General features: G+C 68.9%; 49 protein-coding genes and 5 pseudogenes (1 of these 54 running past the window's edge). 36 read left to right on the top strand and 18 right to left on the bottom strand.

Going from position 1 to position 57,671, the window contains the following annotated elements; translation table 11 throughout:
- The first annotated feature begins 7 nt into the window (after positions 1 to 7).
- On the top strand, positions 8 to 466 hold the full coding sequence (gene mscL / locus BN971_RS06475) for a large-conductance mechanosensitive channel protein MscL (RefSeq protein ID WP_085181437.1): 459 nt from the start codon (positions 8 to 10) through the stop codon (positions 464 to 466).
- Positions 467 to 478: 12 nt separating this feature from the next.
- Here mscL and BN971_RS06470 read toward each other — a convergent pair whose 3' ends face one another.
- Positions 479 to 1,039, bottom strand: a complete 561-nt coding sequence (locus tag BN971_RS06470; protein ID WP_085181438.1) for a MogA/MoaB family molybdenum cofactor biosynthesis protein — start codon at positions 1,037 to 1,039, stop codon at positions 479 to 481.
- Positions 1,039 to 1,827: pseudogene (locus tag BN971_RS06465) on the bottom strand (S1C family serine protease); the annotation flags it as partial. The pseudogene BN971_RS06465 and the gene BN971_RS06470, both read right to left, overlap by 1 nt.
- Here BN971_RS06465 and BN971_RS06460 point away from each other — a divergent pair.
- The 5 genes and pseudogenes from BN971_RS06460 to BN971_RS06440 form a co-directional block, all read left to right on the top strand.
- Positions 1,813 to 2,247: pseudogene (locus BN971_RS06460) on the top strand (NlpC/P60 family protein); the annotation flags it as partial. The pseudogenes BN971_RS06465 and BN971_RS06460 sit on opposite strands and share 15 nt — an antisense overlap.
- Before the next feature lie 25 nt (positions 2,248 to 2,272).
- On the top strand, positions 2,273 to 3,019 hold the full coding sequence (gene ripB, locus BN971_RS06455) for an NlpC/P60 family peptidoglycan endopeptidase RipB (protein WP_085179984.1): 747 nt from the start codon (positions 2,273 to 2,275) through the stop codon (positions 3,017 to 3,019).
- Positions 3,020 to 3,186: 167 nt separating this feature from the next.
- A complete protein-coding gene (gene moxR1 / locus BN971_RS06450; RefSeq protein ID WP_085179985.1) occupies positions 3,187 to 4,320 on the top strand; it encodes a chaperone MoxR1 in 1,134 nt (377 codons plus the stop codon).
- On the top strand, positions 4,317 to 5,270 hold the full coding sequence (locus BN971_RS06445) for a DUF58 domain-containing protein (protein WP_085179986.1): 954 nt from the start codon (positions 4,317 to 4,319) through the stop codon (positions 5,268 to 5,270). The genes moxR1 and BN971_RS06445 overlap by 4 nt, the downstream gene beginning before the upstream one ends.
- On the top strand, positions 5,267 to 6,274 hold the full coding sequence (locus BN971_RS06440; RefSeq protein ID WP_085179987.1) for a VWA domain-containing protein: 1,008 nt from the start codon (positions 5,267 to 5,269) through the stop codon (positions 6,272 to 6,274). Before BN971_RS06445 ends, BN971_RS06440 begins: the two co-directional genes overlap by 4 nt.
- On the opposite strand, the gene qcrB is transcribed toward BN971_RS06440, so the two are convergent.
- The 3 genes from qcrB to BN971_RS06425 form a co-directional block, all read right to left on the bottom strand.
- Positions 6,271 to 7,938: a cytochrome bc1 complex cytochrome b subunit gene (gene qcrB, locus BN971_RS06435; RefSeq protein ID WP_085179988.1), complete on the bottom strand. Its 1,668-nt coding sequence runs from the start codon at positions 7,936 to 7,938 to the stop codon at positions 6,271 to 6,273. The two genes, BN971_RS06440 and qcrB, sit on opposite strands and share 4 nt — an antisense overlap.
- 91 nt (positions 7,939 to 8,029) lie before the next feature.
- The gene (locus BN971_RS06430; RefSeq protein WP_170322113.1) at positions 8,030 to 8,842 is read right to left on the bottom strand and encodes a beta-carotene 15,15'-dioxygenase, Brp/Blh family; all 813 of its coding nucleotides are present in this window, start codon (positions 8,840 to 8,842) and stop codon (positions 8,030 to 8,032) included.
- Between the two features lie 140 nt (positions 8,843 to 8,982).
- Positions 8,983 to 9,885, bottom strand: coding sequence for a bacteriorhodopsin-like (locus tag BN971_RS06425; protein ID WP_085179990.1), 903 nt, complete (start codon positions 9,883 to 9,885; stop codon positions 8,983 to 8,985).
- Between the two features lie 168 nt (positions 9,886 to 10,053).
- Here BN971_RS06425 and BN971_RS06420 point away from each other — a divergent pair, with 168 nt between their 5' ends.
- The 4 genes and pseudogenes from BN971_RS06420 to BN971_RS06405 all read left to right on the top strand — a co-directional run bounded on the left by BN971_RS06420 (position 10,054) and on the right by BN971_RS06405 (position 13,392).
- Positions 10,054 to 10,656: a TetR/AcrR family transcriptional regulator gene (locus BN971_RS06420; protein ID WP_085179991.1), complete on the top strand. Its 603-nt coding sequence runs from the start codon at positions 10,054 to 10,056 to the stop codon at positions 10,654 to 10,656.
- A 59-nt stretch (positions 10,657 to 10,715) separates the two neighbouring features.
- Positions 10,716 to 11,483, top strand: coding sequence for a 3-oxoacyl-ACP reductase FabG1 (fabG1, locus tag BN971_RS06415; RefSeq protein ID WP_085179992.1), 768 nt, complete (start codon positions 10,716 to 10,718; stop codon positions 11,481 to 11,483).
- Positions 11,484 to 11,528: 45 nt separating this feature from the next.
- Entirely contained in the window at positions 11,529 to 12,338 is an 810-nt protein-coding gene (gene inhA / locus BN971_RS06410) for an NADH-dependent enoyl-ACP reductase InhA (RefSeq protein ID WP_085179993.1), read from the top strand.
- Positions 12,339 to 12,344: 6 nt separating this feature from the next.
- A pseudogene (locus tag BN971_RS06405) lies at positions 12,345 to 13,392 on the top strand (ferrochelatase).
- Here BN971_RS06405 and BN971_RS06400 read toward each other — a convergent pair.
- A complete protein-coding gene (locus tag BN971_RS06400; RefSeq protein WP_085179995.1) occupies positions 13,358 to 14,266 on the bottom strand; it encodes a hypothetical protein in 909 nt (302 codons plus the stop codon). The pseudogene BN971_RS06405 and the gene BN971_RS06400 sit on opposite strands and share 35 nt — an antisense overlap.
- 59 nt (positions 14,267 to 14,325) lie before the next feature.
- On the opposite strand from BN971_RS06400, the gene BN971_RS06395 reads away from it, so the two are divergent.
- The 3 genes and pseudogenes from BN971_RS06395 to BN971_RS06385 form a co-directional block, all read left to right on the top strand.
- Entirely contained in the window at positions 14,326 to 14,763 is a 438-nt protein-coding gene (locus BN971_RS06395; protein WP_085179996.1) for an NfeD family protein, read from the top strand.
- A gap of 36 nt (positions 14,764 to 14,799) precedes the next feature.
- Complete coding sequence (locus tag BN971_RS06390) at positions 14,800 to 15,933, top strand: SPFH domain-containing protein (protein WP_085179997.1); 1,134 nt, start codon at positions 14,800 to 14,802, stop codon at positions 15,931 to 15,933.
- Positions 15,934 to 15,942: 9 nt separating this feature from the next.
- Positions 15,943 to 16,203 (top strand): annotated as a pseudogene (locus BN971_RS06385) (DoxX family protein); the annotation flags it as partial.
- 100 nt (positions 16,204 to 16,303) lie between these two features.
- On the opposite strand, the pseudogene BN971_RS25630 reads toward BN971_RS06385, so the two are convergent.
- Positions 16,304 to 16,480: pseudogene (locus BN971_RS25630) on the bottom strand (nitroreductase family deazaflavin-dependent oxidoreductase); the annotation flags it as partial.
- Positions 16,481 to 16,590: 110 nt separating this feature from the next.
- Here BN971_RS25630 and BN971_RS06375 point away from each other — a divergent pair.
- The 3 genes from BN971_RS06375 (at position 16,591) to BN971_RS26585 (ending at position 19,148) form a co-directional block, all read left to right on the top strand.
- The gene (locus BN971_RS06375; RefSeq protein ID WP_085180000.1) at positions 16,591 to 17,910 is read left to right on the top strand and encodes an MFS transporter; all 1,320 of its coding nucleotides are present in this window, start codon (positions 16,591 to 16,593) and stop codon (positions 17,908 to 17,910) included.
- Between the two features lie 66 nt (positions 17,911 to 17,976).
- A complete protein-coding gene (locus BN971_RS06370) occupies positions 17,977 to 18,699 on the top strand; it encodes a response regulator transcription factor (protein WP_085180001.1) in 723 nt (240 codons plus the stop codon).
- Positions 18,696 to 19,148: a hypothetical protein gene (locus BN971_RS26585; RefSeq protein ID WP_428978046.1), complete on the top strand. Its 453-nt coding sequence runs from the start codon at positions 18,696 to 18,698 to the stop codon at positions 19,146 to 19,148. The genes BN971_RS06370 and BN971_RS26585 overlap by 4 nt, the downstream gene beginning before the upstream one ends.
- 170 nt (positions 19,149 to 19,318) lie before the next feature.
- Here the strand turns inward: BN971_RS26585 and BN971_RS06360 are convergent, their stop codons facing one another.
- Positions 19,319 to 20,083, bottom strand: coding sequence for a TVP38/TMEM64 family protein (locus BN971_RS06360; RefSeq protein ID WP_085180297.1), 765 nt, complete (start codon positions 20,081 to 20,083; stop codon positions 19,319 to 19,321).
- A 179-nt stretch (positions 20,084 to 20,262) separates the two neighbouring features.
- Here BN971_RS06360 and mutA point away from each other — a divergent pair, with 179 nt between their 5' ends.
- The 7 genes from mutA to BN971_RS06325 all read left to right on the top strand — a co-directional run bounded on the left by mutA (position 20,263) and on the right by BN971_RS06325 (position 29,956).
- Positions 20,263 to 22,098 (top strand): methylmalonyl-CoA mutase small subunit, encoded by a 1,836-nt coding sequence (gene mutA, locus BN971_RS06355; protein WP_085180554.1) that lies wholly within the window; start codon positions 20,263 to 20,265, stop codon positions 22,096 to 22,098.
- Between the two features lie 4 nt (positions 22,099 to 22,102).
- On the top strand, positions 22,103 to 24,397 hold the full coding sequence (gene scpA / locus BN971_RS06350) for a methylmalonyl-CoA mutase (RefSeq protein ID WP_085180296.1): 2,295 nt from the start codon (positions 22,103 to 22,105) through the stop codon (positions 24,395 to 24,397).
- Positions 24,398 to 24,476: 79 nt separating this feature from the next.
- Complete coding sequence (gene meaB, locus BN971_RS06345; RefSeq protein ID WP_085180295.1) at positions 24,477 to 25,457, top strand: methylmalonyl Co-A mutase-associated GTPase MeaB; 981 nt, start codon at positions 24,477 to 24,479, stop codon at positions 25,455 to 25,457.
- A gap of 63 nt (positions 25,458 to 25,520) precedes the next feature.
- Positions 25,521 to 26,807 carry an esterase/beta-lactamase LipL gene (lipL, locus tag BN971_RS06340; protein WP_085180294.1) on the top strand — a complete coding sequence of 429 codons (1,287 nt, stop codon included), beginning with the start codon at positions 25,521 to 25,523 and terminating at the stop codon, positions 26,805 to 26,807.
- A gap of 182 nt (positions 26,808 to 26,989) precedes the next feature.
- A complete protein-coding gene (locus BN971_RS06335) occupies positions 26,990 to 28,240 on the top strand; it encodes a glycosyltransferase family 87 protein (protein WP_139027057.1) in 1,251 nt (416 codons plus the stop codon).
- Complete coding sequence (locus BN971_RS06330) at positions 28,225 to 28,500, top strand: hypothetical protein (RefSeq protein ID WP_139027056.1); 276 nt, start codon at positions 28,225 to 28,227, stop codon at positions 28,498 to 28,500. Before BN971_RS06335 ends, BN971_RS06330 begins: the two co-directional genes overlap by 16 nt.
- Before the next feature lie 10 nt (positions 28,501 to 28,510).
- Positions 28,511 to 29,956 carry a hypothetical protein gene (locus tag BN971_RS06325; protein ID WP_085180292.1) on the top strand — a complete coding sequence of 482 codons (1,446 nt, stop codon included), beginning with the start codon at positions 28,511 to 28,513 and terminating at the stop codon, positions 29,954 to 29,956.
- A 13-nt stretch (positions 29,957 to 29,969) separates the two neighbouring features.
- Here the strand turns inward: BN971_RS06325 and BN971_RS06320 are convergent, their stop codons facing one another.
- Genes BN971_RS06320 through rfbH form a run of 3 tightly spaced genes read right to left on the bottom strand, consistent with a single transcriptional unit; the run spans position 29,970 to position 32,838 of the window.
- On the bottom strand, positions 29,970 to 30,458 hold the full coding sequence (locus tag BN971_RS06320; RefSeq protein WP_085180291.1) for a GtrA family protein: 489 nt from the start codon (positions 30,456 to 30,458) through the stop codon (positions 29,970 to 29,972).
- On the bottom strand, positions 30,455 to 31,471 hold the full coding sequence (gene rfbG / locus BN971_RS06315; protein ID WP_085180290.1) for a CDP-glucose 4,6-dehydratase: 1,017 nt from the start codon (positions 31,469 to 31,471) through the stop codon (positions 30,455 to 30,457). Before rfbG ends, BN971_RS06320 begins: the two co-directional genes overlap by 4 nt.
- Before the next feature lie 2 nt (positions 31,472 to 31,473).
- Positions 31,474 to 32,838: a lipopolysaccharide biosynthesis protein RfbH gene (gene rfbH, locus BN971_RS06310; RefSeq protein WP_085180289.1), complete on the bottom strand. Its 1,365-nt coding sequence runs from the start codon at positions 32,836 to 32,838 to the stop codon at positions 31,474 to 31,476.
- Between the two features lie 148 nt (positions 32,839 to 32,986).
- Between rfbH and rfbF the strand changes: the two genes are divergently transcribed.
- The 7 genes from rfbF to BN971_RS06275 all read left to right on the top strand — a co-directional run bounded on the left by rfbF (position 32,987) and on the right by BN971_RS06275 (position 40,633).
- Positions 32,987 to 33,763: a glucose-1-phosphate cytidylyltransferase gene (rfbF, locus tag BN971_RS06305; RefSeq protein ID WP_085180288.1), complete on the top strand. Its 777-nt coding sequence runs from the start codon at positions 32,987 to 32,989 to the stop codon at positions 33,761 to 33,763.
- Between the two features lie 5 nt (positions 33,764 to 33,768).
- The gene (locus BN971_RS06300) at positions 33,769 to 34,701 is read left to right on the top strand and encodes a glycosyltransferase family 2 protein (RefSeq protein ID WP_245836635.1); all 933 of its coding nucleotides are present in this window, start codon (positions 33,769 to 33,771) and stop codon (positions 34,699 to 34,701) included.
- The gene (locus BN971_RS06295) at positions 34,698 to 36,506 is read left to right on the top strand and encodes a thiamine pyrophosphate-binding protein (RefSeq protein WP_085180286.1); all 1,809 of its coding nucleotides are present in this window, start codon (positions 34,698 to 34,700) and stop codon (positions 36,504 to 36,506) included. Before BN971_RS06300 ends, BN971_RS06295 begins: the two co-directional genes overlap by 4 nt.
- A gap of 170 nt (positions 36,507 to 36,676) precedes the next feature.
- Entirely contained in the window at positions 36,677 to 37,477 is an 801-nt protein-coding gene (locus BN971_RS06290; protein WP_085180285.1) for an aldolase/citrate lyase family protein, read from the top strand.
- A 132-nt stretch (positions 37,478 to 37,609) separates the two neighbouring features.
- Positions 37,610 to 38,305 carry an SDR family NAD(P)-dependent oxidoreductase gene (locus tag BN971_RS06285; RefSeq protein WP_342744110.1) on the top strand — a complete coding sequence of 232 codons (696 nt, stop codon included), beginning with the start codon at positions 37,610 to 37,612 and terminating at the stop codon, positions 38,303 to 38,305.
- Positions 38,302 to 39,384 carry a 3-dehydroquinate synthase gene (locus BN971_RS06280; RefSeq protein ID WP_085180283.1) on the top strand — a complete coding sequence of 361 codons (1,083 nt, stop codon included), beginning with the start codon at positions 38,302 to 38,304 and terminating at the stop codon, positions 39,382 to 39,384. Before BN971_RS06285 ends, BN971_RS06280 begins: the two co-directional genes overlap by 4 nt.
- Complete coding sequence (locus BN971_RS06275; protein WP_085180282.1) at positions 39,356 to 40,633, top strand: sugar kinase; 1,278 nt, start codon at positions 39,356 to 39,358, stop codon at positions 40,631 to 40,633. Before BN971_RS06280 ends, BN971_RS06275 begins: the two co-directional genes overlap by 29 nt.
- Before the next feature lie 46 nt (positions 40,634 to 40,679).
- On the opposite strand, the gene BN971_RS06270 is transcribed toward BN971_RS06275, so the two are convergent.
- From BN971_RS06270 to BN971_RS06260, 3 genes are all read right to left on the bottom strand, one after another.
- Positions 40,680 to 42,095 carry a glycosyltransferase 87 family protein gene (locus BN971_RS06270; protein ID WP_090349872.1) on the bottom strand — a complete coding sequence of 472 codons (1,416 nt, stop codon included), beginning with the start codon at positions 42,093 to 42,095 and terminating at the stop codon, positions 40,680 to 40,682.
- Positions 42,096 to 42,308: 213 nt separating this feature from the next.
- On the bottom strand, positions 42,309 to 43,241 hold the full coding sequence (locus BN971_RS06265) for an NAD-dependent epimerase/dehydratase family protein (RefSeq protein WP_085180280.1): 933 nt from the start codon (positions 43,239 to 43,241) through the stop codon (positions 42,309 to 42,311).
- A gap of 29 nt (positions 43,242 to 43,270) precedes the next feature.
- The gene (locus BN971_RS06260) at positions 43,271 to 44,047 is read right to left on the bottom strand and encodes a class I SAM-dependent methyltransferase (RefSeq protein ID WP_085180279.1); all 777 of its coding nucleotides are present in this window, start codon (positions 44,045 to 44,047) and stop codon (positions 43,271 to 43,273) included.
- A 237-nt stretch (positions 44,048 to 44,284) separates the two neighbouring features.
- Here BN971_RS06260 and BN971_RS06255 point away from each other — a divergent pair, with 237 nt between their 5' ends.
- Positions 44,285 to 45,061: a glycosyltransferase family protein gene (locus BN971_RS06255; protein ID WP_308203745.1), complete on the top strand. Its 777-nt coding sequence runs from the start codon at positions 44,285 to 44,287 to the stop codon at positions 45,059 to 45,061.
- Positions 45,062 to 45,092: 31 nt separating this feature from the next.
- On the opposite strand, the gene BN971_RS06250 is transcribed toward BN971_RS06255, so the two are convergent.
- Positions 45,093 to 45,878: a GAP family protein gene (locus BN971_RS06250; protein WP_085180278.1), complete on the bottom strand. Its 786-nt coding sequence runs from the start codon at positions 45,876 to 45,878 to the stop codon at positions 45,093 to 45,095.
- Positions 45,879 to 46,081: 203 nt separating this feature from the next.
- Here BN971_RS06250 and BN971_RS06245 point away from each other — a divergent pair, with 203 nt between their 5' ends.
- The 4 genes from BN971_RS06245 to BN971_RS06230 all read left to right on the top strand — a co-directional run bounded on the left by BN971_RS06245 (position 46,082) and on the right by BN971_RS06230 (position 49,750).
- On the top strand, positions 46,082 to 46,741 hold the full coding sequence (locus BN971_RS06245; RefSeq protein WP_085180277.1) for a class I SAM-dependent methyltransferase: 660 nt from the start codon (positions 46,082 to 46,084) through the stop codon (positions 46,739 to 46,741).
- A gap of 59 nt (positions 46,742 to 46,800) precedes the next feature.
- The gene (locus BN971_RS06240; RefSeq protein ID WP_085180276.1) at positions 46,801 to 48,036 is read left to right on the top strand and encodes a glycosyltransferase; all 1,236 of its coding nucleotides are present in this window, start codon (positions 46,801 to 46,803) and stop codon (positions 48,034 to 48,036) included.
- Between the two features lie 161 nt (positions 48,037 to 48,197).
- A complete protein-coding gene (locus BN971_RS06235; RefSeq protein WP_085180275.1) occupies positions 48,198 to 48,956 on the top strand; it encodes a phthiotriol/phenolphthiotriol dimycocerosates methyltransferase in 759 nt (252 codons plus the stop codon).
- Between the two features lie 23 nt (positions 48,957 to 48,979).
- The gene (locus tag BN971_RS06230; RefSeq protein WP_085180274.1) at positions 48,980 to 49,750 is read left to right on the top strand and encodes a glycosyltransferase family protein; all 771 of its coding nucleotides are present in this window, start codon (positions 48,980 to 48,982) and stop codon (positions 49,748 to 49,750) included.
- A gap of 6 nt (positions 49,751 to 49,756) precedes the next feature.
- Here BN971_RS06230 and BN971_RS06225 read toward each other — a convergent pair whose 3' ends face one another.
- Complete coding sequence (locus BN971_RS06225) at positions 49,757 to 51,094, bottom strand: condensation domain-containing protein (RefSeq protein ID WP_245836634.1); 1,338 nt, start codon at positions 51,092 to 51,094, stop codon at positions 49,757 to 49,759.
- Between the two features lie 89 nt (positions 51,095 to 51,183).
- On the opposite strand from BN971_RS06225, the gene BN971_RS06220 reads away from it, so the two are divergent.
- Complete coding sequence (locus BN971_RS06220; protein WP_085180553.1) at positions 51,184 to 52,938, top strand: AMP-binding protein; 1,755 nt, start codon at positions 51,184 to 51,186, stop codon at positions 52,936 to 52,938.
- Between the two features lie 50 nt (positions 52,939 to 52,988).
- Here the strand turns inward: BN971_RS06220 and BN971_RS06215 are convergent, their stop codons facing one another.
- Complete coding sequence (locus BN971_RS06215; protein ID WP_085180272.1) at positions 52,989 to 56,567, bottom strand: MMPL/RND family transporter; 3,579 nt, start codon at positions 56,565 to 56,567, stop codon at positions 52,989 to 52,991.
- Between the two features lie 121 nt (positions 56,568 to 56,688).
- Positions 56,689 to 57,671: the 3' portion of a glycosyltransferase gene (locus BN971_RS06210; protein ID WP_085180271.1), read on the bottom strand. 286 nt of this gene lie beyond the right edge of the window; 983 of the gene's 1,269 nt are visible here — the last part of the coding sequence; its start codon lies off the right edge, out of view; its stop codon occupies positions 56,689 to 56,691.

Raw genomic sequence — 57,671 nt, 5'->3', positions numbered from 1 at the left:
CGCTGCAATGTTCAAAGGATTCAAGGAGTTTCTGTCCCGGGGCAATATCGTCGACCTCGCCGTCGCGGTGGTCATCGGTACGGCCTTCACCGCGTTGGTCACCAAGTTCACCGACAGCATCATCACGCCGCTGATCAACCGCGTCGGCGTCAAACAGAACTCCGACGTCGGCGTCCTGAAAATCAGCATCGGCGGCGGCCAGACCATCGACCTGAACATCCTGCTGTCGGCCGCGATCAACTTCCTGCTGGTCGCGTTCGTCGTGTACTTCTTCGTCGTGCTGCCCTACAACACCCTGCGCAAGCGCGGCGAGGTCGAGCAGGCCGACGACGCCCAGATCGTCCTGCTCACCGAAATCCGTGACCTGCTCGCGCAGAGCAACGGAGGCTCTTCGGGCAGGCACGGCGGCGCGGAGACGACACCGCCGCCGGACCACGGGCCCCGCGCGGACGCCGAGTCGCGATAACGTCGGACCCGGTCAGATCTCGAGGCTCGACAACTGCCCGATGATCTGCGCGGCCAGCGGATTGAGCGTCGCCATTCCGTCACGCACGGCGTAACGGGAACCGGCGAGGTTGACCACCAAGGTGCTGCCGGACACGCCGGCCAGGCCGCGGGACAGCCCGGCGTCGATGATTCCGGCCGACAGGCCCGACGCCCGGATCGCCTCCGCGATGCCCAGGATCTCGCGGTCCAAAATCTCGCGGGTGGCCTCGGGGGCGACGTCGCGCGGCGTGACTCCCGTCCCGCCGACGGAGACCACCAGATCCACCCCGCCGATCACCGCGGTGTTGAGCGCGTTGCGGATCTCGACCTCGTCGGCGGCGACGGCCACCACGCCGTCGACGACGAATCCCGCCTCGGTGAGCAGCTCGGTGACCAGCGGTCCGCTGTGGTCCTCCTCGTCGCCGTGCGCGGTGCGGTCGTCGACGACCACGACGAGCGCCCGGCCGACCACCAACTCCGCGCCCGCTTCCAGGGGCGCCACCGCGTAGCCCAGCTCGGACAGTCCCGCGGCAGAGGGCTCATCGACTCGCATTACTGATCCGCCTTCCCGAGGACGACCGCAACGGTGCGGCTGCCGCCAGCGGGATCCTGGAACGTCAGCGTCACCTTGTCGCCGGGCGATTTGGAACGCACGGCCGCCACCAGGGCGTCGGCGCTGTTGATCGGGCGGTCGTCGACCTTGGTGACGACGACCCCCTTGGGCACCCCCGCCGCCGCGGCGGCGCCGCCCTGCACCACGTCCATGACCTTGGCGCCCGGCGTGCCCTTGTCGGTGGACACCTGGACGCCCAGCGACGCGTGCGTGGCCTTGCCACTGGTGATCAGCTCGTCGGCGATGCGCTTGGCCTGGTCCACCGGAATCGCGAAGCCCAGGCCGATGGAACCGCTCTGCGCGTCCGGGGAGTCAGCGCCCAGGGTCGCGATCGCCGAGTTGACTCCCACCAGCTGCCCGCTCATGTTGACCAGCGCACCACCGGAGTTGCCGGGGTTGATCGCGGCGTCGGTTTGAATCGCGTCGAGCACGGTGTTCTGGTTGCCCGACTCACCGGTGGTCGACACCGGCCGGTTCAGCGCGCTGACGATCCCGGTGGTCACCGTGCCCGCCAGACCCAGCGGCGAGCCGATCGCCACGACCGGCTGGCCGACCCGCAGATCCGACGACGACCCCAGGGAGATGGGGGTCAGGCCGGACACGCCCTGCACGCGGATCACCGCGATGTCGCTGGTCGGGTCCGCACCGACCACCGTGAAGGGCGCCGTGCGGCCGTCGGAGAAGGTGACCGTGGTCTTGGGCGCCGGCGCGGCGGGACCGCCGGGCGCATTCCCCGCGTGTACGGGCGCCAGGCCAGCGAATACGTGATCCGCCGCGGCATGTCGCAGATCGGCGTGCCGTACTCCTGGGGCGGCGGCAACGCGGCGGGCCCCAGCAAGGGCATCGACTCCGGGGCCGGCATCACCGGGTTCGACTGTTCGGGCCTGATCCTGTACTCGTTCGCCGGCGTGGGCATCAAGCTGCCGCACTACTCCGGGTCGCAGTACAACCTGGGCCGCAAGATCCCGTCGGCGCAGATGCGGCGCGGCGACGTCATCTTCTACGGGCCCGGCGGCAGCCAGCACGTGACCCTCTATCTCGGCGACGGGCAGATGCTCGAGGCGCCCGACATCGGGCTGAAGGTCCGCGTGGCGCCGGTGCGCACCAGCGGCATGACTCCCTATGTGGTCCGGTACATCGAGTGGTGATCGAGTGAGTAGCAAACGAGGAGCCATGCGCCGCAAGCGGTTTGCCCTGTTCAACCTGGGCTGGGTCACCACGCTGGTGACCGGGCTGATGCTGTCTGTGGCGGTGTCGGCGGCCGCCCCGGCTCCCGTCGCCCAGGCCGACCCCGGCGCGTGGGATCCCACCCTGCCGGCGATGATCAGCGCCGGCGCCCCGGGCGACCCGCTGGCGGTCGCCAACGCCTCGCTGCAGGCCACCGCGCAAGCCACCCAGACCACCTTCAACCTGGGCAAGCAGTTCCTCGGCGGGCTCGGCATCAACATCGGCGGCGACCCCGCCCCCGCTCCGGCCGCCGCCACCAACCCCGGCGGCAAGATCCCGCGGGTCTACGGGCAGCAGGCGATCGAGTACGTCATCAAGCGCGGCGGCTCCCAGATGGGCGTCCCGTACTCCTGGGGCGGCGGTTCGCTGGACGGCCCCAGCAAGGGCGTCGGCGACGGCGCCAACATCAACGGCTTCGACTGCTCGGGCCTGATGCGCTACATGTTCGCCGGCGTCGGGGTGCTGATCCCGCGGTTCTCCGGCGACCAGTACAACGCCGGCCGCCACATCCCGCCGGACCAGGCCAGACGCGGCGATCTGATCTTTTACGGCCCCAACGGCAGCCAGCACGTCACCATGTACCTGGGCAACGGCCAGATGCTGGAAGCGTCCAGCCTCGCCGGGCACGTCACCGTCAGCCCGGTCCGCAAGCCCGGCATGACGCCGTTCCTGACTAGGATCATCGAGTACTGATCCGGCGTCGCGGCCTGGATGGGTCTTCTCCGGCGCGTGCCGGGCGGAACCACCAGCGTCGACGGAATCCGGCGGGCCTGGAATAGTTGGACCCGGGCACGTCGCTGCCCCACGACACCGGTCGTGCCAGCAGTGGTGTCCCATTGAGCCGTGGAGGGTAGTAGTACATGACAACAGCAGGCGGGCCGCCCCCGGGCGCCAGCGGTTACTCGGGCCCGGGCGCTCACGCCGGCCCCCCGACCCACGAAGGGCCGTCCGGCGGTGGTGACGGGCTGGCCGCAGACGTCCACACCCTGGAGCGCGCCGTCTTCGAGGTCAAGCGGATCATCGTCGGCCAGGACCAGCTGGTGGAGCGGATGCTCGTCGGCCTGCTGTCCAAGGGCCACGTCCTGCTCGAAGGTGTCCCCGGGGTGGCCAAGACGCTGGCCGTCGAGACCTTCGCGAAGGTGGTCGGCGGGACGTTCGCGCGCATCCAGTTCACCCCCGACCTGGTGCCCACCGACATCGTCGGCACCCGCATCTACCGGCAGGGCCGCGAGGAGTTCGACACCGAACTCGGGCCCGTCGTCGTCAACTTCCTGCTGGCCGACGAGATCAACCGCGCCCCGGCCAAGGTGCAGTCGGCGCTGCTGGAGGTCATGCAGGAGCGTCACGTGTCGATCGGCGGCAAGACCTTCCCGCTGCCCAACCCCTTCCTGGTGATGGCGACGCAGAACCCGATCGAGCACGAGGGCGTGTACCCGCTGCCCGAGGCGCAGCGTGACCGCTTCCTGTTCAAGATCAACGTCGGCTACCCGACGCCCGAAGAGGAGCGCGAGATCATCTACCGGATGGGCGTGCGCCCGCCGGAGCCCAAGCAGATCATGCAGACCGGCGACCTGCTGCGCCTGCAGGACATCGCCGCCAACAACTTCGTGCACCACGCCCTCGTCGACTACGTCGTGCGCGTGGTGACCGCCACCCGCCATCCCGAGCAGCTGGGCATGAACGACGTCAGGACGTGGATCTCGTTCGGCGCGTCCCCGCGTGCCTCGCTGGGCATCATCGCGGCGTCCCGGTCGCTGGCCCTGGTGCGCGGCCGCGACTACGTCATCCCGCAGGACGTCGTCGACGTGATCCCCGACGTGCTGCGGCACCGGCTGGTGCTCACCTACGACGCGCTCGCCGACGAGATCTCGCCGGAGATCGTCATCAACCGGGTGCTGCAGACGGTGGCCCTGCCTCAGGTCAATGCCGTTCCGCAGCAAGGCCAGTCGGTGGCCCCGGTGATGCAGGCCGCGGGAGCGGCCGGCGGTCGGTGACCGAACCCAAGGACCCGGCTCCCCGGCACCCGCCGTCGATGCAGCGCGGGCAGATCGTTGACCCGAAGCTGTCGGCGGCGCTGCGCAAGCTCGAGCTCACGGTCACCCGCAAGCTGGACGGCGTCCTGCACGGCGATCACCTGGGGCTGATCCCGGGGCCCGGTTCCGAGCCGGGCGAGTCCCGCGAGTACCAGCCCGGCGACGACGTCCGGCGGATGGACTGGGCCGTCACCGCGCGCACCACCCACCCGCACGTGCGGCAGATGATTGCCGACCGCGAGCTGGAGACGTGGCTGGTGGTGGACATGTCGGCCAGCCTGGACTTCGGCACCGTCGGGTGCGAGAAGCGCGACCTGGCCGTGGCGGCCGCGGCGGCGATCACCTGCCTGAACAGCGGTGGCGGCAACCGGTTCGGCGCGCTGATCTCCAACGGCGCGACCACGATCCGGGTGCCGGCGCGCTCCGGGCGCCAGCACGAACACACGCTGCTGCGGACCATCGCCACCACGCCGCGGGCGCCGGTCGGGGTCCGCGGGGACTTGGCGATGGCCATCGACGCCTTGCGCCGCCCCGAGCGACGTCGCGGCATGGCGGTGATCATCAGCGACTTCCTGGGCCCGATCAACTGGATGCGGCCCCTGCGTGCGATCTCCGCCCGGCACGAGGTGCTGGCCGTCGAGGTGCTCGATCCCCGCGACGTCGAGCTGCCCGACGTCGGCGACGTGGTGCTGCAGGACGCCGAATCCGGGGTCACCCGCGAGTTCACCATCGACGCCCAGTTGCGCGACGACTTCGCCAAAGCCGCCGCGGCGCACCGCGCCGAGGTCGCGCGCACGTTTCGCAGCTGCGGCGCCCCGGTGCTGACGCTGCGCACCGACCGCGACTGGATCGCCGACATCGTCCGCTTCGTCGAGTCCCGCCGGCGCGGGGCCATGGCGGGACGTCAGTGAGTTTGCCGTTCTTCGGCGCGATGTCGCTGTCCGGCTTCGCGCACGCGTGGTTCTTCCTTTTCCTCGTGCTCGTCGTCGGGCTGGCCGTGTTGTACGTGGTCATGCAAGTCGCCCGCCAGCGGCGGATGTTGCGGTTCGCCAACATGGAGCTGCTGGAAAGCGTTGCGCCCAAGCGGCCCTCGCGGTGGCGGCACGTGCCGGCGATCCTGCTGGTGGGATCCCTGGTGTTGTTCACGATCGCGATGGCCGGGCCGACCAACGACGTCCGCATCCCCCGCAACCGCGCGGTGGTGATGCTGGTGATCGACGTGTCGCAGTCGATGCGGGCCACCGACGTGGCACCCAACCGGATGGCCGCCGCGCAGGAGGCCGCCAAGCAATTCGCCGACGAGCTGACGCCGGGCATCAATCTGGGGTTGATCGAATACGCCGGCACCGCAACGGTGCTGGTGTCGCCGACGACGAATCGGGACGCGACCAAGAACGCGCTGGACAAGCTGCAGTTCGCCGACCGCACCGCCACCGGCGAGGGCATCTTCACCGCGCTACAGGCGATCGCCACCGTGGGCGCGGTGATCGGCGGCGGCGACACGCCCCCGCCGGCGCGCATCGTGTTGTTCTCCGACGGCAAGGAGACGATGCCGACCAACCCCGACAACCCCAAGGGCGCGTTCACCGCGGCGCGCACCGCCAAGGATCAGGGCGTGCCGATCTCGACCATCTCGTTCGGCACACCGTACGGGTTCGTCGAGATCAACGACCAGCGCCAGCCGGTGCCCGTCGACGACTCCACCATGAGGAAGGTCGCCGAGCTCTCCGGCGGATCCTGGTACAACGCCGCGAGCCTGGCCGAGCTGAAATCGGTGTACGCGAGCCTGCAGCAGCAGATCGGCTACGAGACCATCAAGGGCGACGCCAGCGTCGGCTGGCTGCGGCTCGGCGCCATCGTGTTGGCGTTGGCGGCGCTGGCGGCGCTGCTGATCAACCGCCGGCTGCCCACCTAGACCTCGCCGTTCTCCGGTGACCCCGGATGGTTCCCGTTGGCGGCGTTGCCGTTGCCGTTCTGGCGTTCGCGCAGTGCCGTCAGCGCGAGCTGTTCGACGGCGTGGGCGGACCGCAGCAGCGCGGCGGCTTCGGCGGGTGGATCGGCGAACAGGAAGCTGCCCGGGCCCGGCCGCCCGCCCATGCCAAGCTTGTTCAGCCGCTTGGGAATCGGGGCGCCCTGGTACTGCAGCGGGGTGGGGTGGCCGTGTTCGTCGACCGGGCCCAGCGGCTGGTGCACTTCGATGTACGCGCCGTGCGGCAAGCGCCTGATGATCCCGGTTTCGATGCCGTGCTCGAGCACGGCGCGGTCGCTGCGCTGCAGGCTGACGCACCAGCGATAGCTGACGAAGTAGACGATCGGCGGCAGCACCACCATCCCGATGCGCCCGACCCACGTCGTCGCGTTCAGGGACACGTCGAACTGGTAGGCGATGATGTCGTTGAACGACGAGAACGTGAGCACGATGTAGAACGCGATCGCCATCGCCCCGATCGACGTGCGCACCGGGGCGTCGCGGGGGCGCTGCAACAGGTTGTGGTGGGCGCGGTCGCCGGTGAACCGTCGTTCGAGGAACGGATACACGATGAGCGCGGCGAAGATGACGCCCATCAAGACCGCGACGGCCACCGCGGCCGGGATCGTGTGGTGCCAGAAGTAGAACTCCCACGCCGGCCACAGCCGGACCAGCCCGTCGGTCCACATCAGGTAGAAGTCGGGCTGCGAGCCCGCCGAGACCTGAGAAGGCGTGTAGGGACCCAGGTTCCAGATCGGGTTGATCTGCAAGAGCCCGCCCATGAGGCCCAGCAATCCCGCGACCGCGGCGAAGAAGCCGCCGGATTTCACGGCGAACACCGGCATCACCCGCACGCCGACGACGTTGTGTTCGGTGCGTCCGGGCCCGGGGAACTGGGTGTGCTTCTGAAACCACACCAGCGCCAGGTGCAGTCCGATCAGTGCGAGCATGATGCCCGGGAAGAGCAGGATGTGGATGGCGTACAGGCGGGGGATGATGACGTCGCCGGGGAAGTCCCCGCCGAACAACGCCCAGTGCAGCCAGGTGCCGATCACCGGGATTCCCAACGTGATCGAGGAGAACGCCGCCCGCAAACCGGTTCCGGAGAGCAGGTCGTCGGGCAGCGAGTAGCCGAAGAAGCCCTCGAACATGGCCAGGATCAGCAGCATCGATCCGATCACCCAGTTGGCCTCACGCGGCCGCCGGAACGCGCCGGTGAAGAAGATGCGCGCCAGGTGGACCATGATCGACGCGGCGAACAGCAGGGCGGCCCAGTGGTGGACCTGCCGCACGAACAACCCGCCCCGCACCTCGAACGAGATGTCGAGCGCGGACGCGTACGCCTTGGACATCTCGACGCCCCGCAGCGGTTGATAGACGCCGTTGTAGGTGACCTCCGTCATCGACGGGTCGAAGAACAACGTCAGGTACACGCCGGTGAGCAGCAGCACGACGAAGCTGTACAGCGCGATCTCGCCGAGCAGGAACGACCAATGCGTCGGGAAGACCTTGTTCAGCTGGCGGCGTATGGCCGCCGCCGGGTGATAGCGGCTGTCGACCGCCTCGGCCTGGTGCGCGAGGACCGTGCTCATATCGATTCTGGAACTCATATTTTTTCCCCCTCCAGGTGTGCCCCCTCCAGGTGTGGGACGAGCCGGGTATGCCGGTCGGACCAGAGGACGACCAGCGTGTGTGGGACCGTCAGGGCGAGCAGCAGGCGCAGCACCTCGGCCGTCGCCACGGTCGGGTTCGGTGCGGCCGCCGTGAACCAGCCGAGCGCGACGAACGCCGTCCACGCCGCAACCGACGGGACCGCCGGCCCGCGCTAAGCAGCGCGGCGCAGCCCGGTTCGGCGGTCAGCATCCGCGCGCAGTGCCGCGGCGAGTGCCAGCCGCCGAACCAGACGGCGAACGCGAGCAGCGGCGGCGCCAGCATCCCGACTGCGCCGACGAGCGTGACGTCGCAGGCGACCCCGGGACGGGCGGACCGCAGCGCGGCAAGCCCCGCGACCAGCGCGGCGCAGAGCCACGTCACCACGAGGCCGGTCTGCAGCGGCGCCCAGCCCAGCGCCCGCGCCAGACCCGGTGACACGGACGTCGCCACCGCGCTGAACTGGTCGCCACAACGGGCCAGCGGCAACAGCAGCGCCCCCGACCCGGCGACGACGATCGCCACGGCCTCCACGGCGGACGGGCGCCAGCCGGTGAGCCGGCGAGCGACCTCGAACTCGCCGAGGCCGAAGTGCAGCGCGCTCAGCGCCACAGCCGCGACCAGCGCAATCGGACCGGCCCACCGCAGCAGCGCCCATACACCGGCCGCGACACCGGCGTACACGGCGACGACGACCACCATGGGCCGGTCTCCGGCCAGCCGCGTGGCGATCACGTGGTCGGCCGCTCCGTGCGGGACCCCGGCCACCAGCCCCAGTCCGGTGACCGCCAGCACGACCGGCCCCGGAACGGCGGGCAGCCCGACGGCGTGGCCGCCCGCCACCACCGCCGTGCCGGCCAGCATCCACCGTGACCACCGGGTGGCGGTCGCCAGCGGAGGCCGCCCGGCAGGGGGCGGTGCGGGGTGCGGGACCGGAAGACCCGTGCGGCCTTCCGGTTCCGCGTGCACCTGCCTTGCGGGGTGGACCATGACGGGGGAGCGCGCTACGCCGTCGCCGCGGGTGTGCCGTCGTGGCCGGGACCGGCGAGCACCTTGGCCGGTTTGCCGCTGCCATTGCCCACGCCGTTGTGGGATCCGGCGGGCACGTCCGCGTGGGCACCCTCCTCGGCGGCGAAGCCGGGGTCGTCGGCCGCGGACTTCAGGCGGGCGATCTTGTAGATCAGCAGGCCGTAGAGGCACTTGGCCAAGATGTCGGCAACCGAGTAGCCGCCCTGCTTGGCCACCCACGCGGCCGCTCCGGCGTGAGACGCGTAGAGCGGAATGATGTAGGCCAGCGGGTAGACGCCCCAGGTGGCCAGCAGCAGGAACCGGATGCCGCTGACGGTGCTGCGCACGGCCGCCGGCTGACGATCCAGCGAGCGGGTCAGCTCGACGAACAGCACGTAGAGGATGTAGAGGAAGGGAATCGTGGACAGCAACCCGAAGATGTTGCGCACCGCGTTGTCGCCGCTGATCTCTCCGGGATAGCCCAGCCCGATCATCACGGCCGAAGCGGGAATGAGCCGGCGAAGCAGGGAACTCTGCAGCTTGCGGGCCAGCGCCAGCACGACGACGAGCTCCGTCAGCAGCAACGGCACGGTCAGCAGCCAGTCGACGTAGCGGTAGCCCTCGTTGAACGACTCACCGGCCGCCTGGACATAGGTGCCGCGCCCGCCCCGGGCCGTGGTCACGAACGCCTGCCTGAACGAGTCGAAGATGCGGAAGTAGTGGTAGGCGGCGATGCCGCACACGATCGCGGAGATCACCACGGCCTGCCGGTAACGGGCCAGCACCCGTCCCTGGGCCGCCAGCAGGAAGATCGCGGTGAACAGCTGCGCCGCGATCGAGAAGGAAAAGAGGTTGTAGACGGTGTCGTATTGGGAGGGGGTCAGTTCGTTGGGGATCATCGTCGAACCTTTGAACGTGCCGGATAGGACAGAACAGACAGTACACTAATGAACAAAGAGTACAGTAGTGGTAATCACGAACATTTCTGATCGAGCCGTTCATCGGGTAATTTTGAGCATCACCTGTCACACATCCAGACCGCGTGCAGCGCGAGAAGGGCGCGATCGATGACACCTGCCCACGGCGGCCACACGGACGCGCAGGGCGAGGACGCCCGCATCGTGCGCACCCGGGCGGATGTCGCGCGCACGGCATTCGACGTGCTCGTCGAGGAGGGCTCCGAAGCGCTCACGCACGCCCGGGTCGCCGAGCGCGCCGGGTACTCCAAGACCACGCTCTACAAGCACTGGCCGTCGAGGTCCGACCTGGCGGCCATGGCGCTGGTGGCGGTACGGGATTTCAAGCATCCCGAGCCCACCGGCGACCTCCGCGCCGACCTGATCGGGGAGCTGACGGCGTTTCGGCAGGGAGTCCTCGACCTGCGGCTCGACCGGGTGCTGTCGGCGATGGCGCAGTGGGCGACGGTCGACACGATGAGCCGGATCCGCAACGAGATCAACTCCGAGGGCCAGCGACCGATCCGGGCCATTCTCGCCGGGGCGTTCGAGGGCCCGGAGCTGGACGCGGCGGTCTGGATGCTCTCCGGGGTGGTCGCCTGCCCGTCGCTGATGTTCGGGACGGTGCCCGACGACGACGTCATCGAGGCGGCCGTCGACATCGTGCTGCGGGGCGCGGGCCGAGGCGGCGGACGCCCTTCGGACCCGAGTTGAGCCCCGACCCATTTCGGCCCCATTTCGGCCCCGCCGCGGCGAGGCGCTAGGTTGTCGGGGTGACTGAGACAGCCACCGAGACCGCCACCGACGCCGCATCCGCCTGGGGCAGACCCGCATTCGTGTCCCGTTCGGTCCTGGTGACGGGCGGAAACCGGGGGATCGGCCTGGCGATCGCGCAGCGGCTGGCCGCCGACGGCCACAAGGTCGCCGTCACGCACCGCGGATCCGGGGTGCCCGACGGGCTGTTCGGCGTCGAGTGCGACGTGACCGACACCGCCGCCGTCGACCGCGCCTTCAAAGAGGTCGAGGAGCACCAGGGTCCGGTCGAGGTGTTGGTGTCCAACGCCGGCCTGTCCGCGGACGCGTTTCTCATTCGGATGACCGAGGAGAGGTTCGAGAAGGTCATCAACGCCAACCTCACCGGGGCGTTCCGGGTGGCTCAGCGGGCGTCGCGCAGCATGCAGCGCAACAAGTTCGGCCGGATGATCTTCATCGGTTCGGTCTCCGGCACCTGGGGCATCGGCAACCAGGCCAACTACGCGGCCTCCAAGGCCGGCGTGATGGGCATGGCCCGTTCGATCGCCCGGGAGCTGTCGAAGGTCAACGTCACGGCCAACGTGGTGGCCCCCGGTTACATCGACACCGACATGACCCGCGCGCTCGACGAGCGGATTCAGCAGGGCGCACTGGAATTCATCCCCGCCAAGCGGGTCGGCACCGCGGCCGAAGTCGCGGGTGTGGTCAGCTTCCTGGCGTCCGAGGACGCCAGTTACATCTCCGGTGCGGTGATTCCGGTCGACGGCGGCATGGGCATGGGCCACTGATTTCAACCACGACGCGGCGGCGTCAACCACACAACGAGGACGGACATGGCAGGACTGCTCGAAGGCAAACGGATTCTGGTCACCGGGATCATCACCGACTCGTCGATCGCGTTTCACATCGCGCGGGTGGCCCAGGAGCAGGGGGCCGAGCTGGTGCTGACCGGGTTCGACCGGCTGCGGCTGATCCAGCGCATCGCCGACCGGCTGCCGAACAAGGCGCCGCTGATCGAGCTCGACGTGCAGAACGAGAAGCACCTGGACACGCTGGCCGAACGGGTCACCGAAGTCATCGGTGCGGGCAACAAGCTTGACGGCGTGGTGCATTCGATCGGCTTCATGCCGCAGTCCGGGATGGGCATCAACCCGTTCTTCGACGCCCCCTTCGAGGACGTCGCCAAGGGCATCCACATCTCCGCCTACTCCTATGCCTCGCTGGCCAAGGCGCTGCTGCCGATCATGAACCCCGGCGGCGGGATCGTCGGCATGGACTTCGACCCCACCCGGGCCATGCCCGCCTACAACTGGATGACCGTCGCCAAGAGCGCGCTGGAGTCGGTGAACCGATTCGTTGCGCGCGAGGCCGGCAAGTACGGCGTGCGCTCGAATCTCGTTGCGGCCGGCCCGATCCGGACGCTGGCGATGAGCGCGATCGTCGGCGGCGCGCTCGGCGAGGAGGCCGGAGCCCAGATCCACCTGCTCGAGGAGGGCTGGGACCAGCGCGCGCCGCTGGGCTGGAACATGAAGGACGCGACGCCCGTAGCCAAGACGGTGTGCGCGCTGCTCTCCGAGTGGCTCCCGGCGACGACGGGCACCGTCATCTTCGCCGACGGCGGCGCCAGTACCCAGTTGCTCTAGCCGCCAATGGACTTCGACGCCGTCCTGCTGCTGTCATTCGGCGGCCCCGAAGGGCCCGAGCAGGTCAGGCCGTTCCTGGAGAACGTCACCCGCGGCCGCAACGTGCCGCCGGACCGGCTCGACGAGGTCGCCGAGCACTACCTGCATTTCGGCGGCGTCTCGCCGATCAACGGGATCAACCGTGCGCTGATCGCCGAGTTGCGCAAGGAAATAGACCTGCCGGTGTACTTCGGCAACCGCAACTGGGAGCCGTATGTCGAAGACGCGGTTGCGGCCATGTGCGACAACGGGATCCGCCGGGCCGCGGTGTTCACCACCTCGGCGTGGAGCGGCTACTCCGGCTGCACGCAGTACGCCGAGGACCTGGCCCGCGCCCGCGCGGCGGCCGGGCCCGGCGCGCCCGAGCTGATCAAGCTGCGGCGGTACTTCGACCATCCGCTGTTCGTCGAGATGTTCGCCGACAACATCGCCGCCGCGGCCAGGGCGGTGCCCGCCGGCGCCCGGCTGGTCTTCACGGCGCATTCCGTCCCGGTGGCCGCCGACCAGCGCCTCGGCCCGAACCTGTACAGCCGCCAAGTCGCTTACGCCGCAAGGCTGGTCGCCGCGGCGGCCGGTTATGGCGACTACGACCTGGTCTGGCAGTCGCGCTCGGGGCCGCCGCAGGTGCCCTGGCTGGAGCCCGACATCGCCGATCACCTCGCGGCGCTGAGCGCCGCGGGCACCGACGCCGTGATCGTGTGTCCCATCGGGTTCGTCTCCGACCACATCGAGGTGGTGTGGGACCTCGACACCGAATTGCGCGCGCAGGCCGAGGCGGCCGGTGTCGCGTTAGCGCGGGCATCGACGTTCAACGCCGACCGTCGGTACGCGCGGCTGGCCGCGGGGCTGATCGACGAATTGCGCAAAGGTCTACCGCCCGAACGGATTTCCGGCCCCGATCCGGTGCCGGGATGCCTCGCCGGCGTCAACGGTGAGCCGTGCCGACCGCCGCACTGCGCCGCGCGCGACCCCCGGGAGAGCTAGTCGCTCCAGGCCGAGTGCAGGATGGCGGTGACCGCGGCCATCCGCGCCGAGCGCACCACCGCGGTCAGCGGCCGCAGCGCGTCGCTGGCGATCCGGGCCTCCGACGACGACTGCGCCCCCGCCGGTTCGAGGCCGGCGATCAGCGGGGCCGAGAACCGTTCCGCGGAGTCGGCGGGCCGGCTCAGCCCGGCACCGACCGCGATGATCGCGTCGACGTGCGCCGCGTTCTCCAGCACCCGCAACGCGCGCGTCGGCGCGTGTTCGGGAATGCGGTGCTGCCGCGCGGATTCCAGGAGTTGCTCGATGAGCGCGCGGGGATCGTCGACGTCGGCGGCGGACGCGAGGCCGATCTCGCCCAAAGCGTCGGCGGCCGAGCGCACGGCCGAGCGCAGCGCGTACTCGGCGTCGCCCAGCTCGTAGTGGTCGAACACCGGGGCGCCGGGCAGGGAGTAGACCGTCCAGGACAGGGCGCACGGTTCGGCCGCCTCGTCGAAGTCGTCATACGCGCACTCGGGGACCAGGCCGACGGCCGTGCCGGGATTGTCCGGGTTGGTGACGATGATCGCCTCGCCCGCGGCCAGGGCATCGCGCGCGAATTGAGTTCCTGCGGCCAGGCCGCGCACATCCCCGGGGACGGGCATGACCACGTTGATGGTTCCGCGCAACCGGCCCGGACCGTCCGGACGGCCCACCGCCGCGCGCAGGGTCTGCAGCAGACAGACCGTGCCCGCGTCATGCACGTCGGGCCACGGGAGTCCGGTGTGCCCGGCGGCGACGGCATCATACGCGGTTACCGATTGCTTTGCCGCCCATAACGATAACGCGTCCAAGACGTCGTCGGGCGCGGCTTTGCCCGCGAGCCAGGCGTTGGCCCACAGGGACAGCGAGACACTCGGGCACCACATGGTTTCGCAGTGTAGTTGTTCCGTCCGGCAAAGGCCGGACGCGCGCGTATTCTGGCCGCATGCCCGCCGCGGTGCTCTGGCTGATATCGGCACTGGTGCTGGCCGGTGCGGAGGCGCTCACCGGCCATTTGTTCTTGGTGATGCTCGGCGGGGGCGCGCTGGCCGCGTCGCTGACGAGTTGGCTGACGGGTTGGCCGCAGTGGGCCGACGGGGCGGTGTTCCTGGTCGTGTCGGTGCTGCTGCTGGTGCTGGTCCGGCCCGCGCTGCGACGACGGCTGACACCGGCCACCGCGCTGGAGACCGGAATCAAGGCGCTCGAGGGTAAGAAGGCCGTGGTCCTCGATCGCGTCGGCCACGACGCGGGGCAGGTCAAGCTCGACGGCGAGGTGTGGACCGCGCGCCCCTTCAACGAGGGCGACGTCTACGAACCCGGCGAGTCGGTGACCGTGATGCACATCGAGGGCGCCACGGCGGTGGTCCTCAAAACTGGCCTGTAGCGGCCGCGAGAGTCGCTGCGAGAGAAAGGAAATCCGGTGATTGCTGGATTGATAGTGCTGGCCTTCCTGGTCATCTTCGCCGTCGTGGTGGTGGCCAAGTCGGTCGCGCTCGTACCTCAGGCGGAGGCCGCGGTGATCGAGCGGTTGGGTCGGTACAGCCGCACGGTCAGCGGCCAGCTGACCCTGTTGGTGCCGTTCATCGACCGCATCCGCGCGCGGGTGGACCTGCGCGAGCGGGTGGTGTCGTTCCCGCCGCAGCCGGTGATCACCGAGGACAACCTGACCCTCAACATCGACACCGTGGTCTATTTCCAGGTCACCGTTCCGCAGGCGGCGGTGTACGAGATCAGCAACTACATCGTCGGCGTCGAGCAGCTGACCACCACCACGCTGCGCAACGTGGTCGGCGGCATGACGCTGGAGCAGACCCTGACCTCGCGCGAGGTGATCAACGCGCAACTGCGCGGCGTGCTCGACGAGGCCACCAACCGCTGGGGGCTGCGGGTGGCCCGGGTCGAGCTGCGCAGCATCGACCCGCCGCCGTCGATCCAGGCGTCGATGGAAAAGCAGATGAAGGCCGACCGGGAGAAGCGGGCGATGATCCTGACCGCCGAGGGCACCCGGCAGGCGGCGATCACCCAGGCCGAGGGCCAGAAGCAGGCGCAGATCCTGGCCGCGGAGGGCGCCAAGCAGGCCGCGATCCTGGCCGCCGAGGCCGACCGGCAGTCGCGGATGCTGCGGGCCCAGGGTGAGCGCGCCGCCGCCTACCTGCGCGCGCAGGGGCAGGCGAAGGCCATCGAGAAGACGTTCGCGGCGATCAAGGCCGGCCGGCCGACCCCGGAGATGCTCGCCTACCAGTACCTGCAGACGCTGCCGGAGATGGCCCGCGGCGACGCCAACAAGGTGTGGGTGGTGCCCAGTGACTTCAGTGCGGCGCTCCAGGGCTTCACCCGGCTGCTGGGCAAGCCGGGCGAGGACGGGGTGTTCCGGTTCGAGCCGTCGCCCGCCGATGACGCGCCCCAGCACGCGGCCGGCGACGACGCGGACATCGCCGACTGGTTCTCCACCGAGACCGACCCCGCGATCGCGCAGGCGGTGGCCAACGCCGAGGCGATCGCCCGCCAGCCGGTGGACAGCGCCCACGCCGCGCCGCCCGAGCTCACTCAATAGGATTGCCGCATGAGCGCTTTGACGTCACCCAAGACCTACACCGGCCTGGCCGCGTTCCATGCCGCCGACGCGGTGGCCTGCGCGGTCCAGGTCGCTCCGATCAAGAAGATCCTGGACGACCTGGGCGTCCCCGAGGGGGTGCGCCCGGTGCTCCCGGTGGTCAAGGGCGCGGCCGCCGTCGGGCTGCTCTCGGTCACCTGGTTCCCCGCCCTTGCGCGCCTGACGACGGCGATGCTGACGCTGTATTTCACGCTGGCCGTGGGCGCGCACACGTATTTCTGCGTTTTCGCGGCGACGACGCCAAATCCGAACCATTCCAATTTTGCTACTTCCCGTCATTCCGGCCCGATTTCGGACCGGAGGCGCTGACGGCGAAGCGTCGCGCGCCCGACTTGCGCCCGGTGTGTTCGAGCATCAGGACGCGGGAGCCGAACACGGCGCCCGCGCGGGCCCGAAAGATCCACACCGGTGCGCGCGTGAAACGCCGCCACCGCAGCAGTCGCGCGGCGATCCTCGCGGTCACCGATGGCGAGCCATCATCGGTCACGCGTCCCTCCTTCGCCGGGCCGAATAGTCGCTGGCCGTTCGGGGTATGCCGCCATCTCAATGAGTCAAATACCGGGCGAGGGCCGGCGCCAAACACCCGACAGCCACTCGATGCATCGATCGATCCAGGGCACAGCGATCGGCAACTTCATGGAGGCCTACGACTTCACGCTGTTCAGCCTGGTCGCCACCCTGCTGGCCCAGACCTTCTTCCCCGGGAACAACTCCGGCGCGAGCAACCTCATCGCCACTTTCGCCACGATGACGGCGGGATTCGTCGTGCGGCCGCTCGGCGGGTTCATCTTCGGCCCCCTCGGCGACCGCATCGGCCGCAAGCCCGTGCTGGTGATGACGATCTCCATGATGGCCGTGTGCGCGGCCGCGACGGGTGTGCTGCCGGGCTACAACACGCTGGGATTCGCCGCGCCGATCCTGCTCACCGTGATCCGCGTCTGCCAGGGCCTGTCGTCGGGCGGGGAGTACGCGGGCGCGATGACCTACATCGACGAACACGCCCCGGACCACAAGCGCGGGATGCTCGCCGGGTTCCTGCCGCTGGGGACGCTCGGCGGCTTCGTCGCGGGCGCGGCCCTGGTGACCGTCCTGAATACCGCGCTCCCGAAGGACGACATGCTGGCCTGGGGCTGGCGCATACCGTTCCTGCTGGCCGCCCCGCTCGGGCTGATCGCGCTGTACCTGCGCTCGCGGATCGACGAGTCGCCCGTCTACGAGCGGGCGCACCGCGAGGCCGCGACCGATTCCGCTCACGGGCAGTTCTGGCGCACGGTCGTCGAGCAATGGCGTCCGCTGCTGCTGTGCATCGGCCTGGAGTTGGCCATCAGCGACACCAGCTACATGATCAGCGGCTACGTGCCGACCTACCTCAAGAAGACCGTCGACCTGCCGGACACGATGGCGCTGGCGATGGTGCTGGTGCTGCTGGCCCTGCTGATGACCGCCGTCGTATCGGTGGGAAAGCTGTCGGACAGCATCGGCGTGAAGCCCCTGATGTGGACGGGATGCGGGCTGCTCCTGGCGGTGTCGTTACCGGCGTTCTCGCTGATGCGTTACGGCGGCGGCTATCCCAGCAAGTTCGCCGGTGTGCTCCTCGTCGGCTCGGCGATGCTCTTCCTGAGCAGCCTCGAGCCCGCCATCCTGCCCGCGCTGTTTCCGACCAGCGTGCGCTACGGCGCGCTGTCGATCGGTTTCAACGTCGCGGTGTCGGCATTCGGCGGCACCACCCCGCTGATCGCCGAGTCGCTGGTCGCCGGGACCGGCAACCCGATGGTCCCGGCCTACATGCTCATGTTCGCCGGGCTGGTCGGCGCCATCACGCTGTTCTTCACCCCCGAGGTGGCGGGCAGGCCGCTCCCGGGCACGGAACCGTCGAGCGAACCGCGCGACGTGCTGGAAGCCCAGCCGTCGGATTAGCCGAGGTGGGTGCGGCAACCCGCGCGCTTCAGATTGTTTTCAGCTTGGCGCGCTGACAATGGGGCCATGACGGATTTCGCGCGCGCCGACCGTCGCCCGGCCGATCGGTCCACCGCGGGCGCTCCGCGGGTGCTGGTGGTCGAGGACTCCGAGACCATCCGCGAGATGGTCGGCGAGGCGCTGACGGACGCCGGCTACCACGCCGATCTCCGACCCGACGGCGACGGGCTGGAGGACGCGCTCGAGGGGCTGCGGCCCGACCTGGTGGTGCTGGACGTCATGCTGCCGGGTCGCGACGGGTTCGCGCTCGTCGACGTGATCCGCGAGTGGTGCGACGTCGGCATCGTCATGATCACGGCCCGCGATGCGCTGCAGGACCGGGTGCGCGGCCTGGACGGCGGCGCCGACGACTACGTGGTCAAGCCGTTCGAGCTGGCCGAACTCGTGTCGCGGGTGGGCGCGGTGCTGCGCCGGCGCGGACGCCTGCCGCAGGCGCTTCAGGTGGGGGATCTGGTCGTCGACGCCGAGGCCGGCGTCGCCGCCCGCGCGGGACGCGAGCTGGGCCTCACCGCCACCGAGCTGCGGCTGCTGCGCTTCCTCATCGAGCAGCGCGGCCGGATCGTGAGCGCCAACCAGATCCTCAACGCGGTCTGGGGCTACGACGCGTACGACCCGAACCTGGTGCAGGTCCACGTCAGCGGGCTGCGGCGCAAGCTCGAGGCGCACGGCCCGCGCATCCTGCACACCGTCCGCGGCATCGGGTATCGACTGCAGCCCCGTCGATCATGACGGTCGACCCCGCGACGCCGGCGCCGTCGCTGCAGCGCCGGGTCACCGCCCTCGTGCTCGGCCTGCTTGCGGTCCTGCTGCTGGTGCTGGGGGTGGTCATCGACGTCAGCCTGCGCGCCGAGGCCCGCCGGGACCTCAACGGCCGGCTGCTCGCGGCGACGTCGCGCGCCGACGCCCTCGCCCTGGCCCACACCCCGGCGAACCAGATGGCCGCCCAGCTCAGCGGCGGCACCGTGCGGGCGCTCGTGGTCACGGCCGACGGCGCCGCCTACGGCGGGGCCCAGAGGCCGACGAGGCCGGCGGCACCGAAGGCCCCGACGACCAGGCCGGCCAACCCGCTGGCGATGGCCACGCCGACGGGATGGCGGTGCACCACCGACGGCCGCGGCTCGGCGGGGGTCGTGGGCGCGTCCCGCACCGCGGGTTCCCCCTGCGCGAATGTGCTGTGAGTCGATTCCTGGCCGGTCACTGCTCCTCCTGTCTCCTGGTGGGCGATGCCGGCGACGCTAGGAACGTGGTCTGAAGTCAACCTGAAGAGGGCGGGGAAGAGCCCGGATCTTCAGGTTGACTTCAGCGGCGGTGAGAGATGCCCGGCCGGTCGTAGCGGCGGAGCGGCCGGTCAGCCGACGGCGGCGGTTTCGGGCGTTTGCTCGTCGGTTGCTACGTGCCGGCGGCGGTGGTGCCGGCGGAAGTGGCGGATCTCGACGATCAGCCCGGCCAGGCCGAGCGCCGCTGTGCACGCCGACACCAGATACAGCAGCGAGCTCGGGTGGCCGGCCAGCGCGTCACCGAGGATCACGACGGCCGCCGTCCCGGGGAGCAGGCCGGCCAGCGTCGCCAGCGCATACGGCAGCACCCGCACGGCCGACGCGCCGGCGGCGTAATTCAGCGCCGAAAACGGCACGGCGGCGATGAGCCGCAGCGACAGGATGGCCAGCCAGCCGCGTTCCCGCAGCCGCTCGTCCACGGTGTCGACGGACCGGTGCCGAACCAGGCGGTTCAGCCGCCACCCCGCGGCGCGCACCAGCAGCATCGCGATGAGCGCGCTCACCGTGCTGGCGACCACCGCGATGGCGATGCCCAACACCGGCCCGAACAGGAGCCCGGCCGCCAGCGTGAACGCCGTGCGGGGGACGGGCACCACGGTGACGACGATGTGAGCGAGGAAGAACGCCAACGGGAACCACGGGCCCACCGATTCCGCCCAGGCGCGCATCTGCACCGGCGAGGGCAGCGGCAGCCAGCTCGCCAGCGCGACCAGGACTGTGATCCCAACCACTGTCGCGGCGATGCGCGGCCGGGACACCTGGCGCGCGGCGGCACCCAGCGCGCTGCCGAGATCGCGGAGGGTCGTGGTGATTCTGCTGGTGGCGGAAGCCGTCACGGGTCTCAAGGTTACGGGGCCGAGGTGAATAATCCGTTGCCCGAGCCTGGCGTTTCATCACCCGACCGGCGCCGGTGGCCCACCTCGCATTTCTCGGCGCAGGCGGCATCACTTAGCCTGATTAGTAAGTGGCGAACCCGGATCAGCAGCGCGATGCGCTGGGAAAAAGGGAGCAATCGGTGTCCGTTGATGTACCCGAGCTGGCCGACCTGGAACAGGTTCAGGCACGCTGGCGCGCCGCCGTCGCCGGGGTGCTGGCCAAGGGCCGCGGCAAGGATCCATCGGAGTTTGGGGACCAACCCGAGCGGCTGCTGGAAACCCCGACCTACGACGGCATCGCGATCCGCGCGCTCTACACCGCGCTCGACGAGCTGCCCGAGGCCCCGCTGCCCGGCGAATGGCCTTACGTGCGGGGCGGTGACGCGGTGCGCGACGTCACCGCGGGCTGGAAGGTCGCGGAGGCGTTCGGCCCCTCCGATGACGCCAACGCCGCCGTGCTGGCCGCGCTGTCCGACGGGGTCAGCGCGCTGGTGATCCGGGAGGGCAGGCCGGCCGAGCTCGCGCAACTGCTCTCCGGCGTGTACCTGGACCTGGTTTCGGTGATCCTCGACGTCGGCGCCGACTACGCAGAGGCCACCGGCGCGCTGCTGGCCCTGGTGGAAAAGCTCGACGCGGACGCGGTCGCCGGGCTGTCGATCGACCTGGGCGCCGACCCGCTGACCGCCGAGCTCAGCGGCCGACAGGCGCCACCGATCGAACACGTCGTCGCGGTCGCGACTGGCATGGCCCAGCACCACGGCGTGCGGGCGATCACCGTCGACGGCCCCGCATTCCACAACCTCGGCGCCAACGAATCGTGGGAGCTCGCCGGCAGCATCGCGGCCGCGGTGGCCTACCTGCGCACGCTCACCGGAGCCGGAATGCCCGCGGGGGAAGCGTTGCGGCACATCAGCTTCCGGTTGGCCGCCGACGACGACCAGTTCCTGACGATCGCCAAGATGCGCGCCGCGCGTCAACTGTGGGCGCGCGTCGCCGAGGTCGTCGGCGACGCGTCCGGCGGGGCGGCCGTCCTGCACGCCGAGACATCGCTGCCGATGATGACCCAGCGCGACCCGTGGGTGAACATGCTGCGCGGCACGCTGGCCGCGTTCGGCGCGGGCGTCGGGGGCGCCGACACCGTGCTGGTGCACCCGTTCGACGTCGCGATCCCCGGCGGATTCCCCGGTGTGTCGGCCGGTTTCGCGCGTCGCATCGCCCGCAACACCCAGCTGCTGCTGCTCGAGGAGTCGCACGTCGGTCGGGTGCTGGATCCGGCGGGCGGATCCTGGTACGTCGAGGACCTCACCGAGCGGCTGGCCCGCCAAGCCTGGGAACACTTCCAGGCCATCGAATCCCGCGGGGGGTTCGTCGACGCCAGCGCTTTCATCGCCGGCCGGATCGCCGAGGTCGCCGCGCAACGCGCCGACGACATCGCGCACCGGCGCACCGCGATCACGGGGGTCAACGAGTTCCCCAACCTCGAGGAACCCGCCTTGCCGCAACATGATTCGGCCGATCGGCGGATGGTCCGCTACGCCGGGGAGTTCGAGGCGCTGCGCGACCGCTCCGACGCCCACCTGGCGCGCACGGGCGCCCGTCCCCGGGCGCTGTTGCTGCCGCTGGGGCCCCTGGCCGAGCACAACGTGCGGGCGACGTTCGCGTCCAACCTGCTGGCGTCGGGCGGCATCGAGGCGGTGAACCCGGGACCGCTGGAGGCCGGCGGGATCGCGGGCGCCGTCCGGGACGTGGGGTCGCCACCGGTCGCGGTGATCTGCGGCACCGACAAGCGCTATGCGGACGAGGCCGGGTCCGTCGTGCGGGCCGCCCGCGACGCGGGCGTGGCGGCCGTCTATCTGGCCGGGCCCGAGAAGGCGGCGGGCGACCTCGCCGGGGCCGACCGGCCCGACGAGTTCCTGACCGCGAAAATCAATGCGGTGCAAGCATTGTCGAATCTGCTCACCCGGTTGGGAGCGTGACGCCATGACGGTTAACGATGTCGCCGGCCATGCGGCTCCGGCCACCACCCCCGTGATCGAAAGCTTTGCCGGCGTCCCGCTGCACGGCGACCGCCAGACGGAGCCCCCCACCGAGGCCGCGGCCGAAAGGCACATCGCCGCCGCGGCGTCGGCGCACGGCTACACCGCCGACCAGGTGCGCTGGCACACGCCGGAGAACATCGACGTCAAGTCGGTGTACATCGCGGCCGACCGCGCCGCGGCGCAGGCCGACGGCTACCCGTTGAACAGCTTCCCCGGTGAGCCGCCGTTCGTCCGCGGCCCCTACCCCACGATGTATGTGAACCAGCCCTGGACGATCCGCCAGTACGCCGGGTTCTCCACCGCCGCGGACTCCAACGCTTTCTACCGCCGCAACCTGGCCGCCGGCCAGAAGGGCCTGTCGGTGGCGTTCGACCTGGCCACCCACCGCGGCTACGACTCGGACCACCCCCGCGTGCAGGGGGACGTCGGAATGGCCGGCGTGGCAATCGATTCCATCCTCGACATGCGCCAGCTGTTCGACGGTATCGACCTGTCGGCGGTCAGTGTGTCGATGACGATGAACGGTGCGGTGTTGCCGATCCTGGCGCTGTACGTCGTGGCCGCCGAGGAGCAGGGGGTGCCGCCGGAGAAGCTGGCCGGCACGATCCAGAACGACATCCTCAAAGAGTTCATGGTGCGCAACACCTACATCTATCCGCCCAAGCCGTCGATGCGGATCATCTCCGACATCTTCGCCTACACCAGCGCCAAGATGCCGAAGTTCAACTCCATCTCGATCTCCGGCTACCACATCCAAGAGGCCGGCGCCACGGCCGATCTGGAGTTGGCCTACACGCTGGCCGACGGTGTCGACTACATCAAGGCCGGGCTGGACGCCGAGCTGGACATCGACAAGTTCGCGCCGCGGCTGTCGTTCTTCTGGGGTATCGGCATGAACTTCTTCATGGAGGTCGCCAAGCTGCGCGCGGGCCGGCTGCTGTGGAGCGAACTGGTCGCCGGGTTCGGCGCCAAGAACCCCAAATCCCTTTCGCTGCGGACGCATTCGCAGACCTCGGGGTGGTCGCTGACCGCCCAGGACGCCTTCAACAACGTCGCGCGCACCTGCATCGAGGCGATGGCCGCCACGCAGGGCCACACGCAGTCCCTGCACACCAACGCCCTCGACGAGGCGCTGGCGCTGCCCACCGACTTCTCGGCCCGCATCGCACGCAACACCCAGCTGGTGCTGGCGCAGGAGTCGGGCACCACCCGCCCGATCGACCCCTGGGGCGGCTCGTATTACGTGGAGTGGCTGACCCACCAGCTCGCGCAGAAGGCCCGCGCGCACCTCACCGAGATCGCCGAGCACGGCGGCATGGCGCAGGCCATCAGCGACGGCATTCCCAAGCTGCGGATCGAGGAGGCGGCCGCGCGCACCCAGGCCCGCATCGACTCCGGCCAGCAGCCGGTGATCGGGGTCAACAAGTACCGGGTCGACGAGGAGCAGAAGATCGAGGTCCTCAAGGTCGAGAACAGCCGGGTGCGCGCCGAACAACTGGCCAAACTCCAAGAGCTGCGCGCCAACCGCGACCAGGCGGCAGTCGACGCCGCGCTGGCCGAGCTGTCCCGGGCGGCGGGCGCCCATGGCCGAGCCGGGGAAGACGGGCTGGGCAACAACCTGCTGGCGCTGGCCATCGACGCGGCCCGAGCCAAGGCTACGGTCGGGGAGATCTCCGACGCCCTGGAGAAGGTGTACGGCCGCCACCAGGCCGAGATCCGCACCATCGCCGGGGTTTACCGCCAGGAATTCGGAGAAGCCGGAAAGGCCACCAACATCGCCAGCGCCACCGAACTAGTCCAGAAGTTCGCCGAGGCAGACGGCCGCCGGCCCAGGATCCTGGTGGCCAAGATGGGCCAGGACGGGCACGACCGCGGCCAGAAGGTGATCGCCACCGCGTTCGCCGACCTCGGGTTCGACGTCGACGTCGGGTCGCTGTTCTCCACGCCCGACGAGGTGGCCCGCCAGGCCGCCGACAACGACGTGCACGTCATCGGTGTCTCCTCCCTGGCCGCCGGGCACCTGACGCTGGTGCCGGCGCTGCGCGACGCGCTGGCGGCGGTGGGGCGGCCCGACATCATGATCGTGGTCGGCGGCGTCATCCCGCCCGACGACTTCGACGAGCTGTACGCCGCCGGGGCCGCCGCGATCTTCCCGCCGGGAACGGTGATCGCCGACGCCGCCATCGGCCTGCTGCACAAGCTCGCCGAACGGCTCGGGTACGACCTGGGCCAGTGACGGCCACCCTGCACGCGAGCGTGACGTCACGGCGAGAAATCGGTCCAAAGTCCGCCCTGACGTCACGCTCGGCGCTCCGATGAGCTCGCACACGGTCGAGGAGCTCGCGACCGCGATCCGCGGCGGTGACCGCGCCGTACTGCCGCGGGCGATCACGCTGCTGGAATCCACCCGTCCTGACCATCACGAGCAGGCCCAGCGGCTGCTGCTGGAACTGACGCCCGACTCCGGCGACGCACACCGCGTGGGCATCACCGGGGTTCCCGGCGTGGGGAAGTCCACCACCATCGAGGCGCTGGGCATGCACCTGATCGAGCGGGGTCACCGGGTCGCGGTGCTGGCGGTCGACCCGTCGTCGACGCGGACCGGCGGATCCATCCTCGGCGACAAGACCCGTATGGCGCGGCTGGCGGTGCATCCCGACGCCTACATCCGGCCGTCGCCGACGTCGGGCACGTTGGGCGGGGTGGCAAAGGCCACCCGGGAAACAATTGTCGTGTTGGAGGCGGCGGGTTTCGACGTGATCGTGGTCGAGACGGTCGGCGTCGGGCAGTCCGAGGTGGCCGTGGCCAACATGGTGGACACCTTCGTCCTGTTGACCTTGGCGCGCACCGGTGACCAGCTGCAGGGCATCAAGAAGGGCGCCCTCGAGCTGGCCGACATCGTGGTGGTCAATAAGGCCGACGGCGAGCACCTCGCGGAGGCGCGGCTGGCCGCGCGGGAGCTGTCGTCGGCGATCCGGCTGATCCACCCGCGTGAAACGCTGTGGCGGCCGCCGGTGTTGACGATGAGCGCGATGGAGGGGACCGGCCTGGCCGAACTCTGGGAGACCATCGAGCGTCACCGCCGGGTGCTCACCGAGGCCGGGGAGTTCGAGGCGCGCCGGCGGGCGCAGCAGGTGGACTGGACCTGGCAGATGGTCCGCGACACCGTGCTGGACGCGGTGATGTCGAACCCGGAGGTGCGCAAGCTGCGCGCCGACGTCGAACGTCAGGTCAAGGCGGGCGAGCTGACGCCCGCGCTGGCGGCCCAGCAAATACTGAACGCCGCGGCCCGCTAACGGAAGGATAAATAATCAAATGTTTGCCATCCGGAAGTATGAATTCCAAGTAAATTCGACCTTGTGACGGTGGACACTGGAGTCGATCGACGCGCGGTCGGTGAGCACGATGCCCCTGACGCAGGGCATCGCGTGGCCGGCGCGGCGGACTCACATTTCGGCTGCGTCGTTCGCGCCTTCTCGAGCATGTTTCCCGGGCACCGATTCGGTGGCGGGGCGCTCGCGGTCTACCTCGACGGCCAGCCCGTCATGGACGTGTGGACCGGGTGGTCCGACCGGGCAGGACGCGTGCCGTGGTCGGCGGACACCGCCCCGATGGTGTTCTCGGCGACCAAGGGGATGGCCTCGACGGTCATCCACCGGCTCGTCGATCGGGGCCTGATCGACTACGACACCCCGGTGGCCCGGTACTGGCCGGAGTTCGCGGCCAACGGCAAGGCCGAGATGACGGTCCGCCAGGTGATGCGGCACCAGGCCGGCCTGTCCGGGCTGCGCGGCGCCACCATGGACGAGTTGCTGGACCACCTCGGGATGGAGGAGCGGCTCGCGGCGGCGGCCCCGGGCCGGCTGTTCGGCAAATCCGCCTACCACGCACTGACCTACGGGTGGCTGATGTCCGGGCTGGCGCGGGCCGTCACCGGCAAGGGCATGCGCACGCTGTTCCGCGAGGAGCTGGCCGAACCGCTGGCCACCGACGGCGTTCACCTGGGCCGCCCGCCGGCCGGGTCGTCCACCCGGGTCGCCGAAATCATCATGCCGCAGAGCTTCGTCAGGAACCGGGTGGTCAGCTGCGTGACCCGCAGGGCGGCCCACCAGCTCTCCGGCGCGTTCCGCTCGATGTACTTCGAGGGCGTGGTGAAGGCCGTCCAGGGTCACACCCCGCTGCTGGATGCCGAGATCCCGGCGGCCAACGGGGTGGTCACCGCCCGCGCTCTGGCGCGGATGTACGGCGCGATCGCCAACCACGGCGAGGTCGACGGCACCCAGTTCCTGTCGCGTGAGCTGGTCGACCGCCTGACCGGTCAGCGGGACCTGCGGCCGGACCGAAACCTGGTGATTCCCTTGAGCTTCAACCTCGGCTACCACAGCGTGCCGTTCCTGAACGTGATGCCCGGGTTCGGGCACGTCGGGCTGGGCGGGTCGCTGGGCTGGGCCGATCCCTCGACCGGCCTGGCCTTCGCGTTCGTGCACAACCGGCTGTTGTCGCCGTTCGTGCTCTCCGACCACGCGGGATTCGTCGGGATCAGCGCCCTGCTGCGGCAGGCCGCGGCCAGGGCCCGCACGCGCGGCTTCGAGCCGGTGACGGAATTCGGGTCGCCGTACTCCGATGCGGGGGCCGTCGCCGGTTAGTCAGCCAAACCGGTTGGGCCGCAACGGCTTCGATCCCCCGTGCCGGACATCGGGGGAGGGACCGCGGGATCGGCGGCGCGATTCCGGCTAACCGGCCACGGCGCTGGGTTAGACTGCCGAGCGGTTGAGCCCAGGGGCGCGGCGGTCCCACTTGTGATTCCCGGGGAATCGAGGAGATGCGTGTGAAGCGACCCGTCGAGGTGCTGCGGGGCGCGGGCCCGGCGGTCCGAGACCGCGCCGTGGAAGTCGCCAACCAGCCCGCCCGCACGATCCTGCTGGGCACCGTGCTGCTGGCCTCGGCGCTATCGGCGGTCACGTGCTACGTGCTCACCCAATACTTCTCGCTCGACGTGCTGTCGTATCTGGTGGCTATCCCGGAGGACTGCTGGCTCGACTGGGGTGTCAACGTCGGGCGGCACTGCTTCAGCGACTTCTCGGTCCCGGTGGGTTACGCCCTGCGCGCCAACCCGTGGGATCCCTACCCGATCTACGGGCTGCCCGATTTCACAGCGGCGCACAACAACTACGTGGCGGCCGGCATGCTGCCGCAGACGGTGTTCGGGCTCCTGGGCAAAGGGCTGGGCGTGCCACGGTTGGGCCTGTTCGCCTACCTACTGGCGCTGACGGTGTGCGTCCTCACCCCGGCCGCCTGGGCGGCCAGGGGGGCCCGCGGCCTGGAGCGGGTGGTGGTCTTCGTGGCCTGCGGGATGGTGGCCATTCCGGCGTGGACGGTCATCGACCGGGGCAACTCGCTGGGATTCCTGGTGCCCGTCGCCCTGGTGTTCCTGGTGGCGCTGTGCCGGGGGCGCTGGGGACTGGTCACGGTCATGGTGATCCTGGCGGCGCTGGTGAAGCCGCAGTTTGCCCTGCTGGCCATCGTGCTGTTCGCGGCGCGGCAGTGGCGGCTGGGCGGCATCGCCGTCGGCGGGGTGGCCGTGACGAACCTGGCCGCCTTCCTGTTGTGGCCGCGCGACTTTCCGCACACCATCGCGCAGGCGATCCACAACACCTTGGGCTACGGCTGGTTTCAGCAACTCGTCGGCCTGCGCAACGTGTCGTTCGCGCGGGCCTTGCTGTGGCTCCCCGACGCCGTGAAGTCCTCACAAACGGGCGGGACGATACCCGACGGATTCCTGGCCGCGCCGCGCTCGTTGATCGGTTACGTCATCGTCCTGGTGGTCGTCGCCTGCGTCGTGATGCTCGGACGGCGCATCCCGCCGGTCATGGTGGGCATCGTGTTGCTCGCCACCGCCGCGCTGTTTCCGGCGCTGGTGGCCGACTACTACCTGGTGTTCGCCCTGCCCGTCGCCGCGGTCATCGCCCGGGACCCGGACGGGCCGCCCGGCACGGGGAGGGGATCTTCGACCGGCCCGCGGCCGTGGGCGGCCGCCGCCCCGTGGTGGCCCTCACCGTCAGCGTGGCCACCGCGCTGAGCATCGCCCAGATCGCGATCTCGACCCAGCCGATCAAGGAGCCGATCCTGGGCCAGATGGGCGCCGTCGGCATCGTGGGCTACCGCACGCTGGCCTTGACCACCGTCGGACTGACGCCACTCTTCTGGCTCATCGCGTGCACGGCGATCATCGTCTCCTATGCGCGCCGTCCCGCATCGACGGGAGAGACCACCGTCAAACAGGCCGGCGGCGAGGCGGAATCGGGTGCGCCGCTTCGCGCCTCGGAAGCACCGGCCTGAGGCCAGTCGAGTGGTAGACGAACCCGCCGCGCGCGGCACCGATTCGGGCATCCGCGGGCGGCTCGCGACGACCTGCGGCCAGTCCGAGCGCAACATCCTGCTGGGCACCGTGCTGTTGGCGTCCGCGATTTCGGCGGTCATGACTTACGTTCTGACCCAGTACTTTTCGATCGACGCCATGTCGTCGCTGATCCTGGTCCCCGAGGACTGCTGGCTCGACTGGGGCACCAGGGTGGGCCGGCACTGCTTCAGCGACTACCCCTGGCAGGTCAGCATGGCGCTGCGGCCGAATCCCTGGCAGCCCTACCCGATTTTCCTGCCTCCCGATTACCGGCCGTTCCCCAATCCCTATCCGGCCGCCGCGATGGTCCCGCATGTGATCTTCGGGCTGCTCGGCAAGTGGCTGGGCGCGCCGCGGGTGGGGATGCTGGCCTACCTGCTGGTGTTGACGGTCTCCGTGCTCAGCCCGGCCGCGTGGGCGGCCCGCGGCGCGCGTGGCCTCGAGCGGGTGGTGGTCTTCGTGGCGTGCGGGCTGGCGGCCATCCCGGCGTGGTACGTGGTGGACCGCGGCAACTCCGCCGGCTTCGTGGTGCCGGTCGCGCTCGTCTTCCTGGTGGCCCTGGGCCGGCGGCGATGGGGCCTGGTCGCGATCATGGTGATCCTGATCGCCTTGCTGAAGCCGCAATTCGTCGTGCTGGCCGTTGCGTTGTTCGCGGTCCGGCGGTGGCGACTGGGGACCGTGGCGGTGGCCGCGGCCGCGGTCGGAAACATCGCCGCCTATCTGTTCTGGCCCAGAGACTTTCCCGGGACCGTCCTGCAGTCGATCCGAAACACCCTCGGCTACGGCAACTTCCACATGCGAGTCAGCAACGAGAACGTGTCGTTCGGCAAGGGGCTGCTCACCATCCCCGACGCCATCAAGGCGCAGCAGACCGGCGGCACGATCCCCGATGGCTTCCTCGCCGCCCCGCGGTCGTTGATCGGGTACGGCGTCCTGCTCGTCGTGGTCGTCGCCGTTGTGGTGCTCGGCCGGCGCATCCCGCCGGTGATGTCTGGCGTCCTGCTGTTGACGACCGCATCGCTGTTCCCCGCCGTCAGCAATCGCTATTACCTGGTGCTGGCGCTGCCGATCGCCGCCGTCCTGGTCCGGGATCCCGACGGCCCGCCGGGGGCGGGCATCTTCGACGGCTTTCGCGCGCTGGGGGACCGCCGCCGCGCGCTGGGCGTCTGGCTCAGCCTCGTCACCGCGCTCACGCTCGCCCAGATTCCGCTGCCGAGCCCGCCGGTCCAGGCGCAGATCGCCGGGCAGATGGGTGCCGTCGGGGTGATCGGCAGCCGACCGGTCGTCGTCACCACGGTCCTGTTCGCGCCGCTGCTGTGGCTGGTCACGTGCCTGGCGATCGTGATCTCCTATGCGCGCAGGCCGGGCCCCTCACGTGAGTCCGCGGACGCCTGAAATCCGTTGCGCGTCAAACCGGCCGTTCATCCTGGACGTCGGCGGCACTGCGCCGGAACGAGAAATGCCGGTGGCCGAAGTAGCTCAGCAGCGTCGTCGCCGCCACGATGATCGCCTGCGCGGGAATGCGCTGCATTCCGAGCTCGACCAGCAGCGGCAAGGCGACGGCATTGATGCCGAGCCCGGTGAGGTACACGCTCCAGAAGCGCAGCAGGTCGCGCAACACATGCCCCTGCACCCGGAACACGAACCGCCGGTGCATCACGAAGGCGAACAGGACGCTCAGCACATGCGAGATCGCGATGGTCACCAACGTCCCGGCGAGCTTGCCGAACCGCTGGTCGACCGTGTGGCCCACGGTCACCGAACACACCACGAAGATCCCGAAGCCGACGACCGTGTTGATCACACCAACGATGAGGAAGGCGACCCGCTGGTCGCGAAAGAGGCGGATGAGCGGGCCCGGCGCCGCGGGCTCGGCCGGCTGGTCGAACTCCGTCACGGCAGGCCGTCGAACGCGGCGATCTGCTCGCGGGTCACGGTGAGCGGATCGGCGCCCCCGTGCACGCGCCGCTCCCAGTCGATCGTCCACGCCAGCGCGTCGCGGAAGCCCAGCCTGTTACGCCAACCCAGTTCGCGCTGCGCCTTCGACGCGTCGAGGGCCAGAAGATTGGCCTCGTGCGGATGGACCCCGGGCTGAAGGTCCCAGTGCGCGCCGCCGCCCCACAGTTCGGCCGCCAGCGTGGCCACCCGGCCGACCTCGACGAAACTGTCCCGGCCCGGCCCGAAGTTCCACTCACCGGAGCCCGAGCCGCCCAGCAACGCGTCGGCCAGGGTCAGGTATCCGTTCAGGCAGTCCAGCACGTGCTGCCACGGCCGCACCGCCCGGGGGAACCGCAACAGCGGCGCCCGGCCCTGCGCGTAGGCCGCGATCAGGTCCGGCACCAGCCGGTCCCGGCTGATGTCGCCGCCGCCAATCACGTTGCCGCCCCGGGCAATTGCGGTGGGGCACCCGGGAAAGCTGCGGACCCAGGACTGGGTCAGCAGGTCGGCCATCGCCTTGGACGCGCTGTAGGGATCGTCGCCGCCCAGGGGATCGCTCTCGACGTACCCGGCTTCCTGGTTGACGTTGCGGTACACCTTGTCGGTGGTGATCACGACGTGCGCGCGCACCGACCCGGTGGCGGCGACGGCCTGCAGCACGTTGAGCGTTCCGACGGCGTTGGTCTCGTAGGTGTAGCGCGGATTGCGGTAGCCCTCCCGCACCAACGACTGGGCGGCCATGTGCACCACCACGTCCGGGGCCGCGGCGGACACCGCCGCCGCGGTGGCTTCCGCGTCGCGGATGTCCACCCGGAAATCCGACACGAGCAGGTCGGCGAGCCCTGCCCGCTTGTACAGGCCACCCTCGTCCGGGTCGAGCGCCAGCCCGGACACCTGATGCCCGCGGCCGAGCAGGAGCAGCGCGAGCCAGGGCCCTTTGAACCCGGTGTGCCCGGTGATCAGATAGTGCACGGCTACCGGGCGGCCTCGCCCATGTACTCGCGGATCGAGTCGGCCAGGAAATCGAGCATCGGCCGCGTCAGGCCCGGGTAGGTGCCGACCCAGAACGTCCGGTTCATCACGATGTCGGTGTTGGTCAAATCGCCCACGATCCGGAAATCCACGTCACGGTAGGCCGGTTGCTTGACCAGGTTACCGGCGAACAGCTGCCGGAAACCGATCTTGCGCTCGTCGAGGAACTGCATGAACTTGGTGCGGTCGACCGGGTGCGCGGGGTCCAGCGTGATCGGGAAGCCGAACCAGGACGGGTCGGACTTCGGCGTCGCCACCGGCAGGATGAGCCCCTCGACCCCGGACAGCCGTGCCGTCAGGTAGTCGAAGTTGTCCTTGCGCGCCTGGACGAATCCGTCGAGCTTGGTCAATTGCGACAGGCCCAGCGCGGCCTGCATGTCGGTGGCCTTCAGGTTGTAGCCGATGTGGCTGTAGATGTACTTGTGGTCGTAGCCCTTGGGCAGGTCGCCGAGCTGCCACTCGAACCGTTTCTGGCAGGTGTTGTCGTTGCCGGGCGCGCAGTAGCAGTCCCGGCCCCAGTCGCGGAACGACTCCACCTGTTTGCGGACCAGCGCCGACTTGACGAACACGGCCCCGCCCTCGCCGGTGGTGATGTGGTGGGCGGGGTAGAAGCTCACCGTCGCGGTGTCGCCGAAACTGCCGGTGCGCTGGCCGTTGTAGGTGGAACCGAGCGCGTCGCAGGAGTCCTCGACCAGCCACAGGCCGTGCTTGTCGCACAACTCCTGCACGGTGTCCAGGTCGAACGGGTTGCCCAGCGTGTGGGCCATCATGATCGCGCGGGTCTTGGGCCCGACGGCCTCGGCGAGCCGCTCCGGGATGGCGTCGTAGGTCCCCAGCTCGATGTCCACCACGACCGGTCGCAGCCGGTTCTGGATGATCGGGTTGACGGTGGTGGGGAACCCGGAGGCCACCGTCAGCACCTCGTCGCCGGCCTCCAGCGGCCGCTTGCCGAACCTCTTCTTGTTCTTGCCCAGCTTTGGGCTGGTCAGCGCGCTCAGCGCGCACAGGTTGGCGCTGGAACCGCTGTTGACGAAGACGGCGCCGCGGGCCCCCACGTAGCGGGAAAGGGCGCGCTCGAACAGCGGATGGAACCGCCCCGCGGTCAACCAGCCGTCGAGCGACGCGTCCACCAGGGCGGCGAAATCCTCCGGGTCCAGAACCTTGCCGGAAACCGGGACCGGCGTGGTGCCGGCCACGAACTCCGAGGTCGCCAGCTTGCGCTTCGCGTATCCGCGAACCGCCGCGAGGATATCCGCGCGTTCCGCCTCGAGCCCGTCCCCCGAAGTCTGGGTGTCGAGTGTTGAAATGAGAGCTCCTCAGCGTGTCCGATCCCTACAGGTGCGGCGCGAAAACCCGTCGGGCGCGTCGCCGCATTGCTAGTGTGTCACCTGCGCGACGCTGCGTCAGCGGAACGGCGCTGGGGGATTGCATACCCGTGAGATTGGAAGACAGGTCATGAAAGCCGTACTCCTGGCGGGGGGACTGGGCACGCGCATGCGTGAGGAGACCGAGTTCCGCCCCAAGCCGATGGTCGAGGTCGGTGGCCGCCCGGTGCTCTGGCACATCATGAAAATCCTTGGCCACCACGGTATCTGCGAGTTCATCGTGTGCACGGGTTACAAGAGCGAATACATCAAGGACTACTTCTCGAACTACGGGGTGTCCAACCTGGACTTCACCATCACCCTCGGTGACCAGTCGAGCATCCGCTACCACGGCTCGCACGCCGAATTCGATTGGCAGGTAACCGTTGCCGACACCGGCCTGAGCACGATGACCGGCGGCCGGATCAAACGCGTGCAGAAGTACGTGGGCAACGAGACTTTTTTGTGCACCTACGGCGACGGCATCGCGGACGTGGACATCCACGCGTTGATCAAGTTTCACCGCGAGCATGGCAAGCTGGCCACCGTGACGGCGACCCAGCCGATGAGCCGCTTCGGGGTCCTCGACCTCGAGCAGGACGGCGCCGTCGCCAAGTTCCGGGAGAAGCCCAAGACCGACGACTGGATCAATATCGGCTACTTCGTCTTCGAGCCCGGCGTCTTCGACTATCTGGAGGGCGACGAGACTGTGCTGGAGGAAAAGCCGCTGCTGCGGCTGGCCGAGGACCGGCAGATCGCCGCGTTCCCCCACCGCGGGTTCTGGCAGCCGATGGACACCTTCCGGGAATCCCAGCTGCTGAACAACCTGTGGAGCAGCGGTAACCCGCCGTGGAAGGTGTGGGAGTAGGTGGAGTGAAAAAGAAGATCGCCGTCATCGCCCCCGCCTACAACGAGAGCGAATGCGTCGAGGAGCTGGCCCGCCAGCTGGCCGCGGTGTTCGACTCCGAGCCCGAGTACGACTTCGAGGCGATCATCGTCGAGAACGGCTCGAGCGACGACACGATGGACAAGCTGCTCAAGATCCATGCCGCGGATCCGCGGTTCAAGATCGTGCAGTTGGCGCGCAACTTCCGGATGGACGGGGGCCTGACGGCCGGCCTCAACGTCGTCGACGCGGACGCGGTCGTGCTGATGACCGCCGACCTGCAGGACCCGCCGGACTTCATCCCGGACATGATCCGGGCGTGGGAACAGGGCTACGAGAACGTCTACGGGGTGGTGACCGAGCGCGGTGGCACCGGGCCCATCCGCAGGATGAACTCCCAGCTGTTCTACTGGCTGGCGGGCCGGCTCACCGACGACCGAATCACCAGTAACGCCAGCGATTTTCGTTTGGTGGACCGCAAGGTGTACGAGGCGGTCCGCTCGATGGACGAACGTAACCGGTTCGTGCGCGGCCTGTTTTCGTGGGTGGGCTTCAAGTCGATCGGGTTGCCGATGAAGCGGGCGCCCCGATTCGCCGGCGAATCCAAGGCCTACACGTTCAAGGTGCTCGACCTGGCGGGCAAGGGCATCCTCGCCCATTCCTACGTGCCCCTGCGGATCATCACGTTGACCGGCTTTTTCCTGAGCGGCATCGCGGCCGTCGCCGTGCTCCTGCTGGCGGTGCGCTTCGTCTTCTACGGGGTGCCGTTCCCCGGCTTCGGCTCGCTGATCTGCCTGATGCTGGTCGGTTTCGGGATCGTCACCCTGCTGCTCGGTGTCGTCGGCGAGTACCTGGCGCTGATCTACGAGGAGGTCAAGCAGCGCCCCAACTTCGTCGTCACCCGGAAGGTGGGCGTGTGACGGCCCCGTCGAAGTACTCGGATCAGCTGGTCGACTGGCTGGTGGGCGCCGGCTACACCCACTGCTTCTTCGTCGCCGGCGGCAACATCATGCACCTGCTGAACTCGGTGCGGACTCGAATGGTGTGCGTGCCGTTCGTGCACGAGGTGGGCGCGGCCATCGCGACCGAATACTTCAACGCCGCGCGCGACGAGGGCGGCGGCCGAGCCTTCGCGCTGGTGACGGCGGGGCCGGGCATCACCAACGCGCTCACCGGTGTAGCCGGCGCGTGGCAGGAAAGCCGCGAGCTCCTTGTCATCGGCGGGCAGGTCAAGAGCAGCGATCTGAGCCGCGGGGCCGTGCGTCAACGCGGCATCCAGGAGATCGACAGCGTCGAGCTGGTGCGCAGCATCACCAAGCGGGCGCTGCGCATCGAGCGGCCGGTAGGCCGCGACCTCGTCCTCGACGCGGTTCTGCAAGGCCGCACACCGAGGCAGGGACCGGTGTTCCTCGACGTTTGCCTGGACGCGCAGGCGGCCGCGCCGCTGCCGGGTCAGGGCCCGGTCGCGCTGCCGGACGCGGCCCCCTTGCCCGGCGTCCCGTCGGACCAGGTGAGCCACGTCGCGGCGTGGGTGCGTGAGTCCGAGCGACCCGTCGTGTTGGTCGGCGGCGGGGTGAGCCGTGCGGCCGCGCGCGCCCTGAGCCGGCGCACCGCAGCCGCGGGAATCCCGCTCATGACGACCTGGAACGGCGCGGACCGGGTGCCCGCCGAACACCCGATGTACGCGGGCCGCCCGAACACGTGGGGACAGCGCTCGGCCAACCTCCTCATCCAGCAGGCGGACCTGGTCGTCGCCGTCGGCACGCGGCTGGGACTGCAGCAGACCGGGTTCGCCTGGGAAGAATTCGCCCCCGTCGGGCGGGTGGTGCAAGTCGACATCGACGCGGCCGAGCTGGAAAAGGGGCACCCCCGGGTCGATCTCCCGCTCTGCGGGGACGCCGACCGGTTCATGGCCGACCTCTACGGTTGCGACCTGGGCGACGCCGCGCGATGGCAGCCTTGGCGGGAGTTCATCGCCTCGGTCCGAACGGAACTGCCGCTGAATGACCCGCAGAACGTAACGGCCCCCGGCTACGTCAAGCCGTACGAGTTCGCGATGCGGCTGGGCGAGGTCGCCGCCGCCGACGCGGTCATCGTCCCCTGCAGCAGCGGGGGATCGTTCACGGTCACCATGCAGGCCCTGCAATTGCGGGCTGATCAGCGAATGCTGTCCAACAAGGCGATCGCCAGCATGGGCTACGGCCTGTCCGGGGCGATCGGGGCGGCACTGGCCAACCCGGGCCGGCAGGTAGTGCTCAGCGAGGGCGACGGCGGGTTCGCGCAAAACCTGCAGGAACTCGGCACCCTCGCCGCCACCGGCGTCAACCTCAAGGTCTTCGTGCTCAACAACAACGGGTACGCGTCGATCAGGATGACCCAACGCAACTACTTCGGGGGGGCCTGGGTGGGCTGCGACGCGCAGACCGGGCTCGGGCTGCCCAGCTGGGAGGCGCTGGCACGGGCATACCGGATCCCGTTCGCCCAGCTCGACCCCGACTCCGGCCTCGATGCCCCCTCGGTCCGCGCCCTGCTGGAAGCCGACGGTCCGGCGCTCATCGAGGTGCCCATCGACCCCGACCAGACCTACTACCCGAAGATCAGCTCAGCCGTGCAGGCCGACGGGTCGATGAAGTCGAATCCGCTGCACCGGATGAGCCCCGACTTGCCGTCTGACGTGGAGCGGCGGGTCGCCGTGCATCTGGGCGCCGCGGTTCCGCAGGTCTGATGCGCGACCTGATAACGGCGCAATAACAGCGCAATTGCTGCGCACCTGCGCCAATCCGGCCTCATTTTGACGGCATTTAGGTCGCCGTTTTGTTGAAAACCGCCCGCGAAAACGGATGACGCGGAATCATACTTGCCAGATCAATGGGGGGTCCTAGCTGGGGAGGCACGGTGAATAAGACCGAACGGCAGATGTCGGAGATTCTGCGCGAGGGCAAAGAAAAGCACGGCGTGGTGAGCGTGAAGGCCGAGTTCGAGGCCGAGGGGACTCGGATCGACGAACTGCTGCGCCTGGTCGACATCGCCCGGTCCGCGGGTCTGCCGCTGACCGTCAAGATCGGTGGCTGCGAGGCGATGCGTGACCTGCTGGAGGCCAAGCAGATCGGCGTCCGCTACATCGTCGCGCCCATGGTCGAGACCGCCTACGCGCTCTCGAAGTACATCGCGGCCAAGAACGCCGTCTACGACGAGGACGAGGAGCTCGACACCGACTTCTTGTTCAACCTCGAGACGATCACGGGCTACAACAACATCGACGAGATGCTGGACCTGGCCAACAAGGGCCGCGGCGTGCACGGCATCGTGTTCGGGCGCGTCGACTTCACCGGATCGCTGGGCCAGACCCGCGAGACGATCAACACCCCCGAGATCACCAAATACGTGACCACCGTTGCCGAGAAGGCGAAGGCGGCCGGCCTCGACCTCGTCTTGGGTGGCGCCATTTCCAGCGACACGCTGAACGTCATCCGCGATGTCGCGCAGGTGCACCTGACGCGTTTCGAGACCCGCAAGGTGGTGTTCGACGGCTCGGCGGGCACGCTCGACTCCATCGCCGACGGTCTGCTCAACGCGGTGCACTTCGAATTGCTGTGGCTGCTCAACAAGCGCGACTACTACGGCCACATCACCGACGAGGACGCCAAGCGGATCGAGATGCTCGACGCCCGCTGGAAGGTGCTCAACCACCACTGAGCGCGATCTGTTCGCTTCCTGTTGCCGCCGCCGGTCCGCCGACGGCGGCAACGGGCGCTAATGTGGACCCGCGCAAATCAGGAGGGGCGAACTTGACCGTTTCCGGCCGGGCGGGCGGCTCCGTCCGCGATCGTGGGCTCTGAAAGCCACGTGACTTCCAGCTCTTCGCAGCGGGCGCTCGTCACGGGAGCGTCCAGGGGAATCGGCCGGTGCGTGGCTGACGCGTTGCAATCCAGAGGAATTCGTGTGTTGAGACCCGGCCGTCAGGAATTGGATCTCGCCGCGCCCGAATCGGTTGCCGCCTACCTCGCCGCCCTCGAGGACGGGGTGGACATTCTGGTGCTCAACGCCGGAGTCAACAATCCGGAGCCGGTGGGGGAGATTTCGCAAGAGAACTGGTCGGCCACCCAGCAGGTGAACGTGAACGCCAATCTGCAACTCCTGCAAGGTCTGCTGCCCCGGATGGCCGCCGCGGGATACGGCAGGGTGGTCGCCATATCCAGCGTGTACGCCCATCGCGCCCGCCGCGGCCGGGTGGCCTACAGCGCCTCCAAGGCCGCGATCGAGGAGATGATGCGGTCGGTGGCCGTGGAGTATGGCCGTTTCGGTGTGTTGGCCAACTGCGTGGCCCCGGGATTCGTGCTCACCGACCTCACCTACCAGAACAACGACGCCGAGCAGCTCCAAGCGCTGGCCGAGCGCATCCCGGTCGGCCGCCTCGCCGAGCCCGAGGAAATCGCGTCCTTCATCTCCTGGCTGGTGTCCGCCGACAACACCTACATCACGGGGCAGTCCATCGCGATCGACGGAGGTTTCTTGTGCGTATGACCCAGGATCGGATGATCATCAAGTCCGAGCAGGGCGACTACCCGGTGGACTTCGTCCCCGAGGTTTCGATGGTCCCCGCGCTGGTCGACTCGGGCGCCGAGACCTTCGTGATCATCGACGAGGCGCTGGTCGAGCTCTACGGTGACGCCCTGAGTGGGCTGCTGGAACACCCGACGTACCGGATCGAGGCGAACGAGGAGAGCAAAACCCTCTCCGGCGTAAGCCATTTCGTCGACTGGCTGCTGGAAAACAAGGCGACCCGATCGGCGCACATCGTGGCGGTCGGCGGTGGCGTCATACAGGATGTGGCGACCTTCACGTGCCACATCTACTACCGCGGGGTGCCGTGGACGTTTGTCCCGACGACGCTGCTCAGCCAGGCGGACAGCTGCATCGGGGCGAAATCCAGCATCAACGTGCTCCCGCTGAAAAACCAGCTGGGCGTGTTCCACTCGCCCGGCCACGTCGTCATCTGCTCGGAGTTCTTGAACAGCCTGCCGGAGGTGGAGATCGATTCCGGATACGGCGAGATATACAAGCTGGCGCTCACCAACGAGGGCGCCTTCTTCGACGAGCTCGTCGAGGCGCTGCGCGACGGCGGCCACCGCAACCCGCACGCTCTGCAGATGATCCGCAACGCCCTGGAGAGCAAGCGGCTGGTCATCGAGCAGGACGAGCACGAGTCGGATCTGCGGCGCGTGCTCAACTACGGTCACAGCTTCGGCCACGCCCTGGAAGCGCTCACCCACAACGAGGTTCCGCACGGTATCGCGGTGATGTGGGGCATGGATCTCATCAATTTCCTCGGCGTGCAATGGGGATTGACCAATCCCGAGACCGCCGAACGGATCCGCACCGTCCTCGCCGCGAACACCGACTACACCATCGCGGCCATTCCGTCCGCGCGCGAACTCGTGGATACGCTCAAGCGCGACAAGAAGGTGCGCAAGGGCGTCATGTACTTCGCCGTGCTGCACGACGAGGGCGATCTGAGGATCGTGCCGAAGCCGCTCGACGAGACCCTCGTGGCCGAGGTCGCGGAATACCTCGATGGCACACCGCTGTTCGCTTCTCGTTGACCTCGGCGCCACCTACGTCAAGGCGGCGGTGCTGCATCCCGACGACGGCATCGCCGGCGAACGGAAGTTCCCGTTCCCGCCGTTCTCCTCGCTGGACGGTCCGCACCGCACCGTCGACCCCGCCACCGTACTGGCGGCCGTCGAAGCGGCCATCCACTCAGTCCTCGGGCTGGCCGGTCGCCCTGAGCTGATCCTGCTCAGCGGCCAGATGCACGGCTGGACGCTGACCGACGAACGCAACGTCCCACACCTTCGGTTGGCCACCTGGCAGGACAACCGGGCGCTGATGCTGTGCGACGGGATCAGCTTCCTTGATCGCCTTCGTGCCACGCTGCCACCCGAGGTGTGGCATGCCGTCGGCAACGAACTGCGCCCCGGCCTCCCCGTAGCCGGTGTCTACGCAACCGATCTCACGGCGCTCGACGGCCCGCTCCGCCTGCACAGCCTGCTGTCCTGGGTGGCGGCGTCACTCACCGAGGATGCGACGTTCCTCCAGCACGCCACCGACGCGGCCGCCTCGGGCATGTACGACCTCAGGGCCGGTGCGTGGTCGCAGGAGATCGCCAATGTGATTGGTGGGCAGAGGTTGTCACTGCCACAAGTGACCGCGGTGCCGACCGTGGTGGGTGTCCACCGCGGGTCGGGCGCCGCGGTCGTGACCCCGGTGGGCGACCAGCAGGCTGCCCTTCTGGGTGCGGGGATCGACGCGGGCGTCACGGCTTTCAACATCTCGACCGGGGGGCAGGTGGCCCGGCTCGGCGATGGGCACGCGGGGGACGATTGCCAGACGCGCCCGTACTTTGACGGGCGGCTGCTGCACACCAAGACGCACCTGCCGGCCGGGCGAGCGCTCACCCGGGGGGTCGCACTGCTGTCCCGCGGGCGAGCCGACGAGGAGGCTTGGCGGTGGGCGGCCGAGGCGGCGGCCGCGCCCGGGCGATCCGGGATGCTGCGCGCGCAGCCGACCTTCGCGGGGCCCGGCGGGGGCGGATGGTCCGGCATCACCGAAGCCGACAGCGCCGAAGACCTGCTGCGGGCACTCGTCGCGTCCGTTGCCGCCCCGTATGTCGACGGCGCGGCGGACGTCGGGTTCCAACCCGGCGACGAGCTGCTGTTCTGCGGGGGAGTGGCCCAGCGGTTCGGCCCGCTGCGTGACGCGATCCGGGCCGGGCTCGGCCGTCCGGCGAGGGTTGCGGCGGGAGGGGACATGGCGCTACGGGGGCTGGCCGTGTTGGCGGGCCGGATGTAGGGACCTGTGCGCCGACCTGCACCTGGCGTTGGCAGCGGCCCGAATTCTACTGAAAGGCGTTGGTGGCCATGGCTTCCGCGCCGAGTGCGGGTTTCTCCGCCGGAGCGCCGGTGGGGGGGTCCTCGGCCTGGGCGCCCGTGTCCGGTCTGCGCGCATAGGAAACGAGGATCACCGCGCACACGATCAACCACAAGATCGGGGTCAGCATCACCGTGGTGGCAGATACCGTCACCGTGCGTGCGGAGTCGAAGGTGCCCGGGTGGATCGGCGCAAGTATCGGGATCGGCGCCCCTGGGGCCACGATGTAGGCGATGCTGAGCGCGGTGGCAAGGCTCACGCATAAGCCCACGGCGCGACGGCGCTCGCGCAGGGAATCGAAGATTCCCGTACCAGGTGGCCCGTTGGGATCCCGGGCCACCAGCGCCGCGATCGGTAGGGCGAAGACCAAGTAGTAGCGGAACGTCACTGCCGGCCACAGCGAAGCGGCGGGAAGCAGCAGGATGCCCACCATCACGGGCGAGATCCGGCGCCCCAGCAACAGCACGGCGAGGACGACGATGATCAGCACGGCATAGCCGATGTAGTTTCGCGGGCCGGCGAGAAAGCCGTCCGGTATGCGGCCGCCCACCGTCTGGGCCTTGATGGCATCGGGAAGCAGCAGAACGCCTTTCGCGAAGGACACGTTCCCGTACGCGACTCGCTCGCTGAACACGCCGTAGCCGGAGGCGTTGTGCAGCGACTGCATGATGGTCCCCGGAAAGTCGCGCGGCCAGAACAGGTAAGCGGCGAGGTTGGACAGGGCGACGCCGCCGACGGCCGCGCCACCGAGCCGCCACTGCCGGGCCGCGAACAACGCGAAGGCGAGCGCTGCGAATTGTGGCTTCACCAATGCGGCCAAGACCACCATGAGGGCGACGAGCCCCCAGCGCTCCCGGCGCAGCGCGATGAGAAATACCAACGCTATGGGAACGACGAATCCGACCGAGTTGCCCCGATCGACGGCAAACCAGGCCGGCATGGCCAGCGCGCCGCAGGCGAGGAAGACGACGATCCGCTCCAGGCCGCGGGCGCCGCGGGCAGCCCAGATCGCCGGTGTGAGCACCGCAACGGTCAACGCCACCAGGTAGGCCAGCAGCCCGAACCGAGGGGAGCCCAGCAGTGTGCCCAGCAGCCCGAAGACGAAATGCGGCACCATCGCCGCCGCCGGGTAGGGGTTGGGGGGCCAGTGCGCCGGGCCGAAATTCCACGGATTCGGCTGCATCGCGGCGCTCATCTGCCACGCATAGTCGCTGAAGCAATGCCGCCCGGCCTTGATGCCCCAATCAACCCAGCAGTCGTCCGGAATGTAAACCATCGAACTCAGCACGTCGACCGAGTAGTACTGCGCGAGGACGAATCCCACTCCCGCCGCCGCCGCGGACAGCGCCAGGACGGTGGCCAGCAGGAGCGTTCGGGGAGACATGCGCGAAATCGCTACGAGCTGCTCTCGCACGGCGCGGTACCTCCCGGGGTATTTTGACATGTCGACATGGGGAGACATCTCTCAATTCAGTCCGCGCTGTTATCCCCCAGGGAAGCCCTCGATGCCGGACGCCCCAACAGGTAAGTTAGTTCCTCGGGGATTCGCGCATAGGCGAATCGATTATTTTCATGCCGGCCGGTCCCTCGGTGCGCATCAAACCCGGCCGAGCACGCCGCGAGCGGTGATCTCGATCTGACGCTCGAGCGTTGCGCCCTGGAACCCCACGTCGGCACAGCGTCGTTCCCAATCCCGGCCGTCGGAGTGATATCGGTCGGGGTTGGCGGGGTCCACCTCGTCGCGGGTGATCACCGCGCCGGGGTTCACCACCGCCGCGACCCGCGCGGCCAGCTCCGCCATTTCCACCAGTTCGCCTCCGCTGTCGATCGTGGCCGGGCCGACGCAGCCCTCGGCGATCGCCACGGCCAGCAGCTCCTCGGCGAGCACGTAGCGGCGAAACACCGGGCGGCGGGCCATGATCCGGATGGCCCCGGCGTCGGCGGCGCGGATCATCGAACCCAGCGCATAGGCCTGCGGCTGCTGCACGTGGGCACCGGAGATGCTCCACGCCCGCGCGACCACGGGCACCGCCCCCGTTTCGGCCGCGGCCTGCGCCAGGCGTAGCTCGGCCTCACGCTTGAGGTAGCCGTAGGGGTTGTCTTCGATCGGGCCGTCGAGGGCGTCATGCGGGTAGACCGCCGCCCCGCTGGATACCGTCAGCGCCAGACGCACGCCCGGGAGCCGGGTCGCGCACACCAGGCGGTCCGTCAGGCCGCGGTTGACCGTGACGTACTCGTCCAGCGGCATGTCGGCGACCCGGTCGCGGGTCAGGAACGCGCAGTCCAGCACGACGGTGGGCGCAAAAGCGGCGACCTCGCCGACATCCCACCCGCGGCACTCGACCTCCCGGTCACCGACGCGGATGGTCCGGGGGCGGCCGGCCAGCGCCAGCGTGGGAAGGCCGAGCGGGGCAAGGAGGTCGAGGGCGGTCCTGCCGAGCCAGCCCGATGCGCCGGTGACCAGGACGCGATCCGCGCCGAGCGCCCGCGCCGCGAGCTCGCGTGCCCCCTGGCTCACCAGTCCGGTCACAGCGCCGGCCAGCGGATCATGGCAGGAGCCTAGAGGACTACCGGGTCCCAGGGCGTCGCGCCCACCGGCGATGGCGATGTGGCGCCGGCCATCCTCAGGTACAGATTCCAGTACGGCCGGATGATCGACTGGTACCGCGGTTCGGGAACCACGCGGGAGAGCATCCGCAGCGGCGCGCGAACCACCTTGTCCGGCAACGGCATCAGAGACTTCAGGCGCCGCACCGTGGCGTCATCGGGTAATGAGGCGCAGATCCCGGCGCCGCCGCCGGCTTTGACGCCGGCGAAGTACAGGTCGAAATGCGTTCGCAGGGACCACGTGCGGTACTCGGAGAACATTGCCCGCAGCGGCAGCGCCTGCTCGAAGTCGCTCGTCTGGAGATTCCGGTAATAGTCCAGCCCGACCGCATGCGTGCCGGGTGACTGGGTCCCGTCGGTCCGGGCCGTCCCGTGCTCCGGGCGACCGCGGGACGCGCAACTGAAGGCGACCAACCCGCCGGGGCGCGTCATGCGCACCATGTTGGCGAACGTCTCCGGCCAGTGCTGGTCGTGTTCGAAGCACTCACTGGAGATGGTGACGTCATAAATGTCGTCGTCGTGATCGAGCCGGTGGGCGAACTCGACCAGGTCCACCCCCGGTCCGGCGACGAGGTCGACGCCCACGTAGCGTCCTGCCGTCGGAAACAGGCTACGAACGCTTCCGTTGACGTCGTACGACCCGATTTCGAGCACGCTGGCGCCCTCGACGAAGGCCTCGTTCGCTTCGACGACCGCTTGGAAGAATCCGACCTGCTCGATGTGGCTCATGGCTCCCCCAATGTACGGACGCTCGCTGTGACGCATTCACAGAAATGGGGCGGCGACGCGCGTGGCAAATCTCCTCGAAGCGGCGGTGTACCACCCGGCCAGTGTCAAGCGTTACTTTGCGCCTCGAATGGCAAACCTCACTGAACTCCCGGCGCGCAAGTGTGAACCCCGTTCCCGGGGCGTCCGCGCCCGTCAAAAACGCCCTCGACGGATTTGCTTGCCCGGTACGGTTGGCTCGTGTCACTCCTGATCGCCGTCCCGGTCTTCGGCCAGCACGAATACACCCACGCCCTGGTCGAGGACCTGGAACGGGAGGGCGCCGACTACCTGATCGTCGACAACCGCGGCGACTATCCCCAGATCGGCAACGAACGGGTCCTCACCCCGGGGAAAAATCTGGGCTGGGCGGGGGGCAGCGAACTCGGCCTGCGGACGGGCTTCTCGGAGGGCTACTCCCACGCGATGACCCTGAACAACGACACCCGCCTGTCAAAGGGGTTCGTCGCCGGCATGCTCGACTCGCGCCTGCCCGCCGATGCCGGGATCGTCGGGCCGGTGATCGACGACGGTTTCGCCTGCCAGGTGACGGACGACAAGCCCGAAGCGGCGGCTTACCGACCGCGGCCGCAGTACCGGACCGTCCCGGCGGTCGAGGGCGTGGCGCTGATGATGACCCGTGCATGCTGGGACGCCGTCGGGGGAATGGATCTGGCCACCTTCGGCCGCTACGGCTGGGGCCTGGACCTGCACCTGGCGTTGGCCGCGCGGGAACGCGGATTCGGCGTCTACACGACGGAGATGGCCTACATCAACCACTTCGGGGGCCGGACCGCCAGGGTCCATTTCGGGCAGCGGCGCTACCAGTGGGGCGCGTGGCTGGCGATGGTGCGCGGTCTGGTGAAGCTGCACGGCTGGCGCGCTTCCCTGGCGATGGAGCGGACATTGCGGCGGGAAGACAGGTGGCACAACGAGGTTCCGCGCGACTACACGACCCATCCGCTGGAGAGCCCCTAGAGGGCTTCAGGAGGGCTTTAGAGGGCCTTGCTCAGCTGGCGCCCATGCCGGCGGCCACCAGCGACGAGCCGGCGAGCACGCAAAGGCCCACCAGGAATTGCCGGCGGTGCGCCAGCACCCAGTCGTGCACCTTCAGGATGGCGGCCTGCGTCCGCGCCGGCGCGGCCAGGTAGCTGAGCAGCACACCCTCGACGATGGCGAGCATGCCGCCGACGAAGATGAGGCCGGCGATCATCTGCCCGCCGAGGTCGTATCCGGACGCGAGGATGACGGTGAGCACGAACAGGTATTCGACCGGCGGCGGCCCGTTTCCGACGCCGACGGCGAAGGCCACCCAGGACGATCCGTCTTCCCACGCGACGTGGGCCTTGCGGACCAGCCGCCAGATCGGGGCCCCGCCCTCCGCCTCATTGCGCGCGCGGTCCATCAGGCGCGTCAAGAAGGCCGGCATGTTGGGCTGCAACGCCAACGCGGGGGCGGACGCGACCGCGGCCACCGGCACGACGGAGCGCCGACGCGTGAAGAACTTCACCGACATCACAGCGGCCACCGTGAGGATGACGACACCGACGCCGAACTGGCCCTGCTTGACCGCGGGGTTGCCGGCAACGCCGGCCATCGCCTGGGTGAGCCAGGGCGCGAACTGGAGCACCGCCAGGGGCACGACGAACGCGGGGATGCTCGCCATCAGTCCGCCCACCCAGTACGCGAAAAGGTTCGGGATCACCCGAGGTCGAGAGATGAGCAGGAGGGTGATCCCGAAGCGCAGCGGGTCGAGCGAGGTCATCAGACCAAGCACGAGCACGGTGCTCCACATGGCGGGAACGTTACCTTCCCGTGACCGATCCCGCGGCGGTACCGGCGAATTCGTTGATGGCCACTTCCCGGCGCGCCACCCCGCGGCAAAATCACCCTGCGGCCGGCGTCGAAAGTGCGCAATGTCGCTGGCTCAATCCGCCCTACCTGCGACATCGCGACTGTTAGTCTGGCGACGCTCATGAGTTCCGGGAGGGGACGGAAGTGACTGCCGAACGCACTGCCAATGACATTCGGCCGCGACGCACGGCCGCATCGGGCTGGCGGCGCGGCTGGCGGCGGGCCCAGGCCACCCTGATTCCGTGGTCGCCGCGGGTTCTCGCCAAGCGACTGGAAAGCCAGGCCGAGCTGCTGGGCGACCACATCGGGCGCGGCGACACGGTCCTCGACGTGGGATGCGAGACGGGTCATCTCTGCAAGTTCCTCGCCGACATGCACGGCGCGACGGCGACCGGCATCGACGTGCACGACGCCCGGAGCATCCCGATCGACTTCAGCGTCTTCGACGGCAGGTCGATACCGTTTGCGGACAACGCGTTCGACCACGTGGTCATCAGCTTTGTGCTCCATCACTGCAACGACCCGATGGCCCTGATCAAGGAGTGCCGCCGCGTCGCCCGGCGCAGCGTGATCGCGTTCGAGGACCTGCCCGAGACGCGGACCGGCAAGCTGCTGACCAAGATTCACATCGGGCTGTTCAAGGTGGCCTACCGGCTGGAATCGGCCGGCGATTACCGCACGGCGCTCGACTGGCTCGCGGACAACTCCACCAACGTGGTCGAGACGCCGCTGCCGCTCGACTGGTTCGACGTCCTCTACCGGGTGCCGCACGTCATGCTGGTCTACCAACTTCCCGCCGACTGAACCAATCGGCATTCGGCCGGGTGACAACTGATTGAGCGCCGGCTGGTTAGGTCTTCGGAATGAAATTTGCCCTCGCGAGCTGCGGGACGCGCGGTGACGTCGAGCCGTGCGCCGCGGTCGGGCTCGAGCTGCTGCGCCGCGGCCACGACGTCGTGATGGCGGCTCCGCCCGACCAGGTCGGTTTCGTCGAGGGAACCGGGCTCGCGGCGGTTCCCCTGGGGCCACCCACCGGGGAGATTCCCGACGTCTTCGTCACGCCCTGGCGGATTCACGACCCGATCGCGCCGATCCGCGACGCGCTGGAACACGTCTTGCAGCGCTGGGCCGACGTGAGCGACACCTTGAAGTCGCTGGCGGCCGGGGCCGATCTGCTGTTCACCGGTGTGTCGTACCAGGAGTCCGCGGCCAACGTCGCCGAGTACTACGGAATCCCGGTGGCGGCATGGCATCACGTCCCGATGCGGCCGAACGGCCATCTGATTTCCATCGTGCCGCCGGTGTTGTTGAGATCCACGATGAGGGTTACCGATTGGGCGCAATGGCGCGTGACCAAGCGCGCGGAGGACGCCCAGCGGCGCGAACTCGGGCTGCCCGAGGCCAGGACCCCGGCCTCGCGCCGGATGGCCGAACGCGGATCGCTCGAATTGCAGGCCTACGATGCGCTGTGTTTTCCCGGCCTGGCGCGGGAATGGGCCGGGCGGCGCCCCTTCGTCGGGGCCCTGACCGCGGAATTGCCAACGGATTTCGATGACGAGGTGGCCTCGTGGATCGCGTCGGGCACCCCGCCGGTCTACTTCGGCTTCGGCAGCATGCCGGTCAAGTCGCCGTCGGAGATGGTCGACATGATCGTCGGCGCCTGCGCGGAACTCGGTGAACGGGCGTTGATCTGCTCGGGCGCAACCGCGTTCACCGACCTGCCCGCATCGCAGAGCGTGAAGGTGGTGCGCGCGGTGAGCCACAGCGCGATCTTTCCCACCTGCCGCGCGGTCGTCCACCACGGCGGCGCCGGCACCACCGCCGCGGGGATGCGCGCGGGGGTGCCCACCCTGATCCTCTGGGTCGCGTCCGACCAGCCGATCTGGTCGGCGGTGGTGAAGCGACTCAAAGTGGGCACCGCCCGGCGCTTCTCACGCGTCACCCGCAAGTCGCTGGTGAAGGACCTTCGCCGGATACTCGCCCCGGAGTACCAAACGCGGGCCCGCCAGGTGGCCACCCGGATGACGAAGGCCCCCGCCAGCGTCGCGGCCGCCGCCGACCTCCTGGAAGCCGCCGCCCGGGGTGAGCGCTTCGGCTGATCGCGGCGGCCGGCGCATCCCGTTCCTCGCGCCAGGGCACGCCTAGCTGGGACTTCGGTGGCCGACGATCCCCCCGCGGCCGAATCGCCCCGTCGCGCGGCCATCTTTGCCATACTCACCCGGTGCCTTCTGCCATCCAAGTGAGATCCAGCGCGCTCGTCATGAAGCTCGTCGCGAAGTACGGGTATCCGATCGGGACCCGGCTGATGGGCGCCGACGAGATGCTGTTCATCAATTGGGCGTACGAGGAAGACCCTCCGATGGCCCTGCCGTTGGCGGATTCCGACGAACCCGACCGGTATTACATCCAGCTGTACCACACCGTGGCCACCCAGGTGCCGCTCGAGGGCAAGAAGGTGCTCGAGGTCAGCTGCGGTCACGGCGGGGGAGCCTCATACCTGACGCGCAGCCAGCACCCGGCGTCATACACCGGCCTCGACCTGAATCCGGCGGGCATCCGCTTCTGTCAGAAGCGACACCAGTTGCCCGGGCTGGATTTCGTCCAGGGCGACGCCGAAAATCTGCCCTTCCCCGACGAGTCGTTCGACGCCGTCGTCAATGTCGAAGCGTCGCACCACTACCCGCACCTGAGCCGCTTTCTCGACGAGGTCGCACGTGTGCTCCGCCCGGGCGGCCACTTCCTGTACACCGACCTGCGCGCGCTGCACCTGGTCCCGGAGTGGGAGGCGACGCTGGCGGCCGCACCGCTGCGGCAGGTGTCGCAGCGGTCCATCGACGACGAGGTCAGGCGCGGGCTGGAGATGAACACCCCACGGCTGCAGGAGTTGATCGACCGCCGCGTGCCGAAACCGCTGCGGCGCTTCGCCCGCAGCAATTCCGGCGTCAAGGGCGGCAGGCTATACCGCGGGGTGGAGTTGGGGCTGTTCTCCTACCGGGTCTACTGCTTCGTCAAGGATTGAGCCGGCGCCGGTACGGTTGACCCATGTCCTCGTTGCTGATCACGGTGCCGGTGTTCGGACAGCACGAATACACCCACGCCCTCGTCGGTGATCTGGAGCGCGAGGGCGCGGAGTACCTGATCGTCGACAACCGAGGTGACTATCCCAAGGTCGCCAACGAGCGGGTGACCACCCCCGGGGAGAACCTGGGCTGGACCGGCGGCAGCGAACACGGCTTTCGAATCGCGTTCTCCGAGGGCTATTCCCACGCGATGACTCTCAACAACGACACCCGCCTGTCGAAGGGTTTCGTCGGCGGATTCCTCGATCCGCGGCTGCCCGCCGACGCGGGGATCGTCGGACCGATGTTCGATCGCGGTTTCCCCTACGCCACCGACCCGCAAAAGCCCGATGCCGCGAATTACGTTCCCCGGCACCAATATCGGGTGGTGCCCGCGGTCGAGGGGACGGCGCTCATGGTGTCGCGGGAGTGCTGGCAGGAAACCGGCGGGATGGACCTGGTCAGCTTCAAGCGTTACGGGTGGGGACCCGACCTCGACCTCGCCGTCCGCGCCCGCCGGGCCGGGTTCGGCGTCTACACCACGGAGATGGCCTACATCAACCACTTCGGGCGCAAGACCGGCAACGTGCGGTACGGCGCCTGGCGGTACGAGGTGGGCGCGAACCTGGCCATGCTGCAGGGATTGCGCAAACTTCACGGCCTGCCGGCGGCGCTGGACATCATGCGCCAGATCGGCATGGCGCACGATCGCAAGTGGCACCGCCCCGTTTCGCTCGCCTCGGGCTCCGAATAGGGCCGTTCAGCCGGGAATCTCGGCGGTCAGCTCGAATTCGCCCAGCGTGTCGAGCAGGAGCGACCGAAGCGCCGGCAGCGAGTTGTCCGCACCGGGCAGCCAGCGGTTGATCGAGATCCAGAACTTGCCGTGCAGCCGTCCCGAGACCACGAACAGCTGGCCACCCATGCGCTCCAGGGTGCGCCGGGTGATGCCGGGCTCGACCAAGCGCCCGGACGCGTAGTCGGCGTCGGAGCCGTCGGGCCGATTGACCGCCGGGTCCTGCGCGCCGAGGTTGGAGCAGCCGACGGGAAGGCGGGCCGTGCCCAGGCCGACTCCGGCCGCCTTTCGGGCCACCCACTTCGGTGTCAACGCGGTCAGCGGCATCGAGGCCAGCAGATCGTCGGAGGTGTCCGACAGGTCGGCGAACGCCTGCTTGGCCTTGACGCGCATGTCGCTGAGGTCGGATGCCAGCTGGGTGGGGTCCACGGAGGCGACGGGCAGCACCATCGCGTTTCCGCGCGTGTCGTTTTCGGTCCGGTCGCTGATGGGCAAGGACAGCGTGACCGTTCCGTCGTCGCCGACGCGCCCCGCCCGCGCGCCCAGCCGGCCCGCAAATCCCGCGAACAACGTATTACTATTTCCGCCAAGACTTTTCGCGCGCGCGTCCCATTCGGCCAGGTCGACGTATGCGCTCACCGACGGCACCACGACGGGCTCATCGTCACCGGCGCCGCGTCGTGAGGGCAGCCCGGAGGCGAACGACGCCGTGACGTCCTTGCGCCGCTTGCGCGCGACCCGCAACGTCGCCCGCAGTGCCCGCGCGAGTTCCGGCGTGGAGGCGACGGTCAGCCGACCGTCCTCGAGCACCGCCCGCCGGCGTGTGCGCGCGCCGGGCGGCGGATACCCGAGATGACGCGTGCGCCCCTTCGCCGCGTCGGTGATCGCCAGCAGGAAGCCGAGCCCGTCGGCCACCGTGTGCGACGCCGTCAGGCAGACCGCGCTGCCGCCGTCGTCGAGGGGGAGGACCCCCAGGTGCCAGCTCGGCCCGTACTCGGGATCAATCGGCTTGCACGCCCGCTCGTAGGTCCAGGCGCTCACGTCGCCGCGCGGACGCGGTGTTTCGGCGATATCGAGGTCGCGGGGACCCCTGGACACCACCCAATGGTCGCGCGCGAACGGTATCGGGGACCGTTCGACCCGTCGACCCAGCAAGCCGTATCCGAGGTTGTGGTGAAAGCGGCGCAATCCGTCGAGGTCGACGGGGCGGTTGTAGATCCAGCTGAACTGCACGAGCGCCCCGTAGCCAAGCGCCCGCAGCCCCAGATAGGACACCTGGTCCATGTGCGCGAGTCGATTGTCCACCGGTTCCACGGTAGTTCATCGGCCCTGCTCGCGTGATGACCTCTCGGTTCTTGGCCGAAACGGATCGCCGCACAGGTACCCTGTTGACCGTGGTTGAGTCTTCCATCCCCGCCGTGCTGCGCGAACGCGCCAGCCTGCAGCCCAATGACACGGCGTTCACCTATATCGACTATGAGCAGGACTGGGACGGGGTCCCGATCGACCTGACATGGTCGCAGCTGTATCGCCGCGTGCTCAGCCTCGGTGAGCAACTCCGGTCGAGCGGATCGACCGGTGACCGGGCGCTCATCCTGGCACCCCAGGGGCTGGACTACATCGTCGGCTTCCTGGGCGCCCTGCAGGCCGGTCTGGTGGCGGTGCCGCTGTCGGTGCCCTACGGCGGCGCCCACGACGACCGCACCATCGCGGTGCTGGCCGATACGTCGCCCGCGGTCGTGCTCACCACGTCGGCCGTCATCGACAGCGTGAACGACGCGGTGCGGCGCGACGAGCGGCAGCCCGCGCCGTCGGTCGTCGAACTCGACCTGCTCGATCTGGATTCGCGCCAGCGACCCGCCGGACCCAGGCCCCGGATGTCCGCGGGCGACCAGTCCGAATTCGTCTACCTGCAATACACTTCCGGCTCCACACGCACGCCCGCCGGCGTGATGGTCTCGAACAAGAACGTCTTCGCCAACTTCGAGCAGGTCATGGGCGACTTCTTCGTCAACGAGGGTGGGGTTGCCCCACCCGGCCTGCGGGTGGTGTCCTGGTGCCCGCTGTACCACGACATGGGTCTGCTGCTGGGTATCATCATGCCGATCCTCGCGGGCGTGCCGACGGTGCTCTTCAGTCCCGTTGGCTACCTGCAGCGTCCGGCGCGTTGGATGCAGTTGCTGGCGCACAACGGATTGACGATTTCGGCGGGCCCGAACTTCGCCTTCGAGCTGACGGTCCGCAAGACGTCCGACGAGGAGATGGCCGGGCTCGACCTCGGCGCGGTGCACACCATCCTCAACGGCAGCGAACGGGTGCAGCCCAAGACGCTCAAGCTGTTCGCGGATCGCTTCGCCCCCTTCAACTTCCAGGCCAAGGCGTTGCGGCCGGCGTACGGCATGGCCGAGGCGACGGTGTACATCGCGACCCGTGAGGTGGGCGAACCGCCAAAAATCGGCCACTTCGATGCCGAGAAACTGCCCGCCGGGCAGGCGGAGCCCTGCGAGACGGGGAGCGGCACGCCGCTGGTGAGCTACGGGGCCCCGAAATTGCAGTTGGTTCGCATCGTCGATCCTGACACGGGGCGCGAGTGCGCGGACGGCACCGTCGGCGAGATCTGGGTGCACGGCGAGAACGTCGCCCTGGGCTATTGGCACAAGCCGGAAGAATCCGCAACGTCTTTCGCCGCGAAGATCGTCGATCCGTCGGACGGGACACCGGAGGGTCCCTGGCTGCGGACGGGGGATTCGGGCTTCTACTCCGGCGGCGAGCTCTACATCATCGGCCGCATCAAGGACCTGTTGATCGTCTACGGCCGCAACCATTCTCCCGACGACATCGAGGCGACCATCCAGGAGGTCACCGCCGGGCGCTGCGCGGCCATCGCGGTCCCGGACAAGGGCATCGAGAAGCTTGTCGCCATCATCGAATACAAGAAGCGCCCCGAGTCCGACGAGGAAGCAGCCGATAGGCTGCGCGTCGTCAAACGCGAAGTGACGTCTGCCATTTCGAAGTCGCACGGACTCAAAGTCGCGGATCTGGTGCTGGTGTCACCGGGCTCGATTCCCATCACGACGAGCGGCAAGATCAGGCGGTCGCAGTGTGTGGAGCTCTACCGGCAGGACGAGTTCACCCGCTTAGACGCCTGAGCGACAACGCTTTTTAGCGTTTTGGCGTTTTGGGCGGCTTTCGCCCCGAGTTAGCCGGCCGAGCCCTCGTCGTCACCACCGTTGGTGACCGGGCGGCCGGCGGCGGGTCCGAAAACCGGTAGCGGCTGGCTCACGTCGTCGTCGTTCGACGGCCCGCCGTTGGCGTGTCCGTTGGCCTTACCGTTGCGGTGTCCGCCATTGACGCCGGTACTCACCAGCAGCGGCCGATGCGACAGGATGTCCTGCCCGAACAGCGGGAGCGAGTGCCCCAGATAACGGCCCGGCTTGGGCCTCGCCCGGCCGTTGCCGTTGGTGCGAGTCGGTGAAGGCGCCTCGGCCTCTTTGAGATCCAGCAGATGCGACAGCCCGCTGAGGTCGAACAGCGGCAGGGCGTGGTCCCGGTTGAGGTCCACCGAGGGTTTGGCCGTGTGCTCGCCGTTCGCGTGACCATTGCTTCCGGCGTGACCATTGGTTGGCGGCGCCGGCAACGGGTGGGTCTTGATGCCGGGGATGACCTTCATCTTGACCAGCTGGCCGGAGAGCTGCTCGAGCTGGCGCTGCTTGGCCTGGAAAGACGCGTGCAACTGGGCCGGGCTCTTGCCGAGACTCGAAGGCCACCAGTTCTTCTGGCCGATCATCGAGGCCAGGGCCGGCACCGTGATGGTGCGCACCAGGAAGGTGTCGATCAAAATTCCGATACCGATGATGAAGCCGGCCTCGGCCATCGTGGTGATGCTGGCGAACAGCAGGCCGAACATCGACGCGGCGAAGATCAGGCCGGCCGACGTGATGACGCCACCGGTCGTGCCGACCGTGCGGATGACGCCGAAACGCACGCCATGCGGCGACTCGTCGCGAATGCGGGAAATGAGCAGCATGTTGTAATCGGCGCCCACCGCGACCAGCAGGATGAAGGACAGCCCGGGCAGGCTCCAGTGCAGATCCTTACCCAGGATCATCTGGAAGAAGAGGACCCCGATGCCCACCGCCGACAGATAGGACAGCAGCACCGAGGCGATCAGGTACAGCGGCGCGATGATCGCGCGCAGCAGCACCACCAGGATCAAGAACACGATCAGGATGGTCGCGACGATGATGAACCCGATGTCGCTGTTGTAGTAGTCGCGGGTGTCGCGCAGCCCGGTGGGGACCCCGACCACCGACACCTTGGCGTCCGAGAGTTCGGTGTTGGGCAGGGCCGAGCGCGCCGCCTTCTCGATCGAGCTGACCTGGTCCATCGCCGGGGTGCCGAAGGGGCTCAACGCGCTCTGGATGAAGTAGCGGGCCGCGTGCCCGTTCGGCGCGATGAAGAGCTGCGCGCCCTTCTTGTACTCGTCCCTGGTGGTGATCTCCGGTGGGAGGTTGAAGCCCGACATTGTCGGCTTGTCGGCGTCGCGCTTCATGTTCAACAGGAACGACGACGCCTCATTGAGCCCGCTGCCGAGCCTCTTCGTCTGATCGACGAGTTCCTTGACGCCGCCGGCGATCGCCCGGCTGCCCTCGGCCAGGGCGTTGGAGCCCTGTTGCGCGGAGGCCATGGTGGATTGGAGGTTCTTGATCGTCTTCATGGCGCCGGAGGCCTGCGACAGCGTCTGCTGGACCTTGTCCAGCGTCTGGGCGATGGTCTGTGCCTGCTGGGCCGCCTGCAGATTGCGGGCCATGATCTTCAGCGAGTTGAGCGTTCCGTCGTTGTTCGCCGTCACGATCGCCGCCAGGCTGGCCCGCGAGCTCACGCACCCCGGGTCGGCGTCGCATTGGGGGCTGTTGTCGAGCGCAGCGAGCATCGGGCCGCCCCACGCGGCGATATTCTGGGCGTTGGCCGTCGACGTGTTGAGGTTCTGGCCCAGCGTCTTCATCTGGCCCGTGAACTGGGCGCCCTGGTCGAGGGCGGCGATCGTCTTGTCGCCGCCCAGCAATTGCTCCATGGTCGTCAGCGCCCCGACCACTCCGCTGAGATTTCCGACGGCCTGGTTCACCTGGTCCCGAAGCTGGGCCAGGGCGTCGGCCAACTGGTTCGAGCCGTCGACGAGCCTGTCCATGTCGCTTCCATGGGTCTGGATCAGGCCCGAGGCCTCGTCGAGCTTGCCGCCGACCTCGCCGGCCTGCCAGGACAGCTTCATCTGCTCCAGCGGATCCCCGTTGGGTCGAGTCAGACCCCGGACCAGCGTGATGTTGGGCTGCTGGCTCACCCGCGCGGCCACCTGCTCCAGGTCGGCCAGGGCGGCCGGCGTCCGCAGGTCGTGGGACGACTGGATGAAGAGGATCGTGGGCGTCAGCGCGTTCATCGGGAAGTGACGGTTCATCGTGTTGTACCCGGCGGCGCTGTCGACGTCCTCCGGCAACGACTTGATGTCGTCGTAGTTGAAGCGGACGACGCTGACGCAGGCGGCCAGGCTGATGAGCACGATCAGGCTGGCGGCCAGGTGGATGCGCGGCCGGCGCACGATGCGGATGCCCGTACGCCGCCACATCCGCGTGGTCAGTTCGCGCCGGGGGTTGATCCAGCCGCGCCTGCCGGCCAGCACGAGCGTGGCGGGCAGGAACGTCACCGCGGCCAGCAGTGCCACCACGATCGAGATCGAAATGGCCGGGCCGACGGCCGAGAACACCTCCAACTTGGTGAAGATCATCGCCAGGAAGGTGACCGACACGGTGGCGGCCGACGCCGCGATCACCTTGCCGATCGACATCAGCGCCTTCTTGACCGCGACGTCGGATTCGTCGCCGTGCCGCAGGTAGTCGTGGTAGCGGCTGATCAAAAAGACCGCGTAGTCCGTTCCCGCCCCCATCATGACCGCGGTCATGAAGATCATGACCTCCATGTTGGTGGCGAGGCCCAACTCGGCCGCCCCGGACAGCACGCCCTGCGCGGTCGCGATGGAGATCCCGATGGCGGCCAACGGGATGAACATGGTGATCACGTTGCGATAGATGACCAGCAGGATGATCAGCACGCTGAGCACCGTGGCCACCTCGATGACGTGGAAGTCCTCCTGGCCGATCTCGGTCAGGTCGGCGGCCGCCGCCAGCGGACCGCTGAAGCTGACCTTCAGCCCGCTCCCCGCCAGGACCTGCTTGACCACCGCGCCGATGTGCCGGTACGTCGCGATGGTGGTCGGATCGCCCACATCACCGGGGACGTTGATCGGCACCATGAGCGCCTTGCCGTCCTTGGCGACAAGGATGTTCCGCATCTCGTTGTCGTCCAGGGCGTTGGTGACCGGCAGCTTCTCCTGGGAGCTCAGCTTGTCGATCAGCTTTCGGTAGGCGTTCTCCTCGGCGTGCGTGAGGCCCTTCTCGTCGGACAGGACCACCAGGAGCATGGATGTCGCCGCCGCCGGTGGGGCTGCCTTGTCGCCCTGCTTTTCGACCTTGGCCCCGTCCGGCGGGGCGCTCCAGGCCTTGTCCATCTCCTTGCTGACGACCGCGGTCGGCGCGTCGTCGGGGAAGGGCTTGGGTGGGTGCTTGCCGGCCTGCACCGGGAGCGGCGGAAAGAGCAGGAACAGGGCGCCGGCCAGCGCGATCCATGCGGCGATGACGAGCAGCGGCCACCGCACGACCACATCGCCGAGACGGTCGTAGATCCCCCCCGGCTTGGCCGCCTCGCTCGAACCAGCACGGCTTGACACCTGATCAACCCTACAATTCGGTCTCCGGCCACGCCCGTGAATCACAATTCGAATTCAATCGTGACCCTAGCGTGACGTTTCCCCTGGTTTGCTCCTGCCGCCGTCGGCCGAAATCGACCGCTCAGCGGGCTTTTTCGGTGCCTCCTGCCGATGCCGGCTGGGAGCCCCGAAAGACTTCATTCTCGAGCAGGTCGGCGGCCTTGCCGACGCTGACGGCCGACGGGGTCATGCGCGTGGCCATCTCGCGCGCGCGATTGACGTAGTCGGGCGCAAGGATGGCGCGCAAGTCCTTGACCAGCGTCTTCTTGGTGGTTCCCGCGAAGCGCCGGGCCTTGCCGATCTTGAGCTTGATCACCTGAGCCGCCCACACCGGCTGTTCGGCGCTGATCCAGAGCACCAGCGTCGGGACGCCGGCCTTCATGCCGGCCGCGAGCGTCCCCGGGCCGCCGTGGTGGACGACGGCGCGGCAGTGGGGAAATATCGCCGCGTGGTTGACCTCGCTGACCACCTTGACGTTGTCGGGCTGCGGCACGCCGTTGACATCGGTGACCCCGCCGCAGATCAGGGCCCGCGTGCCCAATTCGGCGCAGACCTCGCTGATCAGCGCGACCGTGTCGGCGGGAGATTCGACCCGCATGCTGCCGAAGCCGAAATAGATCGGCGCGGGCCCGTCGGCGACCCACGCGGCGACCTCGTCGTCGGTGGAGGTGGGCAACTCCAGCGTCAACGCGCCGACAAACGGGCGCCGCCCGCCCCATTCCTCTTTCAGGCCGGGGAAGTAGATGTCGTCGTATCCCTGGATCTCCAGCGATCCGCGTTCGATGCGTTTCGCGGACGAGACCCGGGTCGGCGGCAGGCCCAACGCGCGGCGCTGGGCTTCCTCGGCGTCCTTGGTCATCCACCAATAGAACCCGTAGAGCAGCCTCATCGCCGTGCGGTTCACCGGCGGCGGCACGAACGGAACGAGATGGCCGTGCACCCGCTGCGGGAAGTAGTGCAGCGCGGCCATCGGAATGTTCAGGTGCTCCGACACATTGGCGACGACGCCCTGATAGGTCTGGCCCGACACGAGCAGGTCGGCGCCCTCGGCCAGCGACACCAGGG

Origin of the sequence: Mycobacterium bohemicum DSM 44277 (assembly GCF_001053185.1) — a bacterium.
Classification (GTDB): domain Bacteria; phylum Actinomycetota; class Actinomycetes; order Mycobacteriales; family Mycobacteriaceae; genus Mycobacterium; species Mycobacterium bohemicum.
Note: the sequence above shows the minus strand (reverse complement) of the source record. Positions and strands in the feature narration are given on the sequence as shown.

What these genes read in the sequence shown, in the direction of transcription:
- qcrB (WP_085179988.1), bottom strand. Translation starts at nt 7,938, where the DNA reads ATGAGTTCCAGAATCGATATGAGCACGGTCCTCGCGCACCAGGCCGAG.
- meaB (WP_085180295.1), top strand. Translation starts at nt 24,477, where the DNA reads ATGAGCTCGCACACGGTCGAGGAGCTCGCGACCGCGATCCGCGGCGGT.
- BN971_RS06275 (WP_085180282.1), top strand. Translation starts at nt 39,356, where the DNA reads ATGGCACACCGCTGTTCGCTTCTCGTTGACCTCGGCGCCACCTACGTC.
- BN971_RS06400 (WP_085179995.1), bottom strand. Translation starts at nt 14,266, where the DNA reads ATGTGGTGCCCGAGTGTCTCGCTGTCCCTGTGGGCCAACGCCTGGCTC.
- moxR1 (WP_085179985.1), top strand. Translation starts at nt 3,187, where the DNA reads ATGACAACAGCAGGCGGGCCGCCCCCGGGCGCCAGCGGTTACTCGGGC.
- BN971_RS06280 (WP_085180283.1), top strand. Translation starts at nt 38,302, where the DNA reads ATGACCCAGGATCGGATGATCATCAAGTCCGAGCAGGGCGACTACCCG.
- rfbF (WP_085180288.1), top strand. Translation starts at nt 32,987, where the DNA reads ATGAAAGCCGTACTCCTGGCGGGGGGACTGGGCACGCGCATGCGTGAG.
- BN971_RS06270 (WP_090349872.1), bottom strand. Translation starts at nt 42,095, where the DNA reads ATGTCTCCCCGAACGCTCCTGCTGGCCACCGTCCTGGCGCTGTCCGCG.
- BN971_RS06230 (WP_085180274.1), top strand. Translation starts at nt 48,980, where the DNA reads ATGTCCTCGTTGCTGATCACGGTGCCGGTGTTCGGACAGCACGAATAC.
- ripB (WP_085179984.1), top strand. Translation starts at nt 2,273, where the DNA reads ATGCGCCGCAAGCGGTTTGCCCTGTTCAACCTGGGCTGGGTCACCACG.
- inhA (WP_085179993.1), top strand. Translation starts at nt 11,529, where the DNA reads ATGGCAGGACTGCTCGAAGGCAAACGGATTCTGGTCACCGGGATCATC.
- mscL (WP_085181437.1), top strand. Translation starts at nt 8, where the DNA reads ATGTTCAAAGGATTCAAGGAGTTTCTGTCCCGGGGCAATATCGTCGAC.
- BN971_RS06425 (WP_085179990.1), bottom strand. Translation starts at nt 9,885, where the DNA reads ATGATCCCCAACGAACTGACCCCCTCCCAATACGACACCGTCTACAAC.
- BN971_RS06370 (WP_085180001.1), top strand. Translation starts at nt 17,977, where the DNA reads ATGACGGATTTCGCGCGCGCCGACCGTCGCCCGGCCGATCGGTCCACC.
- BN971_RS06250 (WP_085180278.1), bottom strand. Translation starts at nt 45,878, where the DNA reads ATGTGGAGCACCGTGCTCGTGCTTGGTCTGATGACCTCGCTCGACCCG.
- BN971_RS06240 (WP_085180276.1), top strand. Translation starts at nt 46,801, where the DNA reads ATGAAATTTGCCCTCGCGAGCTGCGGGACGCGCGGTGACGTCGAGCCG.
- BN971_RS06260 (WP_085180279.1), bottom strand. Translation starts at nt 44,047, where the DNA reads ATGAGCCACATCGAGCAGGTCGGATTCTTCCAAGCGGTCGTCGAAGCG.
- BN971_RS06375 (WP_085180000.1), top strand. Translation starts at nt 16,591, where the DNA reads ATGCATCGATCGATCCAGGGCACAGCGATCGGCAACTTCATGGAGGCC.
- BN971_RS06395 (WP_085179996.1), top strand. Translation starts at nt 14,326, where the DNA reads ATGCCCGCCGCGGTGCTCTGGCTGATATCGGCACTGGTGCTGGCCGGT.
- scpA (WP_085180296.1), top strand. Translation starts at nt 22,103, where the DNA reads ATGACGGTTAACGATGTCGCCGGCCATGCGGCTCCGGCCACCACCCCC.
- BN971_RS06235 (WP_085180275.1), top strand. Translation starts at nt 48,198, where the DNA reads ATGAAGCTCGTCGCGAAGTACGGGTATCCGATCGGGACCCGGCTGATG.
- BN971_RS26585 (WP_428978046.1), top strand. Translation starts at nt 18,696, where the DNA reads ATGACGGTCGACCCCGCGACGCCGGCGCCGTCGCTGCAGCGCCGGGTC.
- BN971_RS06470 (WP_085181438.1), bottom strand. Translation starts at nt 1,039, where the DNA reads ATGCGAGTCGATGAGCCCTCTGCCGCGGGACTGTCCGAGCTGGGCTAC.
- BN971_RS06430 (WP_170322113.1), bottom strand. Translation starts at nt 8,842, where the DNA reads ATGCTGGCCGGCACGGCGGTGGTGGCGGGCGGCCACGCCGTCGGGCTG.
- BN971_RS06420 (WP_085179991.1), top strand. Translation starts at nt 10,054, where the DNA reads ATGACACCTGCCCACGGCGGCCACACGGACGCGCAGGGCGAGGACGCC.